Below are 57,671 nucleotides of genomic sequence, written 5' to 3'. Positions count from 1 at the left end.
GGACCTGTAGGACTATCAGAAACGGCAACCCCTATTGCTGCACCACCTTTAGAGTTTTCGTCACTTTTATGAAAAGTTGATACATACCAATAGAATTTACCATTACGTTCAACACAATGTGCAGCATAGGCATCGCCTGTAGCCCACGAAAATGTTGAAGGTGAAAGACAAGATCCATGATCTTTCCAATTTACCATATCGGTAGACGAAAAAACATACCAGTCGGGCATTTTATAATTTGTATCTTGTTCTGTTGCACCATCGTGTCCGGCATAAAGATATACTGTGCCATCGTGTACCAAAGGTGCAGGGTCGGCTGTAAACATGTGAGTGATAATTGGGTTTTGAGCATTAGTAGCTATCGCCAATGGCAAAACACCCAAGAAAAAAATCAAAGCTTTCTTTTTCATTAGATTTTATATTTTGTTGTTCCTTTAACAATTGTTTTTCACGTATATGATACTTGTCAATTATATTCATTTCTTACAATTCAATCTTTAGACTATTATTATTTTCGTATAACAATCTAATTATATCGTTACTTAAATAGCAACTCAGCAAATTGTTTCAATGATCTTCTCCATGTCAACCATTCGTGGGATGTTCCCGGCGATTCGTAATAAACATGTTTAATTCCTGCTTTCTCGAATTCTTTATGAAAGTTATTTACGGTTTGATACATATTTGTCGGCTCGGCAGTTCCAATACTTAAATATATCAATTTCACTTTTTTGTTGAATGCATCAACGTCGGACCAAACATTATTATACATTTTAGAAAAATCAGCGCCTTGTTCTATTATTCCGCCTCCGCTAAATCCGCCTACATAAGCAAATTTATCCAAATTTGTCATAGCAATCTGGAATGACTGAAACCCTCCCATCGATAAGCCTGCCATAGCCCGATGATCACGATCCGCAATAGTACGAAATTCTTTATCTACCAAAGGGATAATCTCGTTAATAAAAACTTTTTCCAATGCACTGTTCTGAAACAATCCTCTAAGCCCCTGAGGTGAATTAGCTGAAGATGCCGACGGATCTACAGCATAGCCGTTATCCATAACTACGATCATCGGCTTAGCTTTACCTTCTGCTATCAGATTATCCATAATTGCATCCATTTTGCCTTGGTTAGGCCATCCTGTTTCGTCTTCGCCTCCACCATGCTGTAAATAAAGTACAGGATATCTTTGCGAAGCATTTGTATCATATCCTGCCGGCGTATATACAAATGCTCTACGCCATGCTTTGGTCACATCTGAGAAGTAACGAATCTGTCTTATTTGTCCGTGAGGTACATTCTTTAGGTTATAGTAATCCACACCTTTCTCGGGTATTTCAATCCCACTTGCCATACGGCCCATACCATAAAAAGTGCGACTTGCAGGATCACAAACAGCAACACCGTCAATAAGGATAGAGTAATAATGAAATCCTTCAACAATAGGTTCGGTAGTAATTGCCCATGAACCTTCTTCTTCTCTAACCATGTCATATTTCTTTCCTAAATCCACTTGCACTCTTTTAGCATCAGGTGCTTTTATACGAAATAACACTCTGTTTCCGGATAATATCTGAGGATATTGAGCCCCAGGAACATTTGTTGATGCAGGGATACCGACCTCTGCTTCTTCAGGAATATAGCTGTATTGTTCGATAAGATCAGCGGTCACAGGTTTAAAGAGCAATTGGGAGAACATATACAAGTTTTGCTTCCAAATATTAAAATCATGATATCCATTCGGTATAACCTGATAAACATGAGGGACTTGATTTTTAGCTAAGTAGTCATGAGTACGCTTACTGAAGTTAAGTAATCCGTCTTTGTCTCCACAAGAGATCCAAAGGAGCTTCAATTTTTTCTTTGCGTCATCTGGATTAGGGACTAACACTTCTGGGGCTTTAGTGTTTGGCGCAGAAGAAAAACCTCCTACCCATGCAAATGTATCAAGATTCCCCAGTCCAAAATTTAGAGATTGTCCGCCACCCATCGATAAGCCGGCAAGCGCGCGATTTTCCTGATTTTTCAACACAGGATAAGTTTTCTGGATAAAAGGAATAAGGTCATTTAACAAATCTTTCTCGAAAGTAGCAAATGCCTCTACTTTTGGTGCCTCCATTATATTTCCAATAGCACGATCATCTTTCATAGCACGTCCGTTGGGCAATACGACAATCATGGGTACTATTTTCTTATCAGCATACAAATTATCAAGAATTACTTGAGGCTGTCCATGGCTAAGCCACTCTTTTTCATCGCCTCCAATACCGTGCAACAAATACAATACAGGATATTGTTTATTTTTAGAGTATCCGGGAGGAGTATAAACAAGAGCTTTTCTATTAGTATCTACGGTCTTAGAATAATAAGTTACCGTATCTATTTGTCCATGAGATATCCCAGTGCGGGGTACATCGTATCCATTCGGCGCACTTTTATAATTTTGACTGATAGCCCCGACTGTCAGTCCCCAAATAAATAAATGCAAAAAGAAAAATTTTTTCATACTATATGATTTAGATTAAGTACATCAACTTATGCATAGAATAACACTACGGTTAGGATTTATTTCACCTTAGAAACTATTTTAGCCCTTGTACATTCATATTATTCGCTTTTAGCATATTCAAAATAGTCAACATCAACATACCCCCCGGCAGCTTTAGTTGCATAATTGTATATTGCAAAGCGGTTGCCCATAAAATGTTTCAGGTTATAAATCATATGAAATTCGGTACCTAACTGTATCCAATTTTCTTTATCAAGACTATAGAAAAAATTAGCATTATCGGTATTGAAATCACAATCCATACGTAAATATATCTTATCAACGGACAGATCAACTCTAGCTTTTTCTTGATCTCGATCTTTCATAACAAGGTACTTTTTATTACCTTCCATTAACACGGATATTAATCCCGGTTCTGCACAGTATGCTCCGAGCCCTGCAATATCTCCATCTTTCATATTCGAAATATCCATAGAAATAATACCACTACATTTTGGACCTTCCGTTCTTTGTGATAAAATATTACGAGCTTCAAATATAGTTTCAACTACTTTTCCTGTTTTCAATCTCATGTATCCCGGACGTTCTGATAGAGACCATAAATTATTATCAGGATTATGGTTCCATTGCCAGTTTAGAGCTAATTTATCAGTATCGAAATTGTCGCTTATGACTAATGGCGTTGCATTAAATCCTTGTATAGGTTTTTCCATTACTTTAGGCACTTTCCCCTCTTCATTACCTAGTATTGGCCAACCATCTTCCCAACGGCAAGGCATCAATACTGGTACACGTCCTACAGCCCCTCTGTCTTGGAATAAGAAGCCATACCAATCTCCATCTTCTGTATCAACAATACAACCTTGTGCAACACCTGCACCCGGTCTATCCATAAAGTCTGACAGGATTACTTTTGACTCATAAGGTCCTCCGATCTGGTCTGAACGAAAGCATAATTGTGTACGAATGCCCCCCTGAGGCCACCAGATTAAAAACATATAATATTTATCGTTGTATTTACATAGATGAGTCCCTTCCAACAAATGAGGGAAGCCATCTTCTTTCCCTTTAATTACAACGACATCAAGTCCGTCAGGTTTAACATCCGAAAGATCGCTCTTCAATTCTGTTATGCGAATCTGACCGCTACCATAGGCCAGGTAAACTTTTCCATCGTCGTCGAACAAAAGTGATGCATCATGAAAAGTTCTATCAAATTCACTTATTTTTTTCCACTTACCTGTAGGATCTTCTGTCTCATAAATATATGTTCTCTGTGGTCTGTTCGTAGCAAACAGAACATAAAATTTTCCATTATGATATCGAAGAGATGACGCCCATTGTCCTTGCCCATATACGTTGCCACCTTCTAGATCATATAAAGGGCTGTCTTTAATTTCATCAAAGAGGTAACTTACAATTTCCCAATTAACAAGATCTTTCGATCGCATAATAGGAGCTCCGGGCATTAAATGCATAGTAGTACTAACCATATAGTAGTCACTCCCAACTCTGATTATATCCATATCGGGAACATCTGCATATATTACAGGATTTGTAAACTTATCTTTTTTGACTGAAGGTGTGTTTTTACACCCTGCCAAAGCTGATATAAATAAGGCTAATACTAAAATAATATTTTTCATATGGTAAATATTTAGATTATTTATTTTTCATATTTAGAATGAGGATTGTGATAATTCACTTTGGTACAGACCAAACCCACGGCATACTACAAAATTAAAACAAGCTAAGAGAAACAGAGACTATTGTTGTATACTATTACCCAAGTAAATGTCTTATCTATATTGCATGTGTTGCATATCCTTTTGCTTTTGTTGCACACAAGGCGCACAACCATTTATCCACAAGAGTAATTAAGAACTCATTTCTAATTAGATATACCTATAAAAAAAGAAAATAGCCAAAATACGATTATTATCACCACTCCAGAAATAACAGACAGATGGAAATTTCATTATATCTACAGCAAAAGCTGAAATAGAACAAACTCCATCAGTTTTTTCTAAAAACATACAATTAACGCACGGACTATTTACCGATATTAATATTTTTCTCGATTTCAACTTCCTAAATTTCAATTAACACTAAAGAAATCCACCGGAAAACAATACAATAAAAAAACTGCAAGATTCAAAAAAAAAAGACGATTAACAGCTAATCTAAAAGTTAGAATTTAAGACAATTTTAATTCTAAAATTAAACAATAAGACAAAAACGAAAGGATATGCAACACATGCAATATAGATAAGACATTTACTTGGGTAATAGTATACAACAATAGTCTCTGTTTCCCTTAGCTTGTTTTAATTTTGTTTAATACATATCGTACATAATCTTAGACTAAAATTGACCGGTTTTATGCCGGTATGATGATAAAACTATCGATACTGAAAATCTATCATATATCATGAATAATATAAAGTACATTCTATTAACGCTCTGCTTATTCCCTTTGATTTTATTTGCTCAAGCAGATCAATTTGTTTCATTCTCTGACAAAGACAAAGAGGACGTCTTTACTCTGGTAAAATCTTTTGTTGCCACACCTATATTGATCGATAACAATATAGACTCCGGAATACTGAAAGCAATAACGAACTTATCTGTGGACATAGATAAAGTGACAGGAGTATCTCCTATATTGAAAGTAGATAAAGTGTCTGCCGAAGAAACTGTATTGTTGATAGGCACTATCGGCAAGAGCAAATACATTGATGATTTGGTAAAAAACAAAAAGATCAATGCCTCAGAATTGCAAGGGAAATATGAGAAATATTTGATTCAAACGGTACAAAATCCTATCAAAGGAGTAAAAGAAGCCTTAGTTATAGCTGGTAGCGATAAACGAGGTACCATATATGGTATATACGAACTGTCTAAACAAATAGGAGTTTCTCCTTGGTATTATTGGGCAGATGTTCCGATAAAAAAACAACAGAATATATATATAAAAAGAGGAAAATATACAGAAGGAGAACCTGCTGTAAAATACAGAGGCATATTCCTGAATGATGAAGCCCCTGCCCTTAGTGGTTGGGCTAATGTAACATTTGGCGGCTTTAATAGTAAATTTTACGAGAAAGTTTTTGAGTTAATTCTTCGCCTGAAAGGTAATTTCCTTTGGCCGGCCATGTGGGGAAGCGCATTCTATGATGACGATCCTCAAAACGGAGTTTTAGCAAACGAAATGGGGATTGTCATGAGTACATCTCACCACGAACCCATGGCTATGGCACAATCCGACTGGCATCGTTATGTAAAAAGGAATAACTTACCAAACATTTGGGATTATACTAAAAATACAAAAGCGCTACAAGAATCTTGGAGGTTCGGAATGAAGCGAGCTAAAGACTGGGAAAAAGTAGTAACAGTAGGCATGCGCGGGGATGGAGACGAAGCAATGAGCGAAGATACAAACATTGCTTTGCTCGAAAAAATAGTAAAGGATCAACGAAAGATCATAAGCGAAGTTACAGGAAAGAAACCGGAGGAAACACCTCAGGTTTGGGCGCTGTATAAAGAGGTGCAAGATTATTACGATCAGGGGATGCGAGTACCTGATGATGTCACACTTCTCTTCTGTGACGACAACTGGGGAAATGTACGAAAACTTCCCGAAATCAATTCGAAACCACATAAAGGAGGATATGGAATGTACTATCACTTCGATTATGTAGGTGCCCCCCGAAATTCGAAGTGGATCAATATAAATCCGATACAACGTGTCTGGGAACAGATGAATCTTACTTACACACATCGAGTAGATCGTATATGGGTTGTTAATGTAGGAGATCTTAAACCAATGGAATATCCAATCAGTTTCTTCCTCGATATGGCATGGAATCCCAGCCAATTCAATCCGCATAACCTATTAGATCATACAGAAAACTGGTGCGAACAGCAATTCGGAAGTACATACGCAAAAGAAGCAGCACGTTTGATTAATCTTTACTCAAAATACAATAGACGCGTTACTCCTGAATTATTAAATGATAAGACTTACAGCCTTGAAAATTATAAGGAATTTGAGACTGTAATGAACGATTATCGCAATCTGGTAATCGATGCTATGCGTTTATATTACCTCATGCCAAGTGAATATAAAGATACATTCGATCAGCTGGTATTGTTCCCAATCAATGCATGTTCCAATCTTTATGAAATGTATTATGCTCAAGCAAAGAATAAATCGTATGCAGCTAAAAAAGATGTACAGGCTAATTATTGGGCAGATAAAGTAAAAGATTGTTTTAAGAGGGATTCATTACTGACTGTCCATTACAATCAGACTATAGCCGGAGGTAAATGGCCGCATATGATGGATCAGGTACGTATAGGATATAGAAGCTGGAACAATCCACCTAAAAGCATTATGCCTAAGGTAGAATACATAATGCAGACAAAAGACTACCAGAACAAAGTTTTTGTCGAGAAAAACGGATATGTTTCTATTGAAGCGGGCAATTACAGTCGCTTGAATAATTCCGACAAGATACATTGGGATATAATACCGGATATGGGGAAGACAAAATCAGCCATGACTACTTTCCCTCAAAATATCTATCCAAAAGAAAATGATAATATCTATATCGAGTATGACATTGATTTCGAATCGACAGGAGACTTTAATGTACATCTATTACTTTCTCCGACATTGAACTTCAATGCGAATAAAGGGCTTCGTTATGCAATCTCATTTGATGGTAGGAATGAACAAATCGTAAATTTCAACGGACATTACAAAGGCGAGCTTGGTCTATGGCAGGCAGAAGCTATAATTAAATCGACCACAAAGCATACGATAACAGAAAAAGGTAAACACACTCTTCGATTCCGTGTATTAGAACCGGGCATTGTTCTACAAAAAATATTAATAGATACTGGAGGTCTGAAACCGTCGTACTTAGGTGCACCTGAAAGCGAATTGAAATAAAGTTTAATAATATGCAAAGTAAAAATATTGTAAAATTCTGTTTGATTGTACTATTCATTTTGGGTTTTGGTATACAATCAAGTGCGAAAGTAAAATTACCTCGCCTGATTAGCGACGGAATGATACTTCAAAGAGATACCCCTGTCAAAGTATGGGGCTGGGCATCACCTAAAGAATCTGTAATTGTAAAGTTTCGAGGAGAAACATATAAGACAAAAGCCGATAAGAATGGAGATTGGACAGTTATTTTGCCGGCACAAAAAGCAGGGGCACCCTCCGAAATACAGATCAATGACATCATAATTAAAAACATTTTATTTGGAGATGTTTGGTTATGTTCTGGGCAATCTAACATGGAATTACCGATCAGACGAACACTCGATTTGTACCGTGAAGAAGTAAAGGAGATTAATAATCCATATATAAGACTTTTCCGTATGCCAAACAATTATGCATTCGGCGAGCCACTTATTGATTACAAAGGAGGAGAATGGAAAGATGCTTCGCAGGCAAACATTATGGAATTTTCAGCCACGGCATACTTTTTTGCAAAAGAGCTGTATAACAAGTACAAAGTTCCAATAGGACTTATAAGCACTGCCATTGGTGGCACTCCTGTGGAAGCATGGATCAGTGGCGAAACTATAAAGAAATATCCTGACCTCAATGCTGAAGCAGAAAAGTTTGCAACAATAGGATTTATCGAAGAAACTAAAAAAAGAGAACAACAAGAAAGACTTGAAAGATGGTCTGGCATCAGACCAATTGACAAAGGCACAGGTAGTTGGCATAAAGAAGATATTGATATATCGGAATGGAAAGATTATTATCTCCCGGGCTCATGGAAAGAAAAAGACATGGAAATAAATAGAAGTGTCATCTGGTTTCGCAAAGAAATTGAACTAACAAAAGATGAAGCTGCCCAAGCAGCAATCTTACGCTTAGGATATATAATAGATTCAGACTCAACCTTTGTTAACGGGCAACTTGTTGGTACAACAAGTTATCAATATCCACCGCGTATCTATAATGTTCCCGAAGGAATACTTAAAGCCGGAAAAAATACTGTTGCGATAAGAGTTGTTACCAATAGAGGAGGTGCATTTATGGAAGAAAAGCCATATAAGATAATTCTGAGTGACAGAACAATCGATTTGACTGGAGAATGGAAATATCGTGTCGGAATAGAAAATCTACCTATAGAAGGTGGTTATACTTCTTATCAGGATAAACCTACCGCACTGTATAACGGCATGATTGCTCCATCAAACAACTATAAGATCAAAGGTGTAATCTGGTATCAAGGAGAGTCTAACGTCGGCCGGGCAAAAGAATACGAAGCCTTATTTAAGGATTTGATCAAAGATTGGAGAACCCAACGAAATGAACCGGAGTTACCATTTATATACGCTCAACTGCCGGAACTTAACAGAGCAAACAAATATCCTTCGGAGAGTGGCATGGCCGAACTTAGAGAAGCGCAAAGAAAAGCCTTGAGTTTACCATATACAGGTATGGCTGTCACATTAGGACTCGGTGACTGGAACGATATTCACCCGCAAAACAAAAAAGGAGTAGGTCATCGTTTGGCATTGGAAACTCAACGTGTAGCTTATGGTGACACCACAATTGTAAGCAGAGGCCCCCAATTGGAAAGCTTCGAAGTTAAAGGCAATAATGTCATTCTCACTTTCTCTTCTGTAGGATCTGGTCTATATTCCAACCAGGTGCTTAACGGATTCACTATTGCAGGAGGAGATAATAGGTATGTTTGGGCAGAAGCGGCTGTATTAAACAGAAATACAATAAAAGTATGGAGCAATCAGGTGCAACAACCTGTATCTGTACGATATGGCTGGGCTGACAATCCAGAAGGAGCCAACCTAAAGAATAAGGAAGGTCTTCCCGCATCTTCATTCCAAGTTGAATTAATAAAAAAATAAATAAAACATACAATGGAATCAACATCACAAGGTAAAGCCGAATCAAAAGGTTTTTACAAATTATCGGGAATACAACGCATTGGATTCGGCTCGGGCGATTTAGCCCAAAACCTTATCTATCAGACGGTATCAATGTACCTTCTCATTTTCTACACAAATGTATTCGGCATTTCTGCTGCCGCAGCAGGGATTATGTTTCTTATAGTACGTATTGTCGACGTAATCTGGGATCCTATAGTGGGAGCATTCGTAGACAAACACAATCCTAAATTAGGTAAATACCGTTCTTATCTGGTGCTTGGAGGTATACCTCTTACGGGCTTTGCCATCCTTTGTTTTTGGAATGGATTTTCGGGGTCATTGCTCTATGCCTACATCACGTATGTTGGTTTATCGATGCTTTATACCCTTATAAATGTTCCTTATGGAGCGTTGAATGCATCACTTACACGCGATACAGATGAAATTACCAAACTTACTTCGGTACGTATGTTTATGGCAAATCTGGGAGGACTGGCAGTAGGCTATGGAATACCTATTCTTGTAAAACTCTTCTCATCCGACGGGAAAATTAATTCGCCGGAATCTGCCAACGCATGGTTTATCACAATGACTATCTATGCCATAGCCGGATTAACCTTATTAATTTTCTGCTTTACTCAGACTAAAGAACGAGTAGTAATGGCAGAAAAAGAAACAGAAAATGTAAAAGTTTCGGACTTGTGGATAGAATTCAAACATAATCGCCCACTGAGAATATTGGCTTTTTTCTTCATTACAGCTTTTGCGATGATGGCAATCGGTAATTCAGCCGGGTCGTATTATATGATTTACAACGTGCAGGCTCCCGATATGCTTCCATACTTTATGGCTTTGGGATCTATCCCTGCTTTTATCTTTATGCCGATGGTACCTGCCATCAAAAGAGCAATCGGCAAAAAGCAAATGTTCTATGTATTTCTAACGGTTGCTATTATCGGTATGGCGCTGTTATATGCCATTTCGGTAATACCTGCGCTTAAGACCCAAGTCTGGCTGGTCTTTATTGCCCAATTCATCAAATCGACAGGAATAATTGTTGCTACGGGATATATGTGGGCTCTGGTTCCGGAAGTAATCTCGTATGGAGAACATACAACAGGTAAAAGAATTTCAGGAATAGTCAATGCTTTGACAGGTATCTTCTATAAGGCAGGAATGGCCTTAGGTGGTGTTGTCCCGGGGCTTGTATTGGCTTTTGTCGGCTTCGACAAAGACAACGAAGTTACACAATCTGCCTTTGCCGAACAAGGTATTTTATGGCTTGTTGCTGTAATACCTGCAATACTTCTTCTTTTAGCTATGTTCATTATATCTCGATATGAGTTGGAAGATAATGTAATCGACAAAATAAACATGGAGATTGAAGAGAGACATCTGAAATAAAAATAACGCTATAAAACATTTTAGTATGAAAAAAAACATCTATTATTTTCTCATTTCTTTGTTGCTGATGACAGCATTTGCCTGTAGCGCAAAAAGTAATAAAGAAATAAAAAATGAACCGTCACTAAAAGGAGCCCTAAAAGGAAAATTTTATATAGGGACAGCTCTTAATGTAACCCAGATACATGGGAAAGATACCGCATCGATAAATATTGTGAAAAACGAATTCGATGCCATAGTAGCAGAAAACTGTATGAAAAGCATGTTCCTGCAACCCAAAGAAGGTGAATTCTTCTTTGATGATGCTGATAAGTTTGTAGAATTTGGAGAACAAAACAATCTTTATATCACAGGACATTGTCTAATTTGGCATTCACAAGCCCCATCGTGGTTCTTCGTAGATAATGATGGAAAAGACGTATCAGCTGAAGTTCTTAAACAACGCATGAAAAATCATATCACGACAGTAGTGTCTCGCTACAAGGGACGTATAAAAGGTTGGGATGTGGTGAATGAAGCGATTATGGAAGATGGATCATATCGTAAAAGTAAGTTTTACACAATTTTGGGAGAAGAGTTTATTCCTTTAGCTTTCCAATATGCTCATGAGGCTGACCCTGATGCTGAACTGTATTATAACGACTATAACGAATGGCATAAAGGCAAACGTGAAGCTATTATCAATTTGATAAAATCGTTTAAGGAAAAAAACATACGAATCGACGCTGTAGGTATGCAAGGACATTTTGGCATGGATGGACCAAGTCTGGAAGAATATCAGGCAACTATTGATGATTATACTTCAACAGGTGTAAAGGTTATGGTTACAGAATTAGATCTTAGTGCCCTACCCTCTCCTCGTCGCAACACAGGAGCAAACATCTCTGATATAGAAGCATATAATCAGAAAATGAATCCATATACAACCGGACTACCTGATTCAGTTTCAGTAGCATGGACAGAGCGTATGGGAAGTTTCTTTAAGCTCTTTATAGATAATAAGGAAAAAATAACCCGTGTCACCTTATGGGGTGTAAGCGATGTAGATTCATGGAAAAACGATTTTCCAATGAAAGGCCGTACCGACTATCCTTTATTGTTTGACAGACAATACAAGGCTAAACCTGTTGTTCAAGAAATTATCAAGATGGCCGGTCTTCCTGAAGAGAAAAGATAAGCAAAAATAATAAGCATCATTATCTAATAAAAAAATGAAACAAGCACGATATTTATTTCCGAAGGATTATATGGCTGACCCATCTGCACATGTATTCGAAGGTAAGATCTATATTTATCCTTCCCACGATTGGGAAAGCGGCATTGCAGAAAATGACAACGGAGATCATTTTAATATGAAAGATTATCATGTCTTCTCTTTAGAAGATGTGGAAAACGGAGAGGTAACCAATCATGGGGTTGTTCTTTCAGTAGAAGATATTCCCTGGTCTGGTCGTCAGCTATGGGATAGCGATACGGCTTTTAAGGACGGTAAGTATTACTTGTATTTCTCAATGAAAGACAAAAATGATATTTTCCGTTTGGGAGTAGCTGTTAGCGATAAACCTTACGGGCCATTTATACCACAGGATAACCCAATAAAAGGAAGTTATAGTATAGACCCTTGTGTATTTGAAGAAAACGGACAATATTATATCTATTTTGGAGGCATCTGGGGCGGACAGCTGCAACGCTATCGCAAAAATAAAGCATTGGAGTGCGCTTCTTTTCCGGCCGACAACGAACCCGCTTTGTGTGGAAAAGTTGCACGTCTGAGAGATGACATGCTCGAATTTGACGAAGAGCCTCGAGATGTAATTATTCTTGATGAACATGGCAATCCATTGACACAAGGTGACACCAATCGACGATTCTTTGAAGCATCATGGATGCATAAATATAACGGCAAATATTACTTCTCGTATTCCACAGGAGACACACACCTTCTATGCTATGCTATAGGTGACAATCCATACGGGCCTTTCACTTATAGTGGTGTTATACTCACTCCTGTAGTCGGCTGGACAACACATCACAGCATTGTCGAATACAGAGGCAAATGGTATCTTTTCCATCATGACTCTGTACCCTCGGGCGGAAAAACATGGCTTAGAAGTATGAAAGTTATCGAATTGGAATATAACAATGACGGAACAATTAAAACAATAGAAGGGTTAGAAAGCTATTAGTTTATTTTAGGTTTAAAGGTTTTAGGTTAATTTTTTGGACTCTTAGTTTTCTGGCAAGGGCGAATGAATATTCGCCCTTGTATTTAATATTAAAAGGATTAATATGACAATCAGATACATTTCGCTCTTTATTATTTTTATTTTATCATCTCTCTTATCATGGGCTGAAAACGGGAGCCGCTTATGGCTACGCTACCCTGAAATAAAGCAAAAAGAGAAATCGATACTATCATCACATAGTAGCCCTACTATCAATATTGCTTTGGATGAATTATCAAATCATTGGCAAAGACAGACCGTAGAGCTACAGTTAAATAAAAAACTCAAGCATCTTAAAGATGGATATAGTATTAAATCCAATAATCAGAAAATTATTATTTCAGCAGGTTCTGATGTCGGGCTACTATATGGATCATATTGTTTATTACGATTGCAACAAACAGGAGCAGACTTAACTACTTTAAATATAGAAGAACTGCCCTCTTACGATATACGTATCCTCAATCACTGGGATAATCTAGACGGAACTATCGAACGTGGATATGCGGGTTATTCGTTATGGAAATGGGACGAACTGCCCAATACACTTTCTCCACGATATAAAGAATATGCTCGGGCGAATGCTTCGATAGGAATTAACGGAACTGTACTGAATAATGTGAATGCTTCACCGAATATTCTAAAGAAAGATTATTTGGAAAAAGTAAAAGCTTTAGCTGACATCTTCCGTCCCTATGGTCTGAAAGTTTATCTCTCTGTAAATTTCTCTTCCCCTAAGGTATTGGAAGGTCTATCCAATTCGGATCCATTAAACCCGGAGGTGCAGAAGTGGTGGAAAGCCAAAGCCAAAGAAATCTATTCACTAATCCCCGATTTCGGAGGGTTTCTGGTAAAAGCTAATTCTGAAGGGCAACCCGGACCTCAAGATTACGGACGAACCCATGCCGATGGCGCAAATATGTTAGCCGATGTACTGAAGCCATACAAGGGTATAGTTATGTGGCGAGCATTTGTATATAATCCGAGTATGGAAGACCGGGCAAAACAGGCATATCAGGAGTTTGTACCATTGGATGGACAATTTCGGGATAACGTCATTATTCAGATAAAGAACGGTCCTATCGATTTTCAACCACGTGAACCATTCAATCCTTTGTTTGGCGCACTGCGTAAGACTCCGGCAATGGTAGAATTTCAGATAACACAAGAGTATCTCGGTTTTTCTAACCATCTTGCATATCTGGCTACTATGTTCAAGGAAACTCTTGACAGCGACACATATTCGGATGGAAAGGGTTCTACGGTAGCCAAAATAACAGACGGGACATTACGTCCGGCTAAAACGACGGCCATATCGGCTGTAGCTAATATAGGTGAAGATACAAACTGGTGTGGACATCATTTTGCACAGGCTAACTGGTATGCATTCGGACGCTTAGCTTGGAATCATCAACTTTCTTCAAACCAAATAGCTGATGAATGGATAAGAATGACATTTTCGGATAATAACGCATTTATAGAACCGGTAAAAAATATGATGTTGAGCTCTAGAGAAACCATTGTTGACTATATGATGCCGCTAGGACTTCACCATATTTTTGCCGAAGACCACCATTACGGACCTGAACCTTGGTTGTCTCAAGCCGCTAGAGAAGACTGGACTTCTGTATACTATCACAAAGCAGATACTATAGGGCTCGGTTTTAATCGTACAACAACGGGGAGTGATGCCGTGTCCCATTATTTTCCTCCTTTGAATAATATTTATAATGACATATCAACCTGTCCAGAGAATTTACTCTTGTGGTTTCATCATGTTCCATGGAACTATAAGATGAATGACGATAAAACGATGTGGGATGCTCTTTGTTATAAGTATGATTCGGGTGTACAGCAGGTAAGAGAGTATCAGAAAGTTTGGGATAGAATGGAGCAATATGTAGACTCCAGACGTTTCGAGGAGGTTCAATCCAAATTAAAAATTCAGGCACGAGATGCCGTATGGTGGAGAGATGCTTGTTTGTTGTACTTCCAGACATTCTCAAAAAAGCCTATCCCCTATGATCTTGAACGTCCTATATATGAGCTCGATGACCTGATGAAAATAAAACTAGATATGAAACACCATAATTAACTAGAAAATGAAAAAGACATGGAGGTGGTTCGGGAAAAAAGATAAGATTACGCTGCCTATATTGAGGCAAATCGGAGTAGAAGGGATTGTTACCGCATTGCATGATATACCGAACGGTGAAGTGTGGTCGTCAGAAACAATCAACGATCTGAATAACTATATAAAAGAAGCCGGACTGTACTGGTCTGTTGTAGAAAGCCTGCCTGTTAGCGAAGCCATTAAATATGGAGGAGATAATAGAGATTTACTGATAGATAATTATATTACAAGCCTCCGAAACCTTGGAGAAGCCGGTATTAAAACTGTTTGCTACAATTTTATGCCCGTTATAGACTGGATTCGTACAGATCTCATGTACCCATGGTCTGACGGTACTTTCTCTCTTTATTTTGATAAGACACGCTTCGCTTACTTTGATTGCATGATCCTTAAACGGGAAGGTGCAAAAGAGGATTACTCAAAAGAAGAAATGGATAAGGTCTACCAACTGGATAAGATTATAACAGAACATGAAAAAGAACAGTTGATAGACACTATCATTGTAAAGACACAGGGTTTTATCAATGGTAATATAAAGGACGGGGATAAAAATCCTGTTGCTATTTTTAAAACACTTCTAGCTTTGTACAATGGTATAGATCACAAAGTATTAAGAGAAAACTTAAAATACTTTTTAGAACGAATAATGCCTGTCTGTGACGAATACGGTATTAATATGTGTATTCATCCTGACGATCCGCCATATCCGGTATTGGGTTTACCTCGTATTGTTTCTAACAGAGAAGATATTGAATGGATATTAAATGCTGTTAACAACCCACATAATGGAATCACATTTTGTGCAGGATCGCTAAGTTCAGGAATACACAATAATGTTCCGGAATTGGCTCGACAGTTTGCATCGCGTACACGCTTCGTACATTTAAGAAGTACAAATATCCTTTCGGATGGCAATTTTATCGAAGCCCCACATCTGGAAGGACGGGGACATCTAATAGAATTAGCCCGTATTTTTGAAAAGGAAAATCCGTTACTTCCCATGAGAGTAGATCATGGCAGACTAATGCTCGATGATGCTGATAAAGGCTATAATCCGGGTTACTCATTCTACGGACGCATGTATGCTCTAGCACAGATGGATGGAGTAATAGAAACCATAAAAAACGAATTGAACAGATGACAGATATTAATACAAAAACAAAACAGAATATCTTTTCTATAGAAGGTAAAGTTGCGATTGTTACAGGAGGATACGGAGTATTAGGCGGCAGTATCTCCAGACACCTTGCAGAACAAGGAGCAAATGTTGTAATACTGGGACGAAACGAAGATAAAGGAAATACTCTGGTTAAGGAAATTAATGAAAATGGAGGTAAATCTTTATTCATCAAATGCGATGTGATGGATGAAAATCAGTTGATAAAAAGCCGAGAAAAGATACTCAGCATATATGGCAAATTAGATATTCTCGTTAATGCAGCAGGTGGTAATGTTCCGGGAGCAACATTAGCTCCTGATCAGGATTTTTATACAATGAAAACAACGGATTGGGAAAAAGTTATAAAGCTCAATATGGACGGTACAGTTTTTCCAAGTCTGATATTTTCAAAAGTTATGGCTGAACAAGGAAGTGGAAATATTATAAATGTCTCTTCCATGGCTGCATATTCTGCAATAAGTCGTGTTCCCGGCTATTCGGCAGCAAAAGCAGCAATAAGTAACTTCACTCAGTGGATGGCTACCGAAATGGCTCTAAAATATGGAGATAAGATCAGGGTAAATGCAATTGCTCCGGGATTTTTTATCGGAGATCAAAACCGTGCCGTACTTATCAATCCTGACGGTTCTTTAACAGAGAGAAGTAAAAAGGTATTGACTAAAACCCCAATGGGACGTTTCGGTGATATTACAGAACTAAACGGAGTTGTACAGTTTCTATGCAGTGATGCAGCTAGTTTTATAACCGGAGTAGTGCTTTCTGTCGATGGTGGGTTTAGTGCTTACAGCGGAGTTTAAATATTTATATGACAGAATAATATGAATAAAAAAAGAATTACACGTTTCTGCTTATTATTGATCTTGATTAACTTGCCTTTATTTAATTTAAAGGCTCAAAATCCTATTATACAAACAATGTATACCGCAGACCCAGCACCGATAGTCTATAATGATACATTGTTTTTATATGTGGGCCATGACGAAAAGGATGCTCCGCCAAATGGTTATTTAATGAGGGATTACCAATTATTTTCAACCATAGATATGGTAAACTGGACAGCACATAAAACACCCTTGAGAACAAGTGATTTTATTTGGTCGGTAGGTGATGCAAGTGCGGCACAATGTATTTATCGTAATGGTCAGTTTTATTGGTATATCTCATCAATGAACAAGTTCTTTCCCGGAGTTGCTGTAGGAGTAGCCTCATCCGATAGCCCTTATGGGCCATTTAAAGACGCTTTGGGGAAGGCGTTAGTGACTAATGATATGACTAGCCATGCTAAACATGCATGGGACGATCTGGATCCTTCTGTCTTTATAGATGATGATGGACAAGCTTATTTGTATTGGGGTAATGGCGTATGTTATTGGGCTAAACTTAATAATGACATGATTTCGGTTGATGGTGAGATTACCGCCCTCGATGCTAAAGACAAGTCTATCTTTGGACCAGGCTTTACCGAAGCGCCATGGGTCTATAAACGTCAAGGTTTGTATTATATGATCTATGCATCAGGTTTCCCTGAGTCACTCCATTATACAGTAAGTAAAAATCCGACAGGTCCGTGGGAATATAAAGGTTGTGTAATGCCTTTGGAAGGGGGCAGTAATACCAATCATCCCGGAATAATTGATTATAAGGGAAATTCATACTTCTTTTATCACAATGATGCCCTGCCCGGAGGCCATAGCTATTGCCGTTCTGTATGTGTAGAACAATTCTCCTATAATGAGGATGGATCTATCCCTGAAATGAAAATGACCAAAGAGGGTATCATGAAGGGTGTTAACAAATTGAATCCTTTTAAAAGAACTGAAGCAGAAACGATGGCTTGGAGTGAAGGTATATCGATAGAAGAGAATGAGAAAATCGGTGTTTATGTTACCTCCATACATAATGGAGATTATATTAAAGTACGGAACGTTGATTTCGGAAATAAAGGGGCTTCACGATTTTCCGCATCAGTATCAAGTAGATATCATGGTGGAACTATTGAAATACGACTTGATAATATTGACGGACAACTGGTCGGTACTTTGCACGCACCATATACCGGAGAATGGGATAATTGGAGCTTAGTGGAAACAGCTGTTAAAAACACAAAAGATGTTCATGATGTATACTTTGTGTTTAAAGGCAAAGAACCTCACTCTTTATTCAATTTCGACTATTGGATGTTTGGAGAATAGATGATTTTGCTATGATATGACTTCTTGTTGTTCTAGTCAGATTCTCTCTACATATAAATGAACTTGAACAACTACAAAGGATTTAATCCTGCCAGTGTTATTCTTGGCAGGATTATTTATCTATATATGAGTTGGTCGAATGAGAAAGTAACAAGGAAAATATATACAATAACCTGTTACTTTTGTCACCTTTGTCACTTTTTTAGCATATCTACTTACAGTTAAATAAATTAGCAAACTAAATTTCAAAAGGCCTGCAAAACTCTTTTTCGATATCAAAAATAAACCTCAAGATAATTCTTGAGGTTCATATTAATTCTATTTTTTTGCATCATCTTCATCCTGAGCTTTCATTATATACTCAGTAGGAGAAATGCCATATAGTTTTTTAAACATTGTGGAGAAGTAAGATTGATTCGTAAATCCTACGGAATAGGCAACTAAGGACACATCCATTTTCTTTTCTCTAAGAAGATTCGCAGCTTGCTTGAGCCGAATATTCTTAATAAAGTCTACAGGCGATATACCGGTCATATCTTTCATCCGTCGATGTAGCTGCGACCGACTAAGGCCAACTTGAGATGCCAGCATATTTACATTGAGTTCGGTATTACTTATGTTCTCATTTATGACCGTAACAACACGTTCCATTAAGATATCATCGCCTGATTTGAAGTCGATCGGTTTTATTTTATCTTCTTGATCCTGAGCTCCCGAAAATTTTCCTTTAAGTAGCCTGCGATTTAAAATCAGATTATTTATAGTGACGATTAGTTCTTCTATATTAAATGGTTTGGACAAATAGGCATCTGCTCCTCTATCTAAGCCCTGTATACGGTCTTGGTATTCAGCTTTTGATGTTAGAAGAATAATAGGTATATGGCTTACATTATTATTGTTTTTAAGTCTTTTCACCAAATTTAAACCATCCATATTGGGCATCATTACATCAGAAATAATTAAATCGGGCTGTCGATCTATAGCAACTTGTAACCCATCAACACCATCAACAGCAGTAATTACTTTAAACAACTCACCCAATTCTTGAGAAAGAAAATCTCTTATTTCTTCTTCATCATCGATTATTAGAATTTTATAATTTGTTCTTCGTCTATACGTTTCGGATTTTTCATTTGTAACATTTTCTATAAAGTTCCTTTGGTTCAACAACGGACGACTGTCTGATGTCTGATCTGCGATCTCATCCTTTCTCAAATGCAGATTTCCTAAAGGGATGCGAATTGTAAAACAACTGCCCGTAGTACCCTCTCGGTTCTTAGCTGTAATAGCACCATAATGTAATAGCACCAATGTCCGAGCAAGGTTTAATCCTATCCCCGACCCTACAGTAGTGAAAGTCTCCTGATTTTGTCCTTGATAGAACCTATCAAATATTTTTTCTATCTTCCCTTCTTCTAAGCCTATACCTGAATCAACGATTGATATCTCCATGTATTTCTGAAGAGGCCCCCAAATGCTGTTATCGACTCCTGTGGCTAATGATACATTTATTTCTCCACCATCAGGAGTATACTTGAACGCATTTGATAATATATTCATCAATATTTTGTCGAAGTTATTCCGGTCAATCCACACTTCTAAGTTGTCATCTTGGTGTTGAAAGGTAAACTGAATATTTCTCCTGACTGATTGATATTCGAAAACATCAAACAACTCCTTTATGAAACCAACCATATCAGTCTTACTAAACCTCAACTTCATTTGTCCTTTATCCAGCTTTCTTATATCGAGCAATTGATTCACAAGCCCCAATATTCGGTTTGCATTACGATGCATATTTTGCAAAGTTTGCATGGTTTCTGTATCGAAATTACTTTTCAGAAGTTTTTCCATAGGACTTATTATTAAGGTCAGAGGAGATCTTATCTCATGAGAGATGTTAATAAAAAACTGAAGCTTTGATTCATTTATCTGTTCGTTTCTTTTCTTCCGAATAAGATTTACAATCAATACTCCAAAAATAAGAATGAGAAATAAGTAAAATGCATATGCCCATGTACTCTTATACCAGGGAGGTGATATAATGATAGAAAACTGCTTCGGCTGAGAGAAAGCACCAAATTTACCGGCCTTAACCTCTAATGTGTATTTTCCTGGATTCAGATGATTATATGTTACCTGATTAATTCCCGGTAGAGTTGAACTCCACTCGCTACTTAATTCTTTTAATCTATATTCGTAGTATATATTCTCCGGGTCAATGAAATCCATAGTCGAGAATTCGAAAGTGAAAGTGTTGTCTTCATACGAAAATTTAAACTCTTTCGCTGATAGTATCTCCGAATCGATTATATGTTTCCCTCCTGATAATGTATTAATATTCACAGACTGATTATGGACATACAGATTAGTAGTCAATATATCATGTTCATAACTGGGCGTAATAATATTTTCAGGATAAAAGGAAGTTATTCCATTATTCCCTCCCCAATAAATAATCCCATCAGCACCTTGAAAATAAACTCCTCTATTATAAATCTTATCAAATAGTCCATTTCCGATATAATAGTTTATTATTTTATTCTCTTTTATTTTTATTTGATTAATACCCTGAAAGGTACTACACCAAATATTCCCCTCTTTGTCTTGAGCCAAGCCACAAATAACGTCACTCGACAGCCCATCTTTTACTGTGTAATTCTTTATATCCTGAGTAGCTCTATCTATAGAGAAAAGTCCATTATATGTTCCTAACCATATATTGCCATCGTTACTCTCCATAATAGACAAACATATCTGATTTGATAAAATACTATCATGCTTGATAGGAATAAAACGATTTTTAGATGGGTCAAAACAACTCACCCCTTTATAATGGGCAAACCATATTAACCCTTTGGAATCACATAGGATAGAAGTAATCCAATCATTGCCAAGCCTACCCTTTTGCGGGTCCTCTTGCCGCATATTATACTGTTTGTGAATACCTGTTTGAGGATTATATTGAATAAATCCGGCTCCAAAAGTTGATATATATAGTAAATTATCCCGCCCTTCCCTTATTGTCTTCATATAGCCAGAATAAGGGATATTCAAGAAATTACATTTGCCTGTATTACGATCCAACTTAGCAAGCCCCTTACTATAAGAACCAATCCAAAGATTATTTTTTGAATCTTCCACTATAGATATTATATCATCAACATCAGTAAACTGTTTTACAACTTCTCCTTTATTATTTAGTTTAAGAACTCCTACTCTATCTACAGTGCCCCAAATATAGCCTTCATGATCCTTACATATTGATGTTATTAGATTTCCTAATTGATTTTGACTATTTATGATACTCCAAAAATTAAATTGAGTCGATTTATTAGGAATTACTAATAACCCTTTCATAAAACAGCCCAACCAAAGATTTTTATCACGATCCTCTAATAGTGTATAGATCTTTGCAGTATTAATTGCTATACTATTTGTAGAATTTGTATATGTTAAAACTTTTCGGCTAACCTTATCGATATACTTCACTCCCTGCCCTTTAGTTGTAGTACTAATAAATACAGTTCCATTATGACTTAGCATCATATCGGTAATTCCATACCCAGGTTGTCCATCCCATTCTAAGGGTATAAACTTTTGACTATTTCGCTCAAAATAACTCACTGATTTTGATGTACTCATTAGCAATCTATCGTTGTCATCTTCAAGCATACAAATGATAGAATTAGAAGGAATATTCGGAGTCGTAAATTTCTTCGTTTTTTTTGTGACAGGATTCATTTGAATAAGCCCTTTGTCATTAATTCCAAACCAAATATATTTTTCTTTATCCTGATAGACATATGCAATAAAATCGCCCGTCAAACGTGTAACCTCTACTAGAGGCTCTGCTGTCAGGTTATCTCTGTTGATAGAAAAGACTCCACTACCTGCTGTCGTCACCCACATCTGACCATCATGCAACTCTATTATATTGGAAACGTGAAGAGATAAATTTTCAGGGAAACTTATTGTTTTAAAAGAATTCTCTAAAGAATTATAACATTGAATACCCTTGTTAGTACCGATCCATAGTATACCATCCTTATCGATCATCAATGTTTTAACATTATTGCTTAACAAAGATGTACTATCCTCTTCTAGGTGCAAATACTGAGTATATTTTATTCCATCAAATTTATTTAATCCGTAATCAGTTGCAACCCATATATAACCATCAGAATCCTGAATTATTTTATTGATAAGATTTGAGGATAGTTCTGTCATTCTATAATCTTTCATAGTGAAAGGGCGATTGTGCTGCGCTGACAGTTTACTTAGGCAAAAGAATGACAATATAGATAAAAGGTATACGTATTTCATGGTTTAAGTTTAGATTGTAACAAAGATACTATTTATAAGAGAAACTTTCTTATCCATCATCAATAATACCATTCCTTAACAATGAGCTCAACAAGTATAACCCAACACACAAACAAACCATCAACACAATATAAATCAAACAATTATATAACAAACTATTGCTTTTTCCAACCCAGGTAATATTAAAGATTTTAGGATGCGACAAAAACAAAACAATATGCGACAAAATAGATTTTGGTACAACAATTTTAAACAAATAGAAGATAGTTTCATTAAACAATAATCCATGCTAGTTTCTAGATTTGTTTAACGTATTTTTGCATAAGCGCCGGTATATATTGCATAAATATTATAGTGGAATCTGAACTGTGTTCAGAAGGATATAACGATTGGTGTATAGTTTTTATAACTATCGCTGAGTGATTCTTTTTGTTATAAAATATTTTATATTATGAAAAAGCTGCTAAAAATCAAATCTATTACAACTGAACTTTGGGAAAATTTAACCTAAAAAGATAATGGCTGAAAGCTGTTATTTTGAGAATCTAAATCGATAGTGTTTTATAAAAATTTCTTTTTACTGATTAGCCTAAGTCTATGTAGAATTCCTATCAAATTCTAAAAGCCTCTGTAGAATAAAACAACAAGTGATGAAAAATACAAAACATTAAATTATATATTTATGAAATAACATGTAACAAAAAAGAAATAACATCAAGCTTCTTATAAAGAAGATATTGCTAATAAAACAATTAAATTTTTAATACTTAAAATTGTTATAATGAAAAATACATTTTTATATAAACCTACTTCTATAACCAAGAGTAAGTCGTTTTTAGTCATATTACTATTAGGTATTTTATATAGTTTACCGACTTTAGCACAGCAAAAAGGTAGAACAATAAATGGTAAAGTTTTAGATGAAACACAGGAAGCACTCATTGGAGTTTCTATTGTACAAAAGAATACAACGAATGCAACTGTAACAAATACAGATGGAGAATTTAATATTGAACTTACCTCAGGAGAGCAAGTCCTCATAGTCTCATACATCGGAATGGAAACACAACAAATTGATGTTTCGAACAAAAACAATATCCAAATTATTTTAAAAGAAAATAACAAGAGATTAGACGAAGTTGTGGTTATTGGTTATGGTGTGCAAAAGAAACGAGACCTTACAGGGGCTATATCTCAAGTGAAAGCCGAAGACTTGATTGCAACAGCACCAACAACCATACAAGAAGCGCTGCGTGGAAAAGTAGCAGGGATGATGGTTGCGGGAGCAGATCTTAATGCCGACCCCATGATTCGTATACGAGGGAATCGCTCTATTGAAGCAACCAATGATCCCTTATTTGTAATTGATGGAATACCATCAGCCAGTGGTGTAAGTGTAATCAACCCATCGGATGTTGCCTCAATTGAAGTTTTAAAAGATGCATCTGCAACAGCAATATATGGCTCTCGCGGAGCAAATGGAGTTATACTTGTGACAACCAAAAAAGGAGAAGAAGGAAAAGTGAATGTAGAATATAATGGTTATGTCACTATTGGTAAAATAGATAATATGAGGAAAGTGCGAAATGCGGCGGAATATATAGAATATTTACGAGAAGCCGATCGCAAATATATATATGACGGACAAGGAGGATATACCTTAGATCCGACTTCGGCATACCCATCCATGACTCCGAATTGGGAATATGATCAAAAAATGGAATATATCACCCGCGATCAATCTGGATATGTACTTGAGTCTGTACGCAAAGCATGGGAAAGTGGGACATATAACCCATCTATGCTTCGCGGATTCAACTGGCAAATGGCAGGATACAGGGATGAGGCAATATCTCAAAATCATAACATAAGTATACGTGGAGGAAGTAAGGATACCAAAATCTTCCTATCCGGATCGTTTATGGATAATCAAGGAATTACCCCACGATCTTTTCGAACAAGATATACCTTACGTATGAACGTAGACCAAAAACTTGGTAAACATATAAATATGGGAGCTACTACAAACTTTGCTTATTGGGAATATTTTAATGGTACCGGAGTTGGAGGAAACTGGAACCCATTAGGTACTCCTTACTATACTCCGGGCGGTAGTGGTGATTACGGTAATGGAGGTGATGTTACAAAAAATGGTGATCCTGCTTTAGGTTTAGTTCCACATCCAACAGGAGAAGGTATGTTATGGAACCCTTTCTATGACTTTACCGGAAATCAAGGAAAAACCAAAAGAAACCAGATTGATGCAACCCTATATGCTCAAATAACATTAGACAATGGATTATCATACCGAGCTAATTTCGGAACAAATTATTATAGTGGACAAGAGCAGGCCTTTTATGCTTCTGCCTCTACACAACAAGGTTTTGGTCATGCCAGAGCCAATCAAAACCTGGAGTTTAAAAGAAGTTGGACCTTTGAGAACATACTTAGCTATAACAAAACGTTTGGACAACATAGCCTTAATTTAACAGGAGTACAGTCTGTTGAAAAATCAATCGATGAGCCTGTTACTGCAAGCGGTGTGGGCCTACCAATTGAGTCTCAATGGTACTACAATCTAGGAACAGCAAGTACACAATCTGCTACAAGTGGTTACACGCAATGGTCAATGATGTCATGGATGGGGCGTGCTATATATGGTTTCAAAGACAATCGCTATATGTTAACAGCATCTATCCGTAGTGATGGCTCTTCTCGTCTGGCTGAAGGTCATAAATGGGTTGCATTCCCATCCGCATCTTTTGCTTGGCGTATTTCCGATGAAGCGTTTATAAAAAATAATATACCAGTAGTTTCTAATTTGAAGCTTCGTTTAGGTTATGGAAAGACAGGAAACTCTGCTGTTAATCCATATCAAACTATAGGACAAATCTCTAGTAGTCGCTACACATGGGGAGAGATCGGTGCAATAGGTTATGCTCCTAATTCGCTATCTAATCCACTCTTAACATGGGAAACTACAGGACAATACAACCTCGGAGTTGATTTTGGAATATTAAGAGGACGCATCTCAGGTTCCGTTGATGTTTACAAGCAAAATACAAAGGACTTGTTAATGTTCCGTGCGTTACCTGAAGTATCAGGATTTGGTCAAATTCTTTCAAATATCGGAGAAACAGAAAATCAAGGGATTGAAGTAGCCATCTCCACTGTAAACTTTGAAACAAAAGACTTCAAATGGAATACCTCATTACAGTTTTCGATGAATAAGGAAAAAATTGTAAAATTAGCATCCGGTCTAGAAAAAGATGTGGCAAATATGTGGTTTGTTGGACATCCGGTTGATACATATTACGATTATGTAAATACTAAAAACGTTTGGGGATACTCAAAAGAGGACATGGAAGAAATGGCAAAATTTAATGCAAACGGCCATTCTTACAAACCTGGTGATTTACGTTTTGTCGACCTGGATGGAAACTACAAAATTGATGAAAAAGACCGTGATTTCCGCGGACAAAAAATGCCAAAATGGAATCTTGGCATGGGGAATAATTTCTATTATAAGAATTTCGACCTTTATATATTTATGTATGGAATGTTTGGACATACAATTTATAGCGATCCCGGAGTAGGACACGATGGACGTATGAACACACGGGTCGTAAACTACTGGACACCTGAAAATACTCAGAGTAGTTTCAGAAAACCGACAAAAGGAGATGCTGACCAACCGCATAGAGAAGCTTATTGGTATAATAAGGGAGACTTCGTTCGAATATCTGATATTACATTAGGATACACTTTACCTGCCAGTCTTACAAGGATTGTTGGTGTCGAAAAAGCTAGATTTTACGCACAATTACAGAATCCGTTCACTTTTACGAGTTATCCAAACAACGACCCTGAAGGTTCAGTTAAGGCTACAAGAGACTATGCTCGCAAACACGAATCCTATAGTGAACCTACAACCCTGAGAAATTATATGTTTGGCGTAAATTTAACATTTTAACAATTAAATAATAAGAAACATGAAATCCTTAAAATATATAATTACAATTGGAATATTTGGATGTATTATGGCATCCTGCTCAGATTTTTTGGAAGAAAAAGGATATAACACGAATTATACCTACTATAATTCCAACGAAGGACTTAATGCGTTGGTTGTATCAGCTTACCAAAACGGAAGGGGAATGTTTTCAACATCGAATACTCCATCAGGAATAATCTTTCAGGAGATCGGTACAGATATGTACACAATAGGGGGAGACGGAGGTACTGATTTTGCTTTATATACATCAGCAATGAATCCTTCGAATGAGACATTCTCTGCCTTTTGGACAGATTGTTACAATGGCGTAGCTAGAGCTAATCTAGGGTTAAAATATATAGAGTCGAATACAACTATGGCCACTGACATCAAGAGTATAAGAAAAGGTGAGCTATTGTTCCTGAGAGCCTACTATTATTACGTGCTGGCTATACACTACGGTGATTGCCCGTTGGTACTAGAGCCTGTTGATGCACCAAAGCTCAACTTTGTACGCTCGCCACAAAAAGAAATTTGGGCACAAATCATAAACGATGCTACAGAAGCATGGAATTTACTTCCGTGGGCTGATGCGCAAGGTAAAGTAACCGGTGATTATGGTCGTGTGGGTAAAGGTGCTGCAGGGCATTTACTAACTAAATCGCATATGTTCCGTTATTGTCAGAAATATACACAAAGTCAGTCTGACCCTAAAATGAATGAAGATCGTGGAGCAACTACAGACGATTTAGATTTGGCGATAAAATATGCAAGTGCAGTTTGTAATTTTGGTACAGGTGCAGGAAGTGGCAGCAATCATACCCTTAGTCCCGACTATGCTGACTTATGGAGGTTTAATCCTAAGACAGGAGGCCCTACTCCGGGTGATTATGCAGGCCCTGAAATTCTTTTTAGCATACAGTTCTCAACCAACCACTTTTATAACAACCAAACTCCAGACAAAGTCAATGATGGCGGTAACTGGCTGCATATGATGTTCACTACACAGGCTGACGGTATGCCTATGGTTACAGAAAATGGAAAAGGTACAGAAAGTGTAAGTAGAGGTACCAGTATGGGAATAGGTCGTGATTTAATTACTGGTCGCGGATGGAGACGTACTTCTCCAACACCTTTCTTGTATGCTGATAATGGACTATACGGACCACAGTATTATGCAAGTTCCAAACAAGGTAAACTAATAGACTCTCGTCTTTATAAGTCTCATGTATGGGTATATTATGCCAACCAGACACCTTCGGCTGATGTGAGTTGGAAATCTTTCACGAATGCCGCAGGAACCTTTGATCCGACATCGATAGGCAAGACTGAAGGATCTCCTCGTTATGTGGTAGGCGATACAGCCATTGTATTCTCTGTCGAGAATCTGGATAAACGTTTCCAGAGTGGAACTCGTTCTGAGAAGCTTGCTTTAGCACGTTCTATGGAACCTTACTGGTATATACCAATGCAATCTATTACAAAAACCGAGATTGGAAATAGAGGTATCAGAGACGGAATAACAAATACTTTCCCTACTCTAATAAAATATTTGGATAGTCGTCGAGCATCAACCAACGATCAGGCCGGATTTAGGGATTATTTCTGCTACCGCTTGGGAGAAACATATATCTTGTTAGCTGAAGCTTTGGCGATGAAAGGAGATTATGCAAATTCGGCTGCAGCTCTAAATATTGTCCGCGAACGCGCTGCATGGAAAGAAGGTGAAAGCAAATATTCACATTATTGGAAATATGATGGAGGTAACTACGCTGACAGAAATAAATCGACAGTAGATGAAATGAAAGTTACTGCAGGCTTTATCAGTGCTATGACCGATGATGCAAGATTAGTATTCTTCCTTGACGAAAACGGTAAAGAGACAGAAGGAGAGTTGCATCGTTTTGAGTATTTAGTAAGAAATGGAGCCGATTTCTTTGTCAAAATGCTCAAAGAACGCAATTCTTTTGCTGCACCGAATGTTAAACCGTTCCACCGGTTCAGACCTATACCTCAAAAACATTTAGACCGAGTAAGTCCAATGGATCCAAATGGACAGAATTACGGATATTAAAGAAATGTAATTATTCTTCAAGTATAACTTATTTTGGAAAAGCCCCGAATCTTATATAAGAATTCGGGGCTTTCTTTTTTGTAGAAAAGCATTTGAAAAGCTCTCATAAAAGGATTGTCCGTCCTTATACAAACAAAAACTCCTTAAATATCATTTTAATAAAAGACAGAAAATCATTAGAATGGAATATCTAATTTTAATAACTTTCTAATTGAAAAGAAAAAGAATAAACAAGCTGGAGACTCTATTTTTGTATCGTGAAAAAACCAACAAATAAATCCCTAATAAATTATATGCGATACAAAGCAATACTTTTTCTACTTGTAGGAGTAGTAACAACAGTGAGCGCACAAACAAATAACGAGAAAGACACAATTATAGTTGAAAATAAAGGCTTTATAAAACCGGCGATTAGTTATATCGAAAATACAGTTTTTCAATATTTACAAAAATCCGATCAAACGCCATCAGACAAATCTTTTAACTATTCTGTAATCGGAGGCCCTTATTATACGAATGAAACTAAGGTCGGCATGGGGCTTATAGGCTCCGGACTATTTCGCCTACACGGTTGTGAAAAAGACAATGATCCGTCTAATATATCTTTATATATCAACACAACCTCATCGGGAGCTTACGCTCTTGGAATACGCAGTAGTATTTATTTCCCTAAAAAGAGATATTGGATAGATTCAGATATTTCTTTTTCCGATACGCCTTCCCAATATTGGGGTGTTGGTTATAATGCAGGAAGAAATTCAGATTACACTGATTATAATATACAGGATATGCAGGTAAAAGTCAATTTATTCAAGAAAATAGATAACCATACTGCGATAGGTTTGATGACAAATGCTCGAGATATAAGGGGCAAATATTTTGATGACATGAGTGTGCTGAATGGAGAGAAAAGAAAAATCACAGTTATAGGTGCCGGAATGACTTTAATCTATGATTCCAGAGATAATATTACTGAACCTCATAAGGGAATCTATACAAAAATAGGAGATGTATTCTATCCTAATTTTTCTAGTAACACTTCAGGCTTTAACAAAACAGAGATGACATTCAGATATTACAAACAACTCAATAAGAGAACTACCGTTGCTTTTGATCTTGGAGGGCAATTCAACAGGGGGGATGTCCCTTGGAACCTTATGGCTCAAGCGGGAGATGCAAGCCAAATACGTGGATATTATACAGGACAATACAGAGATAAAAATTGCATAGAATCACAAATCGAATTAAGACAGCATATTTACAAACGAAGTGGTATGGTTGCATGGGCAGGTGCAGGAAATGTTTTCCCTAAATTAAGTGATTTCAAGAAAAAAGAGACCTTGTCTACTGTTGGTCTTGGATATCGTTTTAGGGTTAAAGACCAAACTAATCTTCGAATTGATTACGGGATAGGTAAAAGTCAGTCGGCATTTTATATTAACATAAATGAAGCTTTTTAATATTCTTAGTTCAGAGTAAATTCAATCGTAAAAGTGGTTCCTTTATTTACAACAGAATGAATATTTATTATGCCTTTATGCAGAACTATTACTTTTTTTACCAGAGCTAAGCCGATACCATTCCCCTGTACATATTTTTTGTTAGTTCCCCGGAAAAACGGAGTAAACAGATGTTCTATCTCATCCTCGGGAATACCTATACCGGTATCTGAAAATCGCAAAATAACTCTTTTGTCAATAAGGGAGATTTCAACAGTAGAAGTTTTATTATGCGAATATTTGCAATTATTCTCCATCAGATTAACAAAGGCTGTCTTTAAAAGATACTCATTTCCAATAATAGATAGTTCTGTATTCTCCATAATACCTTGATTGAAAATAAGCTTAATATCATATTCAGGATTTCCTTTTAAAACTAATTCTACTGCCTCTAAGAGTGCTTCATCAATCTTTACGGGACTCATTGACATATTGTTTTCATCGTAACTGGCTTTTGCCAAATCGAGTAAACCATTAAGCAGTTTTATCAGTTTACTTGTATCCTGACGCGAGTTTATTAAAGTATTTCTATATTCTTCTGCCGTACGTTCTTTTAATAATGATAGATCTATTTCTCCTATAAGTGTTGCCAAAGGTGTACGAAGTTCATGTGATACATTGCTTACAAACATTTTCTGAGATTCAAAGGATGTCTCTATTATATCCAATGCTTTATTAAATGATGCTGCAAGTTCTCCAAATTCATCTTTCTCATTATATCCTACCAGTCGTAAATGGAGTTTATTAGCCGTTATATCTTTCATTCTATCCGAAATAGTTCCTACCGGTTTTAAAACAGATTTTGCGAGATAGTATCCGAGGGCACATGCCGCAAGTAAAGAAACCAAGCTTAATATAAGAAGGTAAAGAACCAATTTTTGCATTTTGATCTGTCCATAGTTATCATGTCCAGATGTAATTACTGCATAATTTACATTCTGATGAGTAAAGAGAAATCCGATGGTCTGGAATTTCCCTTCATTTTTCGTATAATCTTCTTTTGTATCAAATATCTCTTTTAGTATAGTTGTTATTTCTTGTGTTCTGTTAGAAATACGATCTGCGTCGGTATAAAGAAGTTTGTAATTACTATCATATATAGAAACATCTATTTTATCTAATTCTTTCTGGATAACTTTTGCTTTCAAAAAAAGTTCTGTTCTTGCAGCACCTTCCTTTTTCAGATCTACATAAAATTCCTGCATCCTTACCCTAGTGGATACAATATAGTTGAGTGCAACAAATACAAACATTACAGCAGTTATCACAGCTGTAATACGAAGAGCTATCCTAGTGCGTATTTTCATTCTCCACTCTTTAGTATAAAACCTAATCCCGGACGAGTGTGTATGAGTTTCGAATCGAACCCTTTATCAATCTTCACCCTTAAGTAATTTATATAAACATCAATGAAATTAGTTCCCGTATTGAAATGAGTATCCCATACCTTTTCAGAGATTTCAGTTCGTGAGAGTACACGTTCGGGATTCAGCATCATATATTGCAACAAGTTAAACTCCTTGGGGGTAAGTTTCATCTCTCGATCACCTCTCGTTACGGTTTTATTATCTAAATTTAATTTTATATCGGCATATTCTAAATGATCTGTTTTAACCGTTGCCGATACGCCATTTTTTCTTTTTAGCAGAATATTTATACGAGCATTTAACTCTCTCAAATCAAATGGTTTTACCATATAATCGTCCGCACCCGAATCAAAACCATCTAGTTTGTCATCTGTTGTGCCTAAAGCCGTAAGCATAATAATTGGAATTTCGGGCTGAACTGCCCTTATCTCCTTACAGAGTTCGAAGCCATTGATATGCGGTAGAATTACATCTGTAATTATTAGATCATATATATGATTATTTACGAGGCGTTTTCCCATTTCTCCATCAAAGGCCAAGGTAACAATATAGCCAAATTCTTCCAACCCTTTTTTAAGAAGTTCGGCAATCCTCAGTTCATCTTCTACTACCAATATCTTTTTCATTCGTAATGTTATTAATGTATTAACAATAATCTGTATTTAAAGTTTTGTATAACCTTTTGCTTCCAGATTTGCAAAAGAACCTATATATAGAGGGTTTATCAAATACGAATATAAAAACATATTTACCTGAGTTTTTTATAATTGATTTTGTGCTTTAAGATAGCCACCACTTCGTATCATAGGCGATAGAATTTATTGAGAAAATCAAATAGTAAAATAAAACAAAATATACTAATCTTTATCAACTAACTATATATATTTTACATGAAAAATAACCAATTTACCTTTATACAATATTTACTTTATAATACAGATAATAATAGACAAGCTCAGATTATTAAATACACATATTCTCGGGTAATAACACAGACGATCGAACAACTCTTTTAACTCATATTTCTACCTATTATACAAGCATTAGAAAATCATTAGAAACCAAAATTCAATTCTAATATTTTTGTAATGAAACTTCTGATAAATAAACAGTTGACTCCCTCTACCTTTGTGATACGAAGATTAATTTGAAGAGTTAATATTAAAAAATTATAATAGTCAATTAATATGAAGTTAGTTTATAATACCAAAAGAACTTTTACTCGCCAAGTCATCATCACTTGTATTTTCCTGTTTCTTTCAGTAGCTTCTTTATCAGCGCAAGAGAGACAAAGGCAGATAAGCTTTGAAGAGGCATATCAACTGATGAACAGAGACAATAAAACATTGAAGATTGCAAATAAAGAAATGGAATGGGCTAAAAATGAACAACAGCGGCTGAATTCTTTTTGGTACCCGCAAGTAATGACAACCGGAGCATATATGCATATGGTGAATGATATAGAAGTGAAAGAACCATTATCTCAATTTACAAATCCGACTACAGATTTCATTCACTCTATAGATCCGAGTGAACAGTTTATATCCTCTATTCTTAATAATTTAGGCAAAAGTTCTTTCAGTGTTCCTATTTTACCACAGAATATGACAAGTATTGATGCTATTGTTACCATGCCGGTTTTCACGGGAGGAAAACGAATATATGCCGGGAAAATAGGCAAATTAATGGTAGATATTGCTGAAATAAATAAAGAGAAAATAAGTGCAGATCAACAAATCCTTTTAGTTGAAGCTTATTATGGTTTGCGTCTAGGACAAAGAATAGTAGAAGTAAAACAAGAAACATATAATGCACTTGAACATCATTACCAGAATGCATCGAAACTCGAAGCCAACGGAATGATAAATAAAGCTGAAAGGCTATTCCTTCAGGTAAACAGGGATGAGGCCAAGAGAGAACTTGAGATTGCAGTGAAAGATTTGGAAATAGTAAAAAACGCCTTTAAAACACTAACAAAAATAGAGTCAGAAGATAATATCCTCACTACCACACCCATGTTCATTAACGAATCTCTACCGGAGATTATATATTTTAAGAATCTTATTATAGAGAAAAACCATTTGGTTAACGGATTGACGACACAACAATACATTCAGAGAAACGAAGTAAAAATCGCTAAATCAGCCTATTTTCCGAATATAGAATTGTTCGGAAAACAAACGCTCTATTCGAATGGAATTCCTAAAAATATAGCCCCACGCACAATGGTAGGCGTTGGTTTCTCATGGAATATATTCGACGGACTGGATCGTGAGAAGAGAATAAAGCAAGCAAAAATAAAGAGCGTCATTTTAGAAACTGAGAAGGAAAAGATTGTAGACGATTTTTCCTTTCAGGAATATCTTACCCACTCGAATTAATGCCCTGGTATTGGCAAGCTGTGCACTATATTATTCCCGCTCCTTCCGGCGTTTTGGCATATATAAAGGTAAACTCGATGGGAGCCTCATTAGCTGATATCAAAACTGAATACATAACGCTTTGGATACAATGCTTCGTTTATTTTATTACTGCTTGCTTAGCATACAGGTATAATATCAAGAAGGCCAAAGCAGAATCGATTATTGCATAATCAAATAAAAACAACACCCTAAAAATTAAAATATGGAAGCAAAAAAAATTATCATCTTTTTATTGGTCATAATTGTTATTCTTAGCCTTGTTTTTATCATAAGAACTATTACGTATAAATTTGGAAATACGGCAAATGGTTCAAGTAATAAAGAAGCCGTAAACACGAAGCCTTCTGAAAAAGCGATTCGTCGTTTTGCAGGTGGAATACGAATTCCTACAATCAGTAATGAAACTTATAATCAGACAAACTTTAAACCATTTGATGAGTTTAAAGAATATCTAGCTCAGGTATATCCTGAAGTGTATAGAGTAATGGAAACCGACACCATAAATACATATGGATTAGTGTTTCATTGGAAAGGAAAAAATAGTAGCCTGAAGCCTATACTATTTCTATCTCATTATGATGTGGTTCCTGTAATTGGCTATGATCCGGCAATGATGGATACAAGCGATACCGTTTTGCAGATAAATGACAAGCCCATACCTCCTATTCAGTCTATTCCTGACAAATGGGATTATCCTCCATTTTCGGGCGCAGTAACAAACGGACGCATATATGGCCGTGGTACACTTGACATGAAGGTTATGCTGTTTTCTCTCATGGAAGGTGCTGATAATCTTATAGCAGAAGGTTTTCAACCGGAAAGAGATATTTGGTTCGCTTTCGGTCACGATGAAGAAGTAAGTGGACGTCAAGGAGCTCTTAAAATTGCAGACTATTTTAAGCAAAAAGGATTAAGGTTCGACGCTGTTTACGATGAAGGTGGTATTATCGCAAGTCCGGGTTCAGCTATGGAGATGATTCAAAAGCCTATGGCTCTCGTAGGTATTGGCGAGAAAGGTTTCCTTACTTTACAACTAACGGTTAAAGGCATAGGCGGGCATTCTTCCATGCCTCCGGCTAAAAGTTCGTTGATATATGCAGCAGAGATAATAGAAAAACTAAATGAAAACCAATTTCCAGCACGTATAATTTCTCCGATAGCATCTTTTTTTGATAATATAGGCAATGAAATGAATTTCTTCGCTCGCATGGCAATAGCTAACCAATGGATACTGAAACCACTATTGTTAAAAACCATGGAGAAAACTCCAGCTTCGAATGCCCTGGTGCGAACAACAACTGCTGTTACAATGGCGAAGGGAAGTGATGCACCGAATGTATTGTCATCAGAATCAGTAGTAACTGTAAATTTCCGTATCCTACCCGGAGACTCAGTTGCCGACGTTATTGAGCATGTTAAAAAAATATGTAACGGTTACGATGTTAATATAGAAGTAATATCTCAACGCGAACCTTCGGGTATCTCACCTATAGACGTCAGAGGATTTGAAGTGATAAAAGAAAAAATCGCACAAATATATCCTGAAGCAATAGTAACGTCATACATTACCATAGGAGGAACTGATGCCTACAAATATCAGATTGTAAGCGATCATATCTACCGTCTTTTACCTCTTGAACTAAATCAGTACGAACAGCGTACAATTCACAATGAGAATGAATACATCTCGCTCGAAAACTTCGGAAAAGTGCAATGGTATTTTAAAGAAATAATGAGGGCTTATTAAAAACCTTAAATCAAAATCGGGAGGTATCATTATCATATATCATTGATGATGATACCTTTGTTTTCAGAAAGAGTTCAACATCTGCAACATTAGCGTCTTTAAGTAATACTCTTTTTTCCTTATCTAAAAGATAAAGAGATGGTATTGCCTTCAAATCATATAATAACATATTCTTCACCTCTTGTTTCTGGTCATAACTATTTATCCAAGTTTCGGGAATATCCGAAAGATGCTTCATCCAAATACTCAAGTCATCATCAGGATAAAATGCGAAAATATTCAACCGCCTTTCTGCCTGAAGAGTATTGATTATTTTTGATTGTTTCAGGTAAGTAATCGTCTCCGAGCAGGCATGACAATCGGGGTTGTAAAACATCAATAAAGTATATTCAGACTTTAGATGATGTAGTGTTCTCTGTTTCCCTGCTTGAAGAGTATAGGTGAAATTTGTCGCAACATTTCCTTTACGGTTTTTTTGCATCATCATTAAGGAAAACTTTGCGCGTTCTTTCGTTGTCAGATCATTGATCGTATCTTTAAGTATGCACTCAACAACGGGGATATAATATTCATCATCCCGCATCGGTGAATTAGCATCGTATAGATACTTTTCATACAAATCCAGAAAATATAAATATACTTTGTTCGTCTTATCTTGCCTTATAGAATGTTCTAACATTTTCGTTATCGAAGAGTAGACCTTTTTATTATCTACTTGAGGAAATATATTAATATAATCTACAAATGCCTGTTCTGTAATCTCGGGTAAATGAATATAGGTGGTGTCGGCAAAATCGAAATTATCCCAATAATGAGACAATAGATAATCAGCTCTTTCATTGGCTTGGGTTAATGCATCAGGAATAGCCACCATATGGAATGTTTTTGGTGTTAATCCGAGTTCTTCCTGATCCATTCTCTTATTCTGTTCAGCCCCCTTTTTTATACATGTCACAAATAGAAGCCCTAGTACTAACAGTATGACTATTGGATAGATAACCCATAATAAAATTTTCATTATACTATATTTTCTTATCATACCTCTATTTTTATATATTTTCCTTAACTATCATATAACTGAAGACAATTACAGTAAAAATAATATTTTTTGTTTTTCCATCAATAAAATATATCGAGTTAATCATCTATTCTTAAAGAATCAAATTCAGCTCTATTGATATCTGTTATTGAATAATATTCGTTTTTAATGTAAAAAAGCCATGCGAATTATCCCAACCCACATGGCCGCAAACTTTACAAAACTACACACAGGCTTGAGACTCACCTGTATTTCGATATGATATTTGTGCCAGAATGTTAATTATCATTATCATTATCATTCTAATTCTACATTAACTGAAGCTTTATACCATTTCAAGTTCTTATATTCTGTATTTAAATAAGAATATTGCTTTTGGCCTATATATACAGTCAACCCCGAATATCTTCTTATATCAAAGCCGTTATAATCCTTCATAAAGGATAAGGTGGATTCCTTCCATAAAACACAATTGGAAATCAAACTCTTTAACATATCTCTCTGTGCATCTGTTTCAAGCAATGCACTGTAATAATCTTCGAAGTCAAAGAATAGACTATAAGAATATCTGTCGAAGTGTTGAATTGTATTTATATCAACTTGCTTAGATAAGTCGCAATTACCTTTAAGCCATCCGGCTAGCCTATCAAGTTCTGACGTTCTAATAATAGAAAATGTAGCCGAATGCAAATACCCCGTTTTATTATCAAACCAAGAGAAAGCATCCTTTGCAAACAGTTTTAGTCCATCTAAAGAACCCGATAAATGATTTATACTATTGGGATAAATTGCGGTAAAGCCAGGAGATATGATCTCTGCTGAGGATGCCAAAATATAATTTGTTTTTTCTTTTAATTCGTAGGCGACTTCTATACCAGCCATGAAACAAGCTTCAAAGATGATGTATTCAAACGTATTATCAGGAATGGCCTGAGCAAAATCAACCAGTTCCATTTCATGCTTCTTATCCATAATAATAGACCTTGGGCTTGTTAATGTAGCCTGAGGTAACCAGCCAGAAGCATGCGAGAAAATGATGAGACCGTATGAGGAAGAGGGATAAAGACTTGTCACTTCTTTTATAACACGGGACAAAGTTTCTTTGCTTGCAGAATTCTCCTTGTTGTAATTATAGATTGTTTTCTTTATGTTTTGCCCATTCTCTGTGGCTATTTCTATTAATGACGGGGTCGTATCGGCTGAATCCGTATATATCAACAACTTTTTATCAGCACTGCCTTTCCATCCTTGCCTAATAGCCTCTATTTTCTGGTAAGTTTCAGAAGATAAATTGTTATCACCTCCCAAATAAAGTAGGATTACATGTTTGTTAGATGTTACAACAGAAGTGTTCTCATCTTTCTCACAGGATACAAAGAATATCCCAGAAAAGATAATTAGAGCTATTTTTATTATTGTCTTCATTTTTTATTTATATATTATCAGCTGGAATGTAATCAAACAGAAATAATCTAATCCAATAATTTTGTTTCTTGCAGATTTCTATACTGATCTACTACCATTCCATCTTTATCTATCACAAGCATCTCAGGAGTAGCTGCTATACCAAAACGTTTAAAGTTTATACCGCTAAACGATTGATAATCGCACAATTTATCTGGCCATGGGTATTTTCGAATATTCTGTTCAAAAGCCTCATTACTCCCATCTGCAGATATTGTCACAACTCTGATTCCTCTTTCTGTCAATTTACTGTAGTTATCTGCCAGCTCATCCAATAAATGTTGACAAATACCACAACTACCATCGTAAAATAAAATTAAAGTCGAATTTCCCCCCGTCATAGATTGTAATCCTTCAATCTGAGGAGCTTTATTTCCGGGAAGTCTAGTGGACACAAGAAGACGTGTTGCAATTTCACTATATCCATCGGCCGGCATATCTATTCCATAAGCATAAGCAACAATAGCCGCTGTAGCATCTGGATATTCTCTCAAAGCATTATTATGAGCAATGACTTTAATAAAAATTTCTATATTTTCCGGAGATTGTTTTTCCAAGCGACCTATTAGTCTCTTTGAATCTCTAACTAACTTTTCTGTTCCACTCTTATCCACGTACAGTTTTATCCAGGCATTTATATACTGTTTTGTGAGACCAAGCGAATCGAGTGAGACAAAATTGAGTGAATCAACCGTATAAAGTTCTACTTCTACAATTTCTTCGGATGTCCCTCCGTTCTCCATTTTTTCTATTATTTTCTCTATATAATGCTGATTCTTTTTCCCACACGAGACAATCGCAAGAGTAAGTATAAAAGATACGATTAAAGCGGTTAAACTATTCCTAATCATCAAGTTTCTTTTTTTATTCAGAACGAGCAATGGAAATTTACTTTCCATTGCCGGTTCTTGTTGATTTTTATTTTAATCTTGTACACAACGTACAGGCAAGATAGCCGTAGTACTCCGTCCTGTCTCAGAAGCTAATTTGGTCGAACTTCCAACTAAATTTGTTCCACCATTTATCCACCAATAACCTAGCTGAGACCAGCTTGACCATGTATAATAAGAATCCGAAACCCAATAGAAAGCACCTCCTGTTAATGTAGCATTTACATTCGAAGAGTTTAGTCCTGTTATAGCCGGTCCTGCCCACCATTGAGCACCTTTCTTTCCTTGGGTATTTGCTATATCCTGAGTTACCAGATTTATTAGACTTGAAGCTTCTCCAGTTGCAGGTAAATGCCACCCGGCAGGACATGCTGAATATCTATTATTATCCGAATAATAGTACTGTCCATTACTTGCTGATGGCGGATAAGTAGATCCATTTCTCCAATTCGTCCCACTAATAGCTCCACCAAAATACACAGCACTTGCTGTACCTTCTTTAGAGTTTTCTACCATCCAGCATTTCGTTCCATACATATGAGTCAAATAAGATCGATTACCGATTTTCAAAGGAACTGCTACTCCGTTTATACCGCAAGCCACAGGATTAATCTGCACTTGCACATCCTCATATTTACCTGCAGGATCAAAAAGTGTAAATATGATATACGACGAAAGATCAGCTTCTGTAGACGGTTTTCTTAAAGTAAAAAGTAAAAGATCGCCGCCTGCTACGTTGTAGCCTCCATTTTGGTTCATATCGAATGAAATCAATAATGATTGAGGATCACTCACGCTTTTGATTTTCCACAAGCTATTCGACTTTATCCTCATACTTTGTTGTGAATTATCTAAGATATAATATTGATTTAGTACAGACTGTACCCCATAGCGTATTTGGCGCAAATAGATCGTTTTGGTAGTGAAACCGGCTCCATTAGATAGAGTAAAGTCAATTTTAGATGCCTTCTCTATAAGAGGATTTGCATCTATTTCGGCTTGAGTCAGAGCTGTAGGAACAATCGTAAAAGTTTGTTTTCCTGTACCTCCAGAAGAAGTATTAAGTATACCATTCAATCCGAGAGTATCAGAACCTGAACCAAAGCTAAAAGGCTTTCCGCCCAATCCTAAATAAGTCAAACCACATTCCCTATCAATAGGCATCCACGAAGCTACAAATTGTTGACTAGCAGGAATTATACCTGCCGATTGACTCTCAAATATAAGCTCATTGATTTCTACACCGTTCAATTTTTTCAATCTCAGTTCGAGTGGAGGAACCATACTTTGTCTCACTTCAATCTTATAAGTGAGCCTTCCGGCACTGATAGTAATATATCCTAGTCGATTTGCCCCCGAATTATTTTCAGTCAGAATTAGTTGCATATCGGTAGTAACATTAGCATCACCTTTATTAACTGAAGTTTTTAACCAATCGTTTATAGGATTACCGCTGTCATCGATGATAGAAGTTACTTTCCACCCCTGTACACTACCATCATTACTTTTGTAGTCAGTCTTAATGCTTACTGTATTATCATCACTAAATGTAGTATAAGCACTTTTTGTAAAGTCAAACTGCCCTTGAGAAACTGCAAGCATAAACTGCCCATCGAATTCAATATTGCCAATCGCAGCTTCATCCCAGACAACAACCTCCGCCTCAATATTGATAGGACGGGAGTTGAATGCATCTTCTTTGGTACGATACCCTGCCGATTTCACTTTGGTTATATTTATTGTATATAGATGATTTCGTAATATATCCAAATAGGTCTTCCCGTTAGCGATATCAACACGATAATAACTAACCTCGGTAGAACCATTATATTTGCCTCCCAGCACCAAAGTTGTTACTTTACTCAGATTCACTTCAGAAGCAGTCTTCGGCACTAAAGATTCGAAAGTATATATGTTATTAATAATACTATTGTTTGTAACTATACCAGAGCCTTCATAGTCGATAGGCCCTTTAGTTGTTGTACCTGTTACTGTGGGCTTTTCTACGGATGAGCTGCTACCTGGCACAAGATTTTCCGCATCAGGAACAATCCTTCCCGAGCTATAATAGTTATATAAAGACACGCTTGATAGAGCAAAACTATTCTCGCTTATTGATGGATCTATTTTGACATTAATTTTGGCAACCATACGTAATAACTTCAAGTCTGTAATTGTAGTATTATCTTGAATTATTATATTATTAGGCGTTTCTCCCCACATCGGAATCGGTAAATATCCGGCAGTTTCATTATTTACATTCCATTTATTTATACCTGTAAGTTGCAATTGTTGCATTATGGCATCTTTAGACGACCCCACAGTAATACCTCCGGCAAAAGTGTTATCCAACTGATCTTTCGCATTAGCCAAAGCAACAAATCGGTATGTCTGGGTACCATCTTTAAAGAGAGTAACAACAAACTTTTTCTTATTATTAACTCCATCATCAACTATGGATCCTTGCTCGGCTTGTGCGCGATAAGCGAAGGTTTCGTCATTTCCATTTACTTTAAAAGCCAATATATCAATAGATCTAACTTCATTTTCATCGTTTTCATCCAATGCGTATGTTCTTGGCAATTGAGCCGGCATACTTATGCTAAATGGCACTTGCACTTTACCTTCTTTCGATACGGGAAAGTGATCTCTTTCTTCATAATCGTCACGACAGCCGATTAGTACCAAAAGTAATGGTAGTATATAAAAAAATATTTGCTTCATCGATTATCTGTTTTCTATATTATTATGAGTTATTGTAATTCTGTATTATCCATATTTACGACCCATCCATTAATGGTAACAGTTATATCCATATTGGATTGCCCGGGAACATAAGGGCGAGCAAATGTCAATAGAATGTCATATGTATGTGTATTTTCGATATCTATCACCTCTCCGCCTTCATTCACTTTTTCGATAAGAGTCATCAGGTTGGCCTTATAGACAATCTGGCTGTTTATAGGACTTAGAATTTTCAGAATAGGATCTTTACGGTCTTTACTCAATCTGAGTATATTCTGAGAACCTGACAATTGTTGATCTCCGCCAATTAGCAGAGAACTTGTATAATGAACCTCTTCCGTATCGGAAGCGAATGAGTTGTCAAATTTATAAATGCCGTTACGTGCTGTTATAGTCAGCTTGTAATCGTTGCTGCTTGGTACGAAATTTTTCGTCTTAATATTTATTGTATTTGTATTTCTTGTAAGAGACAATCTCACACTTTGATATTGCTCTTCTTTTACATCTACCGATGTTCTGTAGGCATAAAATAATGCCGGAGGATTTGTTCGGACAGTATCATCTTTATCTTTTTCAATATATACTCGTCTTTCATCTAAATTCGAGTAGCTGTTTTGTTTATATGGATCTTCTAAATTTATCCATGAAACAAAAGTGTATGTGCCTGGCTGCAGAGAAATAGTCATGTAATAATTTGTTCCGAATGATGGTTGAGCATCATGCTTTTCTTGCATAAAGTTGCCATCTTTATCAAATATATAAAGCTTTACATCGTTTACTTCTTTTGTATCCAGAATAGTACCTGAGTAGATTCGAGGTGTGTATTCAAAATATACACGTATATCTTTATTTTCGGGAAGGCAATCTTCCAGCTTCTGGTCAATACAAGAATATTGCATTGAAACTAACAGAATCAGAAATAATAGCGGTATATATTTCAAGTGTTTCATTATAAATATTTGTCAATAAGAGAATCTTTTTATTGAGTTAATCCGTATCGCAAAGTATCATTGCTTTGCGATACCGGTATTAACTATTTTCTTTTAATGTTAGAATTATAAAATTTCACTATTCTGAGTATTTTCTGCCCAAGGCTCAACCACTATATCAACTGTAATGTTAGTTGGTTTAGATATTTCATGACCCGGATTATCGATATTATCTCCACTTTGTCCTAAACCATTTATTGCAGTAATATTTACTTTGTAAAGGTTGTTACGGAAAATATTATAATTATGTGCCGGATTCAAATAGGCCTTGTAAAAACAATATCCGTCTTGATAGGTAATCATAGTTGGAGTAGTCCCATTTATTGTAGCATCATAAGCAGCAGCATCTATTTGATCTATAAAATAATATTTAACACCGGCATTTGATACAACATAGAATGTTTGGGGATTAACCGGAGCCGTTTCACTAACTAATCCGCTAGAACCATTTCCGGCAACACTTAGTTTTACAACTTTAGTTGGTAAAAATTTTGCACGGATAGAAGTGTAGGTAGAATAACCTTCGAGACTCTGAGCAGATATATTTTCCAAAGCATACGATACATTTGCTGTAGTAATAGTTGTACCATTTGCATTTACAGCTTTATAAGCATTTTCTTTATAAAAATCAGCTAGTGTATTGGTCGGACTAAACGTTGAAGCACTAGGGAGTACATAATATAATTTCGTAATGTTACTTAGTGAAAATTGTAAGTCAGATACTGTTCCTCCCAATACATTGTATTGCAATCCTGCCCCTTTTTCTACGGCTACCTTTGCTAATAAACGAGATACAGTTGCAGATACTTTGTTTGCTGTAGCAGCATTAGTATCAGTCTCTTCTACAAAAGTAGGATTTGATGCAACTTTACTGAACATAGCAAAACCGTTTGCAGGATTCATTAAATCATTTGCACTTGAAACTTGATATATTGCAGTCAGCCCCCTGCTTGCAACATCTCTTGCTAATTCGTCAGATAAGTTAACACCCACATAGATTTTTTTTGCTCCTACTGTTGTCGCAATTGTCCTGTTAGCTGTGTACTCGTTATCTGTAGACGAGGTAAAGTCTGAACTACTCAAACGTTCACGTTTCTCAAGGACATCGCTATCGTTAAAGATGAATACATCAACTGAAGTCATCATATTTTCATCGGCAGTAGCATTCACATCTGTTGTATAAGTTTTTGGCTGAGCTATCGAAAGAGTAAAAGTTGTAGCTTTACCATTAGGAGTAGGATTTCCACCCTTACCTGTTAAGTCATCATCATTGGAGCAACTTGTGAAACCGGCTATCAGAGCTGAAGTTGCAATTAAATAGTTGAAAAATACTTTCATTTTTAAAATTGTTTTTGAATTAATTATTTATGGATTCTCTCTTTATAAATTATTTATCGAATAAATCTTTTTCAGTTTTTCTGATTCGAGATTATCAATCACTTTAATTTATAGTACAAAACTAGGCATATCAGATGAGGATGGCCTTATATAGCTCATTATAAAAAAGTTAGAATCAACATCTAAAAATCTAATCTTTTTCTAATGATTATCAATACACTAACCACACCTCTCATCCTTACTTATTATATCGTTCTAATTTGAGATTATCTTCTCGTTTGATTTGCAACTCCTGTAGATTATGATTTGCTTTTGAAACCCCTCCTGTTAAAGCCCTTCGAAACAAGTCTTCAGCCTGATCCAGATCTCCTTCTTTCAAAAAAATGACACCAAGGTTATTTAATGTGGGTGGATTAGAGCCTGCATTTAATAGATTTCTTTTAGCTAGAGACAATTCATTTACTAAGATAAGAGCTGCACCTGCATTATTATTTGCCGTTTGATCGCCGGGATAATATTTTGGAATAGTATCGGCTAATATCTCTACAAATTCTTTACTCCCTTCACCATAGCTTTGAGCTATTTCATAAAGTTCCAATTGATTGAGTTGTGAGTCTTTTTTTCGAAATAAACTTTTGGACTGATCGAGTGTATAATTTTTAACCGTCACGTTTATATTATATTCAACACGCCTCAATTGAGGAAATAATTCGTCTGACATTTGTTTATAAGGTACTCCATTTGCTAGTTTTCTCAGTTCAAACTCGTATCCATCAGAAGTATCTGCATTATCTATAATATTTATTATCTCATTCTTGTATGTAATATTCGATTGAAGTACCAGCTGTTTAAGCCTATCCCAATCTTCAGCAATATTATTTACCCGAAAGAAGCTTTCCGAAAAACCAAATTTATCTTTCATATAGTTTTTCAAGGATATTGCCCGTGCATAAGACAAACGATCATTAGGGGCATATGAACCTTCAGGAGAAGCATAACCTTCAATAAATAGGCTTTTTATTTTTAAATCAGGATCATTGATAATACCTTTTACCAAAGTATCTATTTTCTCTAACTCCTCCTGATTATGCCTATATTGGGGAAGAATAACAGATTTCCCTCCCTGAAAATCAAGATATGCATCTCCATGTATTGTAAGTATTTTAGATTCATACTTTGGCTCTATATAAGAAACGGAAGGATTTACCTGATAAGGGGTCTGAAATTTTAATTTTACCTTATTGTTCATCAGAAAAGTAAACAAGTGACTTTCATTTCTACACCCTGCAACTTCTTGCTTGATTACAAAATGTGCACTATCCATCCACATCTCATACGGAACTTTAAAATCATAAGTAAGTAATGTATCTGTAAACTGATTGGTAATAATGGTTGTATAGGGAACAATGTTTTCAAATTTATCTTTATTTAAAGACCTCCATCTTTCGATTAGATTGTATTTCTTATTTCCGGAAATGAGCATATAGGGAAACTCCATAATTGATTCATTTGAAACTAACTGAGGTGTTAAATACATGGCAGTACAATCACTGACAGCACCTGCACGGATATTTACTTTAAAGTATATATGAAGACTATCATTCTCTTCTTTTACCTCGTTACTTATAAAAATGATTCGTCCTGTATATCCCTTTGCAGAAACATTTAATACAATGATTGTAAATAGTATAAATATTAATATTCGTTTCATATGATTTTACTTAAGCCATTCATTAAAGGCTTTAGACATATATTTGTTATATTTTATTATTCAAACATATTTAGAAGTATGTCTGCCAATTTTTATTCTCTCTTGATTGTTACAAACTGTTACTTAATAAAATAAATCACAGATAATGAAGCCTTAGTGGGAGTAAAGAAGTTTTTGGTCTCACTGCCTAAAAACTTTTTACAACTCTTGCAAGCATATCGATCATAATCAGCATGCACATAGCCCATTCCAAAATTTCCTTCGAGCGACCAACGTTTAGACATACTCCATTGATATCCGTAACTAAATCCAACACCATATAAGTCTCCCTGCAAACGACTGCTTTTCATATAATCCGAGAATGGAAGCCCAGTCAAATTATAATGAGCATAGACGCCTTGCAATCCGAAGAAATGACCACTGAAAGGTTCACATAACCAGTACCGAATTTCAGGCTGTACAAGTATATGTTTCATATTCTTGTTTACATTAAACTCCCATGGATTGTAACTAAAAGAGATATCGATGCTGTATCTTTCTCCGACTTTGAATTCTGTTCCAAAAGCAATCGAGCTAGTTATATCAAAAAACAAGTTACTTTTTACTGCCCATAGAGGAGTCTTCGCTTGAATTGGTCTCCAATCTGTCAGATTATTCAGAATATCAACCATTTTGTTCAAATCCAAAGAATCTTTTGCTGAGGATATCGATTCCAAAGTGACATGCTTGCTCTCTGATGATAATGAAAGATCATCAGGCATTATTTTTATTTCCTCATTCAACTCTTTGTCCACCTTAACAGATACTACCGGACTTTCTTTAGTATCTTTTAAGTGAACAAGATTTTCCTTTTTTTTAGAGGTTTTAGTCGTAGATAAAAAAATAAGATTTTTACGTATAGTATAAGTATAGTCTGTACCTGCTAACAACTGATCTAAAACAGTTTTCAGATCAGCGTCATGCAACCTAATTGTTATCTTACGGTTTGTGTTAAAGTTGGAGTTTACAAAGGCAAAAGAATATCTTGTTTGAGATTCTATCTGAGATAGAACTTCACTCACCGGAATATTTTGTCCTACAACTGTCACGCTACTCTCCTGTGCCGATAGTGCGGGTAATGCATAGAAACAAACTAAAAAAAGTATCATTTTGAGCATGTAAAGCCTATATCCATACATAAGTGGATACATTTTGTTATATAGTTGCATTTTTAAGTTGGTTATTCTGTCTTATTATTACTTATATATACCGTATTTTTTTCTATTTTATAGGATAAGCTATTATCCAGACATCTGAATATCTCTATTATTTCAGTTATGTTATCCGATTGTTCTATCGTTAGTGTATAACTTCTATTGAGATCGACATCTTTATCAATTTCTACATCAATATCAAACTCTCGTTTAAGCGTTAAGGCAATTGCTTTTAGTGTTTCATTATTAAATACAATCTTCCCATTCGTCCAATCCGCAATATCTTTAACTACATTTGTATCCAGATCACGTATGATCCCTTCTTTGGTTGTGTTATTTAATACAAACTGCTGATTCGGTTTTAGTTTAAATTCCTTATTGTCAATAGTTCGTATAGCAATCGAACCCTTATTTAGTGTTACAACAGTTGATTGGTCATCAGGATATGCCGATACATTAAATTGGGTTCCAAGGACCTTTACATCTAGATATTTTGTGCGTACTATAAATGGCATGTCATTCTGCCTTGTTACTGATAAATAAGCTTGCCCTTCCAGATTAATAATTCTTGCGCCGTCATTCGAATTTTCATTATATTTTATTTTACTCCCCGATTTAATCCATATCTGCGAACCGCAAGCGAGCCCCACTTTTTTATGTTTACCATAAGGGACATTAACTACAACCATTTGATTATCTTTATCTTTCTGAACATCCTTCGTCAAATTATATATTCCTATCAATAGAACTAATGGTAAAAATACTACTGCTACACGAAGCCAGTAATAAGGGCGTTGGCTCATTCTTTTCTTCTTCTTAAAACCTAGTTTTTTTGTAATCTTTTCATATTCTTGTTTAGAAGATAAATCTTCCTGATTATCTAATGAATCCCAGAGCCTATGCATAGCTTTTTGCTTTTCTTCAGAATTTTCAGGATTAACCAGCCATGCATGTATCTTATTTTCCAACTTCTCGGAGTATCTATTCTCAAAGAACCTGTTTATAAGCTTATGATATTGCTTAGTTGGTATATTATTCATTTTCTATTTTTTGTTGAGCTTTACTTTCACGTTCTGTATTAAAAACGATCTAGCTTGTATCTACGCACGGTCAAAAAAATAATTTTCTCTCTTTAATTACATAATGTTTTAATAATATGATCATTGTATATCTTTTTTTAAAAGAAAAATGATAGTACATTTCTAATTTTTTTCATTGCTAAGCTCAATTGATTTTCGACTGTTCTTTTACTTATCTCTAGCTGTTCGGCTATCTTATCGTTTGGTATCCCTTGATTCCTGCTCATCTTATATATAGTTCGCTGCTTTTCAGGCATATTTTCTATTTCCATTTCTACCAGCAGCATGGTTTCCTTTGCTATATACTCATCCTCAGCATTTACTAAGTCTAAGGGTAATACTATTCGTTCATTATAAAATGATTCGCGAATCTGTTTGCCTCGGATGTAATCGATCGTTTGGCGATAGGCAATCGTGTATATATATGAATCAAAGCCTTTAATCCCTTTAGAAGTCATCGTAAACGAATCATGATTCTCCCAAACTTTGACAAATACATTCTGAGTTAGTTCTTCTGCAACAGCAACAGACTTGACAAAGCCATTTATGTAATACTTTACTTTCGGAAAATACTTCAGAAATATAGTTTCAAATGCTTTATGGTTCCCTTTGTGTAAAGCTTCTAATAGCTTGTATGTTATCTGATTCTCCAAAGAATAATTAGATTATTTATAGAAATTATTTGATTTATCATAAATACTCCTCAATAAGAGCAAACGAATAAGACAGTAGCAACGCACGATCTATCAATAAATATTTTACACTTCTTAATGTCCGATTGTCGTTATAAAATAGAATAAGACACCCATGACTTTTTCCAAAGAGAAAAAATCTTTACAGTTATATACCGAAAAATAATATCGGAATATGGTAGCGTAAATACTTTTAGAACAAGTGCGAATCTGATTTACTTAAGAAGATAAGAATATTGCACTTTGTGATAAAGACGGCTCGAGAATAAAACGATGTAACACCGAATCCTAAATTATTATAAAACAGAGCCAAGGAGGGTAGTGTATTTATTGGATAAAGACCAAAAATAAGTGTAATAAATTACGTGCAAAATACAAATCGAAAAGTCCATTTCTTCAATGGACTTTTCAATCTTTATTGCTTAATCATTCACACCCAGAAATTTGAACGGCTGTGAAACCTTGAAGTTATTTATTGTATTCCCATTGTAAGTTTCACCATTTGCTAAAGATAATTTAAGTACAGGAGCACCTTTTGATAAATTCATGTCCTGAAGATTTACCCAGAATGTATTCGGAGTCAAACTCGATTCAAAGAAATAAGTCAAATTCTTACTATCCGATACTGTTCTCCATTGTGTTGTAGAAATTTCAGGACTATCAGGAGTAGAAATTCCATAAGGAACAGAAGCGTTACGAATAACACTGAAAACGCTTGCTACCGCTAATTTCTCATCTCCTATTTTAGGAAGTGCATCGATATAGAAGCTAGCTCTCGCAAAACGATCGGCAGCACGATTAGTACCTGGAAGGAAAGTCAATCCGCCAATAGACTTCCAATAGTCATTCAAGGCCAACTGTTTATCATAAGTTGGAGAATTGGTCATTACATTATAGTCCTTGCTATGGTAGATATTGAGCTTTCCATCTATATATTCGAAAATAGCGCTATCGCCCTTAGCATCAGAAATAGCAAGGTGTAATGTTGCCAGCCTCGAACCATCAGGCATCTTATCAGAAACTACTTGAAAAGAATTTTTACCTACAAAAGAAACAGCTTCATCAACCGAAGCAAAGTTATCGAGCATATATTGTACCCAAGCAGCTATGGTTAGTCCCGGTTTGCTCTTATCCCATGCCGGATATACAGACTCATTCAACCATAACAAATTTGCAACTAAACCCTTCTCATTCATTCCATCCGTACTGGCTATTTCAAAAACAGATGTTACTACACTACCATATTTAGAGGTCCATTTTAAAGAATTGCTTCCGGTTTCCCCACTTCTTTCCATCCCTCTAGGGAAAACCCATATATTACTATGCATTTCAGTTTTCCAGTCCATTGTACGACCTGTTACTACCATTCCATTATCTCCGGTATAAACGACACGTGTACATGCATTCGCTTTAGGTATTGTTACCAAACATATAAAGCCTACGATAAACAAATAAATTCTTTTCATTTCTTTAATTTTTTAATTGTGATTTAAACTATTTTTGATTTTATAATATTGTTTTCTAATTTTGATACTGCAAAGGTAGATATTGTAACATAAACAAATGAAAAACAATCCATTATAAAAACATTAGAATTAAAGAGTAGGGCTCTAATATTTTTCTAATAATATTCTTTAGATATAAAAATTTGATTATTCATCGTGGCTTCTAAAGCGGTATTGAATATCGCAAATACAACATCTCCAAAATATTCTTACTGAAACATACAATAACAAACTAATGAACAACATACGCCTTTAATTTTAATATGGATATAAAGATGTGTTTAGAGCCATAATCAAAATAGATTACCAAATACCAAAACTTTGTAGTGATAAAATTCGTTATTACTTTTATCACTTAATAATAAATAGGTAGGGTAAATAAATTAGAATAATGTATCAGATAGAAGTAAAAGACGTATATAAGTCATTTAAGGATGTACATGCCGTTAGAGGCATCTCTTTTGGAATAGAACCCGGTAAATTTGTAGCTTTGCTTGGGCCTAATGGAGCCGGAAAGACAACAATGGTTGAGATGATGGAAGGATTAAAAAAGCCGGACTCGGGTGAAATTCTCTTACAGGGTAAAAATTGGCATAAGAATGAAAAGGAACTCAGGGCAATAATAGGTCTATCATTACAAGAGACTCGTTTCTCGGATAAACTGACTGTCTTTGAAACATTATGCTTGTTTGCCAGTTTCTTCCGACTTGGCGAGAAACGAGCAAATGAAATTATCGAACTCACCGGTCTGGAAAGTAAACGAAAATCTATGGTAGGAACACTCTCCGGAGGACAGCGGCAACGGCTAGCCTTGGGAGTAGCACTATTAAATACTCCGCAAATTCTTTTTTTGGACGAACCGACTACAGGACTCGATCCTCATTCACGACTCGATCTGTGGAATATTCTGAAAGAATTAAAAGACAAAGGTGAAACCACTCTTATCCTAACAACACATTATATGGAAGAAGCTGAATCTCTTTGCGATCATATAATCATTATTGATGAAGGAAAAATATTAAAGGAAGGAAAACTAGAAGAATTGTTGGACGAAAATTCCCGCAACCTCGACGAATTATTTATCAACCTCACAGGAAAAGCTCTTCGAGAGAACGGAAATATTGTACTGTAAATAACACTTATATACTTTCAATTATGTCAATAAAGGAATCAATCAAAACCAATCAACTATATCAACTTTTCAAGACCCAGTTTTTATTAACAATCCGTGAACCGGAAGTTCTTTTTTGGGGTATGATCTTTCCTGTACTCATCTCCATCGGATTGGGTTTGGCTTTTACACAGCAAACGGAATCAAAATTTAACGTTATACTTGTTGAGAAGAATAAAACCGAATTAGATTCACTCCTCCATATTTATGGAACAAGTGTACAGAGTAAAGAAGGGAACGTCCTAAATTGGAAAATTAGTAACAAAGAACTGGGTAATACCGTATTTAAGTTCTCTCAAAGCAACTGGGATTCGTCTATCATCTCCTTAAAGAGGGGTGAAGCAGATGTGATTGTTACAGACTCGTTGGGAAAGGCCATCTATCATTTCGACCCTCTCAATACTCAGTCTCAGTTAGCATATATGAAACTTTCAGCATTGGTAAAATCACCCGATTCAACCATGAATGCTGAAAACACCAATATCGAACCATTAACATTACTGGGTGTTCGTTATATTGACTTCCTCATACCGGGCCTAATTGCTTTCGGACTGATGAGTTCTATTATGTGGGGAATTAGTTATACAATTATCGAACGAAGATCCCAGAAATTGTTAAGACGGATGGTTGCGACACCAATGAAGAAATCTAATTTCTTGTTTGCATTGATGTTTGTACGGATTCTCATGAATGTAGTTGAGTCTCTGATTCTTCTGTTTTTCGCATGGCTAATATTCGATATTCATATCCAAGGAAACATCGGAGCGTTGATTGTTTTATTTTTGGCCGGCAATCTTGCGTTTACAGGAATCGCCATCTTAGTTGCATCCCGCACTACTAAAACGGAGGTGGGTACAGGATGGATTAATGCAGTACAAATGCCTATGATGTTGTTATCGGGTATCTTCTTTAGTTACCATAATTTCCCGGAATGGAGCATCGGTACTATTAAGTTACTTCCGCTAACGGCACTAACAGATGGAATACGTAGCATTTTTAATGAGGGAGCAGGATGGATGGAAGTGATCTATCCGACTTGTACTTTATCGGCTCTTGGAATTATCTGTTTCGTTATAGGTATGAAACTATTTAAATGGAATTGATTTAGGTTACCCATTATCAATCTCATTTACAAAAAACATATGATTATTATTAATCAAACAATATAGTTGAGGGGAGATTAATCCCTTCAGCTATATGTTGTTTTATACAATTTTGATTAGTAAGTTGATCTAATAGCATTTTATTTATTAGTGTTAATTATGAATAAAAGCTTTTCGTCTGAGAAGAAAAACAAATAATTTTGAGAGAATATTCCTCTAACTGATAATGAATAATGGCTTCCAAAGTTTTAATTATTGAAGATGACAATACATTCGGAATTGTCCTAAAAAAATGGTTTAATAAAAATGGATTCGATCCTTTGGTTAGATCGACTGTAGACGAAGCTAAAAAAGATTTATTAAAAGTTGATTTCTCGTTAATCATAACAGATCTAAGACTTCCTGATGGGGATGGTATAATGTTACTGACTTGGATCAGAGAAAAGAAAATAAATACACCTGTTATCATAATGACCAGCTATGGGGAAGTGCAAAGCGCAGTCTCGGCTATTAAACTAGGAGCTTTTGATTACATGGAAAAACCCATAAACCCGGAAGTTCTAAAATCAAAAATAGAAGAGGCTTTAAATCATACTCCTATTCAAACATCAAAAGAAACACTTTCTACTACACGTATCGTTTATGGTACCAGTGATTTATCCAAACAGATGTATGAGCATATACAACTCGTAGCACCGACACATTTGTCTGTACTTATAAGAGGAGAAAGCGGCACCGGAAAAGAATATACGGCTAAAATGATACATGATTACAGTCAAAGAAAACAAGCTCAGTTTATAGCTGTGGATTGTGGTAGCTTATCAAAAGAATTAGCCCCAAGTGAACTATTTGGACATCTTAAAGGATCATTTACCTCTGCTATTGCAGATAAGAAAGGTGTATTTGAGCAAGCAGAAGGAGGAACAGTTTTTCTCGATGAAGTCGGAAACTTATCATATGAGGTTCAGGTTCAATTATTAAGAGCCATACAGGAACGAAAAATACGCCCGGTAGGCTCTGCCACAGACATAAAAGTAGATGTAAGAATGATAGTTGCAACGAATGAAAATTTGGAAACAGCTATCACCGAAGGACGTTTCCGTGAAGACTTGTACCATAGATTAAATGAATTTACACTCATAGTTCCACCCTTGCGTGAGCGAAAAGATGATATTGTTCTTTTTGCAAATAGTTTCTTAACTGATGCCAATAAAGAATTGGAACGAAAAGTGGTGCGATTTTCGGAAGAGTGTATGTCTATACTAAAAGAATACCACTGGCCCGGAAATCTCCGAGAATTAAGGAATGTTATACGTAGAACTGTATTGTTTACGAAAGGAATAGAAATTACTCCAGATCTCTTACCTGAATTTATCCAAATCCCGAAGCAAACAGAACAAATCTTATTACCAATAGATGAACGGGAGCAAATACTCAAAGCTCTGAAAATAACAAAGGGAAATAAAACGAAAGCAGCAAACCTACTCAATATTGATAGGAAAACCCTTTACAATAAAATGCATCAACATGGTATGGAAATTTAATGAGAATCCAAATAATTTTGAACATCAGATATTATCTGCTCGGCATATTCGATAAGTTCGAGGACGTCACTCTCCCAATCGGGATACATTACAGTAGCATCTAAACGATGTACATCTAGTTTCTTCAATATATCTAATTTATCAACAGCCCCAAGTTGTATAAACATTGGCTGCATTTTATGACCAATAAGTTGAGCCGTATTAAAATCACTCTCAAGGAGAGCCTGCTTAAGACGACTCACGTTTTCTGCTGTAGATTGAACAAAAGATATCAGAACCTCATGTAAAGCATCAGAATCTTCTTCCAGAATTTTATTAAGTGAACTAAAACCTATCACCCTTTCATCTTTTATTTGCCCTCCAAATAATAAATTTAGATCACTTATTGACACAGGCTTTTTGATATAGGCTTTAAAGCCCATTCTTATAAAGTCATCATAATCGACATCTTCTCGGGCTGTGACTATTGTAATCGGTACATTTATTCGACTGTATTTTATCCTATTTAAAACATCAATACCGCTAAAAGTCTCCATTTCCATATCTGTCAAGATCTCATCATATTGACCAATCTCAGCTACTATCGCGTCAAATTCATCTATATTATTACAAGTAGAAGGTATATGCCCTAGGCTTAACAACATATTACGAATAATAATCAGATAAGACATATCGTCGTCCACCACTAATATTCTCTTAGGAATGAAATTATCCTTTACAAAGACCTCGCTTACAGGAATAGATATTTCAGTTCTCGTGCCTTTCTCTTCCTGAGAAGAAACTTTTATACTCCCTTTTAGTAAATCGACTAACCCCTTAACTACGTACAGACCAAAGCCTGAGCCTTCGGATAAATGAGAATTTTGATCTATCCGGCTAAATGGTAGAAATATATCTTTTATCTGATTTTCAGGAATACCTACGCCCGTATCTTCTATAATGCAATATAATATGGAATTAGAATATTTCACATCAAATTGAACGGAACCTTCAGATGTATACTTAATCGAATTAGATAAGATATTTATTAGTATCTGCTTGATTTTTAAAGAATCAGATGATAATATCAAATTCTCATCGAATCCAAATGAATAAGACAATCTTAGCTTCTTCTTATTGGCTAAAGGAATAAACATTTCGACTATCTGCTGACACAAGTCACGCAAATTAAATATACGATTCGATATGTTCGAGGTACCTTGCTCAATACTCGAAAATTCTAATAAATTACCTAAAAGTGCAAGAATATATTGTCCCGAATCCTTTATTGTACGAATCTCATCAGAAAGGAAATTATCCCTTGTTTCTTTTAATTCTAAGGTTCCGAGTATAGAATTAAGAGGCGTTTTGATATCGTGAGAAATAGACAGTAATAGCTTATGACGGCTATCCATAATCTGCTTGATTCTTCGGTTTGCCTGCTCTAGATTCTTTCGCAACCTATAACTTTTATTTACATCACTTATTATAAGCAATATGAATATAAAAATCAGGATAAGAGAAACAATACTGCTTATAATAGAGTAAGTATTATTATCTCGTATAAGTTGTTCACTTTTCTGAATTTCATCAAGTCTTGTCTGTACAGTCTGGTTATATAGACCAATAAGTAATGTTGTAATCTCAGAAGAAATTTCTTGATCTGCTACAATTAGATTACTTAAATTGCTTTCGATTGATATAATTCGTTTTACATAATCGTCTTTAGCTTGTTCGGCTATTTCTGTGACTTCTGATACTATATGGAGTGTATCATTCTTGGGCATGGTCAATGTATCCAATTTGGCTGTAGTAATAGAAGTTACAGTATCTGATCCTTTTGATGATGAAAATAATTCACCCAGTTTTTTCCAAAAACCTTTTTTAGAGCCAGAATAGATTATAGTATCTTGTATGGTAGCAGTAACTAAAACAGTATCTTTTCTGATAACAGGATCAATTTCTTTTAATACTTCATTTATTGACTCGATTGGATTTTTATTGCTAAACTGCTTATTCAAATTTGAGACAATTACTCCTTTCTTTACCAAAAGATTATTGATCTGCTGTAGTTTCTCATTGTGTAGTGGATTTATATGACTTAGAGAATCCATTAAACATTCAACAATATTTAATCTTTCATTAAAGAGTTTATAATGCTTTACTTGTTTCGAAGATACATAAAGGTTTACTTCCAATTGTGATTCGTTTACAGAATCAATTAGCTTGTTTACAAGTGACAACTCCTTATAGTACTGCAAAACACTTCTTTTTTGATCATCGATGTCGTCTCTAAGTTTATATATATAAATGAGCATTCCGCAACAAATAAGAGCTACGATTAAATATATCAGTACAGCTTTGAATCTTATATTTTTCTCGGGAGTTTCTACCATTACCTAGTCTTTTCTATATATAAAACGAACAATTAATGATTCTATTTAGTTTTCCACAACTTAGATTGTAGAAATTTTCCACAATTCTACAGTTGGATTATTCTTCTTTATTAAAAGAAAATTGAAATAAAAATCTAATAATAAACACATTACACAAACAAAAGACATTTCTATTTCTTTTGGCATAGCTATTGCAAACTATATAGTGTAAGTGAAGATTACACATTTATACCTAAATTAATAGTAATTTAAAAATTAGAAGACATGAAAACAATGAAATTTATGATGTTAGCCATTGCGATAGTTTTTGGAACATCAACTTTTGCAAATGTACAAAGTTTCTCTAGTGAAAATAATGCAGTTGTTGCTATCAATCAAACAAACGATGATGGATATGTAGACGTGAAGTTTGAAGACTTGAATGAGAAAGTACAAGCTGCGATACAAGGATACACTGAATCTTATAATGTTACAGCTCTTGCCTACAATGCAGATAAGAAACTTACTAAAGTAACCCTATCTTCAAAATCAGAAGAAAGCATTAAAGTTGTTATCTTGGATGACGAAGGTAAGGAATACGTAGAAGCTACTGCTAAATAAATCAGCCCCAACCTACATCTGACAATTTTAGTAAATAATAGGAAATATTTTCGGTATTTCCTATTATTTTTTCATATAAGTACAGGGTAAAAACAGCCCCTATAAATGTGTATATAATAAATGAAAAGTATACCGGAATGGATTTGAAAAGTATACCACTTAGGAAGGATTTTCAAAGAACGTAAAATGCTTATAAGTTAGCTTCTCTTGCTAACATTTTTTCAGTTTCTTTAAC

At 35.7% G+C, this 57,671-nt stretch carries 36 protein-coding genes and 1 pseudogene (1 of these 37 running past the window's edge); 19 read left to right on the top strand and 18 right to left on the bottom strand.

The genetic code is table 11. The features are described from left to right. The 3 genes from QOX35_RS11305 to QOX35_RS11295 all read right to left on the bottom strand — a co-directional run. Positions 1–410, bottom strand: partial view of a glycoside hydrolase family 43 protein gene (locus tag QOX35_RS11305; RefSeq protein ID WP_283686980.1) — the start only. Its footprint begins 547 nt before the window's first position; the window shows 410 of its 957 coding nt (coding positions 1–410); the start codon lies at positions 408–410; its stop codon lies off the left edge, out of view. Positions 411–538: 128 nt separating this feature from the next. Further along, positions 539–2,509, bottom strand: coding sequence for an alpha/beta hydrolase-fold protein (locus QOX35_RS11300; protein WP_283686979.1), 1,971 nt, complete (start codon positions 2,507–2,509; stop codon positions 539–541). A gap of 101 nt (positions 2,510–2,610) precedes the next feature. Then, positions 2,611–4,158, bottom strand: coding sequence for a glycoside hydrolase family 43 protein (locus tag QOX35_RS11295; RefSeq protein ID WP_283686978.1), 1,548 nt, complete (start codon positions 4,156–4,158; stop codon positions 2,611–2,613). 785 nt (positions 4,159–4,943) lie between these two features. Between QOX35_RS11295 and QOX35_RS11290 the strand changes: the two genes are divergently transcribed. The 9 genes from QOX35_RS11290 (at position 4,944) to QOX35_RS11250 (ending at position 18,568) form a co-directional block, all read left to right on the top strand. Further along, positions 4,944–7,469 carry a glycosyl hydrolase 115 family protein gene (locus QOX35_RS11290; RefSeq protein WP_283686977.1) on the top strand — a complete coding sequence of 842 codons (2,526 nt, stop codon included), beginning with the start codon at positions 4,944–4,946 and terminating at the stop codon, positions 7,467–7,469. 11 nt (positions 7,470–7,480) lie between these two features. After that, complete coding sequence (locus QOX35_RS11285) at positions 7,481–9,412, top strand: sialate O-acetylesterase (protein ID WP_283686976.1); 1,932 nt, start codon at positions 7,481–7,483, stop codon at positions 9,410–9,412. A 12-nt stretch (positions 9,413–9,424) separates the two neighbouring features. Continuing rightward, on the top strand, positions 9,425–10,837 hold the full coding sequence (locus tag QOX35_RS11280) for an MFS transporter (protein ID WP_135104237.1): 1,413 nt from the start codon (positions 9,425–9,427) through the stop codon (positions 10,835–10,837). 25 nt (positions 10,838–10,862) lie between these two features. Next, entirely contained in the window at positions 10,863–12,014 is a 1,152-nt protein-coding gene (locus QOX35_RS11275; RefSeq protein WP_502846765.1) for an endo-1,4-beta-xylanase, read from the top strand. A 34-nt stretch (positions 12,015–12,048) separates the two neighbouring features. After that, positions 12,049–13,023 (top strand): glycoside hydrolase family 43 protein, encoded by a 975-nt coding sequence (locus tag QOX35_RS11270; protein WP_283686974.1) that lies wholly within the window; start codon positions 12,049–12,051, stop codon positions 13,021–13,023. A 103-nt stretch (positions 13,024–13,126) separates the two neighbouring features. Beyond that, positions 13,127–15,157 (top strand): alpha-glucuronidase, encoded by a 2,031-nt coding sequence (locus tag QOX35_RS11265; protein ID WP_283686973.1) that lies wholly within the window; start codon positions 13,127–13,129, stop codon positions 15,155–15,157. A gap of 7 nt (positions 15,158–15,164) precedes the next feature. Continuing rightward, the gene (gene uxuA, locus QOX35_RS11260; RefSeq protein WP_283686972.1) at positions 15,165–16,337 is read left to right on the top strand and encodes a mannonate dehydratase; all 1,173 of its coding nucleotides are present in this window, start codon (positions 15,165–15,167) and stop codon (positions 16,335–16,337) included. Beyond that, positions 16,334–17,173, top strand: a complete 840-nt coding sequence (locus QOX35_RS11255; protein ID WP_283686971.1) for an SDR family oxidoreductase — start codon at positions 16,334–16,336, stop codon at positions 17,171–17,173. The genes uxuA and QOX35_RS11255 overlap by 4 nt, the downstream gene beginning before the upstream one ends. A gap of 21 nt (positions 17,174–17,194) precedes the next feature. Next, positions 17,195–18,568, top strand: a complete 1,374-nt coding sequence (locus QOX35_RS11250) for a glycoside hydrolase family 43 protein (RefSeq protein ID WP_283686970.1) — start codon at positions 17,195–17,197, stop codon at positions 18,566–18,568. Positions 18,569–18,886: 318 nt separating this feature from the next. Here QOX35_RS11250 and QOX35_RS11245 read toward each other — a convergent pair whose 3' ends face one another. Next, complete coding sequence (locus QOX35_RS11245) at positions 18,887–22,894, bottom strand: two-component regulator propeller domain-containing protein (RefSeq protein WP_283686969.1); 4,008 nt, start codon at positions 22,892–22,894, stop codon at positions 18,887–18,889. A 781-nt stretch (positions 22,895–23,675) separates the two neighbouring features. Here QOX35_RS11245 and QOX35_RS11240 point away from each other — a divergent pair. The 3 genes from QOX35_RS11240 to QOX35_RS11230 all read left to right on the top strand — a co-directional run bounded on the left by QOX35_RS11240 (position 23,676) and on the right by QOX35_RS11230 (position 30,422). Further along, a complete protein-coding gene (locus QOX35_RS11240) occupies positions 23,676–26,867 on the top strand; it encodes a SusC/RagA family TonB-linked outer membrane protein (RefSeq protein WP_283686968.1) in 3,192 nt (1,063 codons plus the stop codon). Positions 26,868–26,886: 19 nt separating this feature from the next. Then, positions 26,887–28,962: a RagB/SusD family nutrient uptake outer membrane protein gene (locus tag QOX35_RS11235; RefSeq protein ID WP_283686967.1), complete on the top strand. Its 2,076-nt coding sequence runs from the start codon at positions 26,887–26,889 to the stop codon at positions 28,960–28,962. A gap of 293 nt (positions 28,963–29,255) precedes the next feature. Further along, positions 29,256–30,422, top strand: coding sequence for a BamA/TamA family outer membrane protein (locus QOX35_RS11230; protein WP_283686966.1), 1,167 nt, complete (start codon positions 29,256–29,258; stop codon positions 30,420–30,422). 5 nt (positions 30,423–30,427) lie between these two features. Here the strand turns inward: QOX35_RS11230 and QOX35_RS11225 are convergent, their stop codons facing one another. Both QOX35_RS11225 and QOX35_RS11220 read right to left on the bottom strand, forming a co-directional pair. Further along, positions 30,428–31,768, bottom strand: coding sequence for a sensor histidine kinase (locus QOX35_RS11225; RefSeq protein WP_283686965.1), 1,341 nt, complete (start codon positions 31,766–31,768; stop codon positions 30,428–30,430). Next, entirely contained in the window at positions 31,765–32,454 is a 690-nt protein-coding gene (locus QOX35_RS11220) for a response regulator transcription factor (RefSeq protein WP_283686964.1), read from the bottom strand. Before QOX35_RS11220 ends, QOX35_RS11225 begins: the two co-directional genes overlap by 4 nt. Positions 32,455–33,015: 561 nt before the next feature. Here QOX35_RS11220 and QOX35_RS11215 point away from each other — a divergent pair. From QOX35_RS11215 to QOX35_RS11205, 3 genes and pseudogenes are all read left to right on the top strand, one after another. Further along, the gene (locus QOX35_RS11215) at positions 33,016–34,209 is read left to right on the top strand and encodes a TolC family protein (RefSeq protein ID WP_283686963.1); all 1,194 of its coding nucleotides are present in this window, start codon (positions 33,016–33,018) and stop codon (positions 34,207–34,209) included. Then, positions 34,176–34,421, top strand: a pseudogene (locus tag QOX35_RS11210) (ABC transporter permease); the annotation flags it as partial. The gene QOX35_RS11215 and the pseudogene QOX35_RS11210, both read left to right, overlap by 34 nt. Before the next feature lie 32 nt (positions 34,422–34,453). Further along, a complete protein-coding gene (locus QOX35_RS11205; protein WP_283686962.1) occupies positions 34,454–35,998 on the top strand; it encodes a M20/M25/M40 family metallo-hydrolase in 1,545 nt (514 codons plus the stop codon). 10 nt (positions 35,999–36,008) lie between these two features. On the opposite strand, the gene QOX35_RS11200 is transcribed toward QOX35_RS11205, so the two are convergent. The 11 genes from QOX35_RS11200 to QOX35_RS11150 form a co-directional block, all read right to left on the bottom strand. Next, positions 36,009–37,016, bottom strand: a complete 1,008-nt coding sequence (locus tag QOX35_RS11200; protein ID WP_283686961.1) for a DUF5106 domain-containing protein — start codon at positions 37,014–37,016, stop codon at positions 36,009–36,011. Positions 37,017–37,334: 318 nt separating this feature from the next. After that, positions 37,335–38,462 carry a clostripain-related cysteine peptidase gene (locus QOX35_RS11195; RefSeq protein ID WP_283686960.1) on the bottom strand — a complete coding sequence of 376 codons (1,128 nt, stop codon included), beginning with the start codon at positions 38,460–38,462 and terminating at the stop codon, positions 37,335–37,337. A gap of 47 nt (positions 38,463–38,509) precedes the next feature. After that, entirely contained in the window at positions 38,510–39,400 is an 891-nt protein-coding gene (locus tag QOX35_RS11190; RefSeq protein ID WP_283686959.1) for a peroxiredoxin family protein, read from the bottom strand. A gap of 24 nt (positions 39,401–39,424) precedes the next feature. Further along, positions 39,425–42,115: a FimB/Mfa2 family fimbrial subunit gene (locus QOX35_RS11185; RefSeq protein WP_283686958.1), complete on the bottom strand. Its 2,691-nt coding sequence runs from the start codon at positions 42,113–42,115 to the stop codon at positions 39,425–39,427. Positions 42,116–42,144: 29 nt separating this feature from the next. Next, complete coding sequence (locus tag QOX35_RS11180) at positions 42,145–43,086, bottom strand: FimB/Mfa2 family fimbrial subunit (RefSeq protein ID WP_283686957.1); 942 nt, start codon at positions 43,084–43,086, stop codon at positions 42,145–42,147. Positions 43,087–43,191: 105 nt separating this feature from the next. Then, entirely contained in the window at positions 43,192–44,463 is a 1,272-nt protein-coding gene (locus tag QOX35_RS11175; RefSeq protein ID WP_283686956.1) for an Mfa1 family fimbria major subunit, read from the bottom strand. Positions 44,464–44,701: 238 nt separating this feature from the next. Further along, the gene (locus QOX35_RS11170; RefSeq protein WP_283686955.1) at positions 44,702–46,174 is read right to left on the bottom strand and encodes a DUF3868 domain-containing protein; all 1,473 of its coding nucleotides are present in this window, start codon (positions 46,172–46,174) and stop codon (positions 44,702–44,704) included. A 119-nt stretch (positions 46,175–46,293) separates the two neighbouring features. Further along, on the bottom strand, positions 46,294–47,322 hold the full coding sequence (locus tag QOX35_RS11165) for a DUF3575 domain-containing protein (protein ID WP_283686954.1): 1,029 nt from the start codon (positions 47,320–47,322) through the stop codon (positions 46,294–46,296). 71 nt (positions 47,323–47,393) lie between these two features. Then, positions 47,394–48,407, bottom strand: coding sequence for a FecR family protein (locus QOX35_RS11160; protein ID WP_283686953.1), 1,014 nt, complete (start codon positions 48,405–48,407; stop codon positions 47,394–47,396). A 137-nt stretch (positions 48,408–48,544) separates the two neighbouring features. Next, entirely contained in the window at positions 48,545–49,099 is a 555-nt protein-coding gene (locus QOX35_RS11155) for an RNA polymerase sigma-70 factor (protein ID WP_283686952.1), read from the bottom strand. A 461-nt stretch (positions 49,100–49,560) separates the two neighbouring features. Then, positions 49,561–50,604 (bottom strand): linear amide C-N hydrolase, encoded by a 1,044-nt coding sequence (locus QOX35_RS11150; protein ID WP_283686951.1) that lies wholly within the window; start codon positions 50,602–50,604, stop codon positions 49,561–49,563. A gap of 430 nt (positions 50,605–51,034) precedes the next feature. Between QOX35_RS11150 and QOX35_RS11145 the strand changes: the two genes are divergently transcribed. The 3 genes from QOX35_RS11145 (at position 51,035) to QOX35_RS11135 (ending at position 54,461) form a co-directional block, all read left to right on the top strand. After that, entirely contained in the window at positions 51,035–51,775 is a 741-nt protein-coding gene (locus tag QOX35_RS11145; protein ID WP_135104210.1) for an ABC transporter ATP-binding protein, read from the top strand. Positions 51,776–51,798: 23 nt separating this feature from the next. Then, positions 51,799–52,917, top strand: coding sequence for an ABC transporter permease (locus QOX35_RS11140; protein ID WP_283686950.1), 1,119 nt, complete (start codon positions 51,799–51,801; stop codon positions 52,915–52,917). A gap of 233 nt (positions 52,918–53,150) precedes the next feature. Further along, positions 53,151–54,461 carry a sigma-54-dependent transcriptional regulator gene (locus QOX35_RS11135; protein ID WP_283686949.1) on the top strand — a complete coding sequence of 437 codons (1,311 nt, stop codon included), beginning with the start codon at positions 53,151–53,153 and terminating at the stop codon, positions 54,459–54,461. On the opposite strand, the gene QOX35_RS11130 is transcribed toward QOX35_RS11135, so the two are convergent. After that, on the bottom strand, positions 54,458–56,836 hold the full coding sequence (locus QOX35_RS11130) for a hybrid sensor histidine kinase/response regulator (protein WP_283686948.1): 2,379 nt from the start codon (positions 56,834–56,836) through the stop codon (positions 54,458–54,460). The two genes, QOX35_RS11135 and QOX35_RS11130, sit on opposite strands and share 4 nt — an antisense overlap. Positions 56,837–57,100: 264 nt before the next feature. Here QOX35_RS11130 and QOX35_RS11125 point away from each other — a divergent pair, with 264 nt between their 5' ends. After that, entirely contained in the window at positions 57,101–57,436 is a 336-nt protein-coding gene (locus QOX35_RS11125; protein ID WP_135104206.1) for a hypothetical protein, read from the top strand. Positions 57,437–57,671: the final 235 nt, after the last annotated feature.

Origin of the sequence: Dysgonomonas sp. Marseille-Q5470, from assembly GCF_951230145.1 — a bacterium.
In the GTDB taxonomy this organism is placed as follows: Bacteria; Bacteroidota; Bacteroidia; order Bacteroidales; family Dysgonomonadaceae; genus Dysgonomonas.
This window is presented reverse-complemented; position numbering and strand designations above follow the sequence as displayed.

What these genes read in the sequence shown, in the direction of transcription:
- QOX35_RS11300 (WP_283686979.1), bottom strand. Translation starts at nt 2,509, where the DNA reads ATGAAAAAATTTTTCTTTTTGCATTTATTTATTTGGGGACTGACAGTC.
- QOX35_RS11295 (WP_283686978.1), bottom strand. Translation starts at nt 4,158, where the DNA reads ATGAAAAATATTATTTTAGTATTAGCCTTATTTATATCAGCTTTGGCA.
- QOX35_RS11290 (WP_283686977.1), top strand. Translation starts at nt 4,944, where the DNA reads ATGAATAATATAAAGTACATTCTATTAACGCTCTGCTTATTCCCTTTG.
- QOX35_RS11285 (WP_283686976.1), top strand. Translation starts at nt 7,481, where the DNA reads ATGCAAAGTAAAAATATTGTAAAATTCTGTTTGATTGTACTATTCATT.
- QOX35_RS11280 (WP_135104237.1), top strand. Translation starts at nt 9,425, where the DNA reads ATGGAATCAACATCACAAGGTAAAGCCGAATCAAAAGGTTTTTACAAA.
- QOX35_RS11275 (WP_502846765.1), top strand. Translation starts at nt 10,863, where the DNA reads ATGAAAAAAAACATCTATTATTTTCTCATTTCTTTGTTGCTGATGACA.
- QOX35_RS11270 (WP_283686974.1), top strand. Translation starts at nt 12,049, where the DNA reads ATGAAACAAGCACGATATTTATTTCCGAAGGATTATATGGCTGACCCA.
- QOX35_RS11265 (WP_283686973.1), top strand. Translation starts at nt 13,127, where the DNA reads ATGACAATCAGATACATTTCGCTCTTTATTATTTTTATTTTATCATCT.
- uxuA (WP_283686972.1), top strand. Translation starts at nt 15,165, where the DNA reads ATGAAAAAGACATGGAGGTGGTTCGGGAAAAAAGATAAGATTACGCTG.
- QOX35_RS11255 (WP_283686971.1), top strand. Translation starts at nt 16,334, where the DNA reads ATGACAGATATTAATACAAAAACAAAACAGAATATCTTTTCTATAGAA.
- QOX35_RS11250 (WP_283686970.1), top strand. Translation starts at nt 17,195, where the DNA reads ATGAATAAAAAAAGAATTACACGTTTCTGCTTATTATTGATCTTGATT.
- QOX35_RS11245 (WP_283686969.1), bottom strand. Translation starts at nt 22,894, where the DNA reads ATGAAATACGTATACCTTTTATCTATATTGTCATTCTTTTGCCTAAGT.
- QOX35_RS11240 (WP_283686968.1), top strand. Translation starts at nt 23,676, where the DNA reads ATGAAAAATACATTTTTATATAAACCTACTTCTATAACCAAGAGTAAG.
- QOX35_RS11235 (WP_283686967.1), top strand. Translation starts at nt 26,887, where the DNA reads ATGAAATCCTTAAAATATATAATTACAATTGGAATATTTGGATGTATT.
- QOX35_RS11230 (WP_283686966.1), top strand. Translation starts at nt 29,256, where the DNA reads ATGCGATACAAAGCAATACTTTTTCTACTTGTAGGAGTAGTAACAACA.
- QOX35_RS11225 (WP_283686965.1), bottom strand. Translation starts at nt 31,768, where the DNA reads ATGAAAATACGCACTAGGATAGCTCTTCGTATTACAGCTGTGATAACT.
- QOX35_RS11220 (WP_283686964.1), bottom strand. Translation starts at nt 32,454, where the DNA reads ATGAAAAAGATATTGGTAGTAGAAGATGAACTGAGGATTGCCGAACTT.
- QOX35_RS11215 (WP_283686963.1), top strand. Translation starts at nt 33,016, where the DNA reads ATGAAGTTAGTTTATAATACCAAAAGAACTTTTACTCGCCAAGTCATC.
- QOX35_RS11205 (WP_283686962.1), top strand. Translation starts at nt 34,454, where the DNA reads ATGGAAGCAAAAAAAATTATCATCTTTTTATTGGTCATAATTGTTATT.
- QOX35_RS11200 (WP_283686961.1), bottom strand. Translation starts at nt 37,016, where the DNA reads ATGAAAATTTTATTATGGGTTATCTATCCAATAGTCATACTGTTAGTA.
- QOX35_RS11195 (WP_283686960.1), bottom strand. Translation starts at nt 38,462, where the DNA reads ATGAAGACAATAATAAAAATAGCTCTAATTATCTTTTCTGGGATATTC.
- QOX35_RS11190 (WP_283686959.1), bottom strand. Translation starts at nt 39,400, where the DNA reads ATGGAAAGTAAATTTCCATTGCTCGTTCTGAATAAAAAAAGAAACTTG.
- QOX35_RS11185 (WP_283686958.1), bottom strand. Translation starts at nt 42,115, where the DNA reads ATGAAGCAAATATTTTTTTATATACTACCATTACTTTTGGTACTAATC.
- QOX35_RS11180 (WP_283686957.1), bottom strand. Translation starts at nt 43,086, where the DNA reads ATGAAACACTTGAAATATATACCGCTATTATTTCTGATTCTGTTAGTT.
- QOX35_RS11175 (WP_283686956.1), bottom strand. Translation starts at nt 44,463, where the DNA reads ATGAAAGTATTTTTCAACTATTTAATTGCAACTTCAGCTCTGATAGCC.
- QOX35_RS11170 (WP_283686955.1), bottom strand. Translation starts at nt 46,174, where the DNA reads ATGAAACGAATATTAATATTTATACTATTTACAATCATTGTATTAAAT.
- QOX35_RS11165 (WP_283686954.1), bottom strand. Translation starts at nt 47,322, where the DNA reads ATGATACTTTTTTTAGTTTGTTTCTATGCATTACCCGCACTATCGGCA.
- QOX35_RS11160 (WP_283686953.1), bottom strand. Translation starts at nt 48,407, where the DNA reads ATGAATAATATACCAACTAAGCAATATCATAAGCTTATAAACAGGTTC.
- QOX35_RS11150 (WP_283686951.1), bottom strand. Translation starts at nt 50,604, where the DNA reads ATGAAAAGAATTTATTTGTTTATCGTAGGCTTTATATGTTTGGTAACA.
- QOX35_RS11145 (WP_135104210.1), top strand. Translation starts at nt 51,035, where the DNA reads ATGTATCAGATAGAAGTAAAAGACGTATATAAGTCATTTAAGGATGTA.
- QOX35_RS11140 (WP_283686950.1), top strand. Translation starts at nt 51,799, where the DNA reads ATGTCAATAAAGGAATCAATCAAAACCAATCAACTATATCAACTTTTC.
- QOX35_RS11135 (WP_283686949.1), top strand. Translation starts at nt 53,151, where the DNA reads ATGGCTTCCAAAGTTTTAATTATTGAAGATGACAATACATTCGGAATT.
- QOX35_RS11130 (WP_283686948.1), bottom strand. Translation starts at nt 56,836, where the DNA reads ATGGTAGAAACTCCCGAGAAAAATATAAGATTCAAAGCTGTACTGATA.
- QOX35_RS11125 (WP_135104206.1), top strand. Translation starts at nt 57,101, where the DNA reads ATGAAAACAATGAAATTTATGATGTTAGCCATTGCGATAGTTTTTGGA.